Here is a 57,671-nt window from a genome sequence, read left to right on the forward strand (position 1 = left end):
TTGAGCTTATGTGCGTTCCTTACACGGAACCGGACGCCGACCTGGGTTCAACCCTGTCGGCCCTGAAGACCAACATTCCCGATGTAGATCGGTTTATCCGGACGCTCTACACGATCTGGCATGTGCCATCGGACATCTCACAGAAAATGACCGAGGCGCTGCGCACCACCGGGGCGCTGGACTAAGATCCGGCAGTCGAGAATTTAACGGTGACTCACTCTGCCCATCGTACGGCTGCCCGTAGGAAGGTTCTGAGATCGCAGTCAGACCCGGAAACGAACTATGCTTACTCTACCTCAGCGCCTTGATCTGATGAAACTGGCGACGGATATTGCAAAGACCAAAGCCAGCTTGTCCGAGGAAAAGCCGGCGAAACTGGAAGAGGAAGTCCTTTCTATATTCGAGCTGCTCAAGCCAAGTATAGAAAGCGGCAGCGCCTTTGAGAACACCAGCATGTCCGATGTAAAAACCGCGGTTGATGTCGCCTCGACCATTGACGGTTTTCTGGAATAGCCGGCCTTTCTTCACAAACCCAAACAATGCCGTTTCGCATCAATATGTTGCGCGCTTACAATTCCAACAACTGTCAAGTGCGATCGCCCCAATCCGAACCTTAAGCATAGTTCTCTTACACGACGGTAGCGGCACGCTTTCCTGTATTCGCTGCGATTGCGAAAGCTAGCACCAAGATCGGATTTGAGGTTTTTGGCCCACTTGAGGATGCCGTTATAAACAATGGACTGCGAACCTTACGACCGAGCATCAAATCTGGACGACACAGCACAATGCCCCAGTTGCATCGCAAGCCAGACCTTTCTCAATAGTGTTTTTATTATTCTGATGAAGAGCAAACACCGAACCTGGGCCCGAGTTGATCTTGCTCAGTGCTTTTTCGAGAAATTGGACGCGAACACCCGGCGCCCACGCAACGTTGTTGTTGGGAGCTGCAGGTTCCGCTGGACATATCGCCAACACGTCCTTATTCAAACTAATCAGTCTCTGTGACGAAGGTACATTTCTAGCAGGTGAGAGATTCCATCCGAACATTTGGTGGTAGAAGTTGTCCGGGAATGCACCGCTACGGGATAGGTAGTGTTCGTGCGTAAACTGACGAGCGGGGACAGGATAGTCGTGACGCGAAACTGATATACCGAAGAACGCGCCAAGCGGATCACGTAAGAGGCAGTTCTGACCAACCCCTGGAACTTCAAAGGGCGGTTTCACTACCGATCCTTCAAGCTTGACGGCGAGTTTGGCAGCCTGATCTACGTCTTCGACCTCAATATAAGGAATCCAGCCTTCAAAGGGCACCTGATTTTGAGAAACGACCCCGGCCCCTGCCTCTCCATCGAGAGTGGCGAGGACAAAATCTCGATGGCCGCCGCCCCATGCGAAATCTGTGGCGTGTTCGACAATATAGCTCCAACCTGCCACGCTTTCGTAAAATGACCTGGAAGCTTCCACATCAGGCGTGAAAAGATCGTGCCAGACAATTCGGCCATCTTTTTCTTTTGTCACCGCGACTTCATCCAAACTGCTTCCGTTCGCCATAACTCTCGCTTGCGGTCCAAATATTGATGCAGATCAATTTGCGCGGTTCTGGTCCGTGAAGTCACTTAATTCAGTGGCTCCGTTGGCGGTCAGCCATTCTGCAAACTTACCCATAGCATCCGTTGCGGGGCGATCCGAAGGCTAGGCGAAGCAATATTTACCAGCGTTAACGGCTTCACTGAAGGGTTGTATCAGGCGGCCGTGTTCGATGTAGCGTTCGAACATGGGCACAGGTAACAAGGCCGCCCCCGGTACCAAAGGTGGCCAACTCGGCAAGGGCCGCTTATCTGTCCAGAATTGGTCCCTTTACACGCGGGCAAATCGATCCAACTGCTTCGAACCAACCTGGCCATCCGGCACCCTGAATTACGACGGTACTGCGTCGGCTGCATATTGAGACAGGAATTCCTCTGAGGGTGGGATCTGAGTGATGACATCAATCAGTACCCCGTTTGGATCGCGATATATCGCATGGCGTTGGCCAAACGGCTCGCTCACAAGTGACTTTGCCACCGGAACTCCTTCCGACCGAAGTCGTTCATCCACTTTGTCGACATCCTCGACTTCAAAGTTGAGGATCATACCCGTAGACGCACCGCGGGAAACCTCTGGGATCGTCTCGTGGTCTGACTGGACGACCGCGAGATTGACCGACGGATCCGCTTCACTTTGTAGATGCACATACCAATCCGCCTCGAACGCTGCGCGGAAGCCAAAATGACGTTTGTAGAACTCTGCCGTCTCAGAAACCGATTCAGACTGAATGACCGGATAATATTGGATGACGCGCATTTTTGATCTCCTTAACTTACATGCACTGTGTATGTATCATCAATTTGCAAATACATGCAAGATGTATGTAAGGTGCTTGTAGTGATAATCGGAGCCGTTAAATTTGCCCCCAGAAAAACCCGCCCGACGCAGCCAGGCAGACCGACGCGCCGAAACGCGTGCCAAACTCGTAGAGGCTGCCCGAGAACTGTTTGTGAATTCGGGATTTGCCGATACTGCAACCCCAGACATCGTACGTAAGGCCAGCGTAACCCGCGGCGCGCTGTATCATCATTTCAAGGACAAGGCTGATCTTTTCCGCGCCGTCGCAGAAGAGGAGGCCAAAGCAATCTCACACCATATTGACCAGGAAACGCGCAATGTGGCCGATCCCGAACAGGCCATGGTGACAGGATCGAATGCCTTTTTTGAAGCGATGTTGGTCCCAGGCCGAGTACGCCTCCTGATGGAAGAGGCCCCAGCGGTATTAGGGCACAGCACCGCTGTCGCGTTGACCCGGGCCAATGGAACAGAAGAACTTCGTGAAGGGCTTTCGCGGGCTCTTCCTGAGCATTCCCCAAAACAGATCGATGCTTTGACTAATTTGTTGTCGGCCGCGTTTGATCGCGCCGCGCTAGAGATCGCCTATGGGGGCGATCCGAACGTCTACAAAGAGGTTATGAACCATTTGATTGGTGAAGTGCTCAAGGGCAACTAGCAGACCTCGGAAGCCCCGCAGTATGGGTCCCTACCACTTTTTCCGTGAACTACTCGACAAAAGCGGTCATCCATCAATTGATTTGAATGCTGCGTCGCAGCCCGTCGAAGCTGCCGTTCGCTGCGTGCGCAATAATCGAGCTTTGGCGAAGGTAGTCGCACTTGAAATCAATGGAATGAGGTTTTCCTTCAGGAAACGTTTACCACTCTGCTATCCCTAGCGAGACAAAAAGGATCCCAATCACAATCATCCCAACTATCGACAATATTGCGATGGTCTGCGCTGCTTCTTTGTCATCTTCGTGGAACAGGACCTGACCGCCGCATTTTGGGCAAGGCTTGCGGCCCATGTTTTTGAATGTTCGCCTTGTGACCCAACCGCACTTGGAACACTGACCTTTCATTTTGTCCTGGTAAGACATCGGGCCTCTCCATGTTTCTCGGCTAATTTCTTCACAGGTTCAGTATGTAAGCAACATCCACCAGTTGCCTCAATTCCCCTCAACGGCCCATTGCTGACAATTGACTATCATTTTCGTGCCGCAATGCAGCTTCCCAAAAGAGGACGCTAGTGAAGTTTGCGAGTTGCCAAAAGGCGAAGGCTGCAGGACACATCCAACAGCCTCCTGTCTTGCGGTCTTTGGCTATTCTACTGATTTATCTGATTTTTGGCTGGCGTAAGCTTTGAGCATCAATTCCGTGTACTCCACAGTGCTGGAGGTATGCTCTCCCAAACCAGGCCAAGCAAAAGGCAACTCCCGTAGGCAAATCTCTTGCTCCACCCTCACTCCGAGAAGAGCCCCTACTGCCAGAGCGGACACAGGTTCCTTCAGTTCCGGCCAAAGGTCTACATCAAAGGTGATCCAAACGTCATTGTCATCGTCAACGGATATTTCTGCAAACAGTGCCCCCAAACGCTCGCTTGCGTTTGAAGCATCTTCCACAAGTGCGCTTCGGATCAAAAGTGTAATTTTTTCTGGATCAAGTTCTAATTTCAGCCGTGTGTCTCTGACATCAACAATTAAGTCAGGCCTCTCAGGAATGTCGTTGTCCGCAATTGGTTTGGATCGCGCACCACCGTCTTTAAGCCACCAAGCATTCTCGTGGATATCGAGTGGAGAGGCGACACAAGTTGGGCAATGCCAAAGTCTCTTCGCAATCTGATTGCCCGTCATCGATGAGTCACAATGCAGGCAATACCATTTATTCGATTCAGCACCACTGATCGGATGACGGACGACACCTTCTTTATCAGGTTTTGTAGACCGTCTCGGCCAGTCTGACGCAATACCGGCACGAACTTGTTCCGCACGTTTGAGTGCAATAACAAGTGCCTGTTTCTGAAACTTCGGTTCGTGAACGGGTGCCTGATGTTCGATCTGCTCAGCGATCTCAAGACGAGGTGCCTTGTTCGGTGCTTCCGGTAAGTGAAGGTGCCATCCCGTCCCGTACAAGTGAACATCGCCCAGTGAAACTGAGATTTGGTATTCGTGCCCGTCGATCTTTCCGTGTTGAACATCGTTTTCGAAAATCGAGGTTTGAATAAAAGAGCCATGTTTGGGTCGGCCGGCTTCATCTCCAGGAAGAGAGTTTATGAGCAGGCTTTCTATGCTCGACAGTTGCGCCTGCGTTGGAAGCCAACCTGTTCTGTGCTCCTTTGTGACGTCGTTCCAATGTGGGAACCCAAGCTGCCTGGCAACAAAGTCACGTGCTTGGTGTAAAGGAACCTGTTGCGCTCGTGCATAACGCTTTGAAAGTTCTTTCAGTTTTTTTAGTGAATGTGTCGGTTTCATGATCCATATCCGAACTGGATCCGAAAAGGTGCCCGCTGCTTATCGGACCCTGCCAACGGCATGGTATCCAAAATACTAACTTCGCGTTGCTTTGCTTCGCATGGCGGGCACACCGGCCTACGCGTCAGGCCAACCACACTGTCCGATGATAACTGAGGAAGGTCAAGCGGCCCATACCGGTCACTCAACCATGGATCAGAATGCTGCACTCGCATCCCGGTTTCCGGACATTCGCCACAAGCTTGAAATGCCAGTTAGCTGAGTAGTTCTGGGGTCTGCGCCGCATGGCTCCATTGCCGGGGCGACTGGCCGTACATCCGTTTGAACTCACGGCTGAATTGAGAAGAGCTTTGATAGCCCACGTCCCAGGCTGCCTCCGACACGGTCTTTCCTTCGGCAATCCTCATGGCGGCGTTGTTCAGCCGCATGGATTTCACGAACTGAATCGGGGACATTGTCGTGGCTGCCTTGAACCGCCGATGAAAGACCGCGCGGCTCATGCCGACGTGGTCCGCCATATCGTCGATGGTCACTTGCTCGTTCATGTGGGTTGAGAGGTAGTCGATGGTGCGCGCGATTTCGTTGCCGACGCCAAAGGCCCGTCTTGCGGCGGACTCGGCCTCGCCCACGAGCACTGCGTAACACAACTCGCGCATTCGCCCTTGCCCGAGCACCTCCAGATCAACCGGATTGTCGAGCAGATCGAGAAGCCGCAGCAGTGCCTGTGTGAAACCACTATCCCAGGACGCCAATGCCAAAGCCGATGGCGCGCCGTCCCGCGATTGTCTGTTGCCACCAGCAGCGGTCTCAATCTCCATGGTGAGCTCGCGCATCATCCGCGGCTCCAGCGCAATCACCACGCCAAGCAGAGGATCGTCCTTGGACGCCAATGGCGTGCCCGCCTCCACCGGTAAAGTCATGGGGCACAGCAGGTATTTGTCGCTGCCATAGACGTGGTGCTTACCGTCCAGAACAGCTTCTTTGCTGCCACTGAGAATAGCCACCACCGTGGGCTCATAGACAGCAGGCACGCAGGGCACGGCCTCGGTCACCCGGAAAAGCTGGACACCTTTCAACGCGGTATCGACGAGGCCTGCCTTTGGTAGACGTCGCTCGATAAGGTCTTTGATCTGGTCTTTGCTCATGCAATCTAACTGGCAGAGGACTTTCATCTTTGCAATGGGGTTGAGACGATTGGGCAAGTAATCGAGAGTATATCGCCTGTTTCCGCGCCCAGTCAGGTTCTATCTGTGCCTTCAAGCAACAACACCTCAAACCGCCAGTTTGGGCTGGCAGGAGACAGAAAATGGCAGACACGACATTCGGACCCAAAGGCTGGACACCCGAGCGCCTCGGCGACCAGTCAGACAAGACCTACATCATCACTGGCGCCAATGCTGGCGCAGGCTTTCAAGCAACGCGCATATTGTTGAAGAAGAACGCCAAGGTGGTGATGCTGAACCGCTCAACCGAGAAATCCGAGGCGGCAATCGCAGAGTTGAAACAGGAATTCGGCACAAAAGCCGACGTAAGCTTCATCCGCATGGACCTGTCCGTTTTAGACAGCGTGCGCGAGGCCGCTGAAGAGGTCCTGAAGACGGTGCCTCGGATCGACGCGCTGATCAACAACGCCGCCATCGCGCAGGTGCCGACGCGCAAGCTGACCGTCGACGGGTTCGAAAGCCAGCTTGGCACCAACCACTACGGACATTTTCTGCTCAATGGCCTGCTCTTTGACCGCATCGCGGAAAGCAAAGGCCGGATCGTGGTCGTCGCCAGCCTGGGCTACAACATGGGTCTCAAGACCATCAAGTTCGACGACATGAACTGGGACGACGGCTATGGCGCGAACACCGCCTATTCGCAGAGCAAGCTGGCGCAGATGATGTTTGCCTACGAATTGCAGGACCGTCTGGCCGCAGCGGGGCGCAAGGATGTCGAGGTCTTCGTCTGCCATCCGGGCTCGTCGGCTACGTCGCTGATAACCACCAGCGGAAGCCGCACGATGCGTTTCATCTGGTGGCTGATGACCAAGACGCCGATGGTCCAGACTGCGGAACAGGGCTCATACCCTGAAGTCATGTGCGCGACCGAAGAGGCCCTGACCGAGCAACGCGCCCTCTATGGTCCGACAGGCCGAATGGAAGCAGTCGGCCCGGTCGGCAAAGGCACACTGAACGCCCACGCCCATGACAAAGCTGTCATGTCGCGTCTTTGGGAGGTGTCCGAAATAGCCGTGGGATCTAAGTGGCAACTCTGATCCCATTGCCACGGTCACCGGCACCGGCAAGGCAAATGTACACCGGTTGGGCCTAGAGGACGGGACAATGTGAATGCAGCGCGCAGTAAGGGTCGCTCTTCGAAAGCGGGCAAGCTCGGAACGGGAACTCAAGTGCAGCGAATGCCCGCTTCCCGCCCCTTGTATCAAAGCCTGATAATGTCGTCAGCCCAGTACCATCTCATTCGTCTGTCCTTTTTAGACTAGCGAACGGCCCCGGAAGAAATCCGAGGCCGTATTCTCATATCACCAGCCAAAATGATCTATTGAAACGTTTAGGTCATGTCCTATGAAACGCCACATCCACACCTAGATGATGCACAGCCTATCCGCATTTGGAATGCCCGCAACTCCTACAAGTCATGCACCCCTCAATCATCACCATGTCAAACTGCCCGCAAGAAGGGCAGGCCTTGCCGCGCGGGGCGTCCATGTTCACAACCTGCGCCTGAGGGTCGGATTTCAGCCCCATCCCCTCGCCTTCCAGAAAGCCGATATTGACCATGTGCTGTTCGATGACACCACCAATGGCCGCCAAAATCGAAGGGATATACTTGCCTTTCACCCAGGCCCCGCCACGGGGATCGAAGACAGCCTTTAGCTCTTCCACAACGAATGACACATCCCCGCCTCGGCGGAACACGGCCGAGATCATTCGAGTCAGGGCAAGGGTCCAGGCGTAATGCTCCATATTCTTCGAGTTGATGAACACCTCAAACGGCCGGCGGCGGCCTGCGATTACGATGTCGTTGATAGTCAGATAGATCGCGTGTTCGCTGTCCGGCCATTTCAGCTTGTAGGTCGACCCCTCCAAAGATTGCGGGCGGTCCAGCGGCTCGGACATGTAAATCACATCGCCACCATCCACCTCATGCGGTGCGCTGGCGCTTTCACCCGGTGCAGTGTCTTCGCTCTCGGAAACGGTCAGAACCGACCCTGTCACGTCGTTGGGTCGATAGGTGGTGCAGCCTTTGCAACCCTGATCCCAGGCCTGCATGTAAACGTCCTTAAAGGCGTCAAAGCTGATATCTTCCGGGCAGTTGATCGTCTTGGAGATTGAACTGTCGATCCATTTCTGCGCCGCCGCCTGCATTTTCACATGATCAGACGGCGACAGAGTCTGCGCGTTGACGAAGTAATCCGGCAGTTCGGTATCACCAAACTTGTCGCGCCACATCTGGACGGCATAATCCACCACTTCTTCCTCGGTGCGCGAGCCATCTTTCTGCAGCACCTTGCGGGTGTAGGCATAGGCAAAGACCGGTTCGATCCCTGACGACACGTTGCCAGCATAGAGAGAAATCGTCCCCGTCGGCGCGATCGAGGTCAGCAGCGCGTTTCGGATTCCGTGTTCGCGGATCGCATCCCGCACATCCTCGTCCATCTGCTGCATCGTGCCACTGGCCAGATACTTCTCGGCATCGAACAGCGGGAACGCCCCTTTTTCCTTCGCCAAGTCGACCGACGCCAGATACGCGGCGCGGGCGATGCTGTGCAACCAGCGTTCGGTCTGACGCGCCGCCTCGTCCGAGCCATAGCGCAGGCCCAGCATCAACAGCGCATCGGCCAGCCCGGTGACGCCCAATCCGATACGGCGTTTATCCTGCGCTTCGGCCTCTTGTTCGACCAGAGGAAATTTGGATGCGTCTACCACGTTGTCCATCATGCGGACAGCGGTGGCGACCAACTCTTGCAGAGCTGCTTCATCCAGATGCGCCGCCTCCTCAAACGGCTCCGCCACCAATCGGGCCAAATTGATCGAACCCAACAGGCACGCACCATAGGGTGGCAGTGGCTGTTCACCACAGGGGTTGGTTGCCGCGATGGTTTCAACATAGCTGAGGTTATTGGCCTGATTGATCCGGTCGATGAAGATCACGCCGGGCTCGGCATAGTCATATGTGGCCTGCATGATCTTGTTCCACAGATCACGCGCTTGCACGGTGTGATAGACCTTGCCATCGAACACCAACTCCCATGGGCCATCGGCCTTGACGGCTTCCATAAAAGGATCAGTCACCAGCACGGACATGTTGAACATGCGCAAGCGCGCGGGGTCAGATTTGGCGGTGATGAACTGTTCGATATCCGGGTGATCGCAGCGCATGGTTGCCATCATCGCCCCGCGGCGCGAGCCTGCAGACATGATGGTCCGACACATGGCATCCCAGACATCCATGAACGACAACGGCCCTGATGCGTCCGCTGCCACCCCGTGTACATCCGCACCACGCGGGCGAATAGTCGAGAAATCGTAACCGATCCCGCCACCCTGTTGCATGGTCAGGGCCGCCTCTCTCAGCATGTCGAAGATACCGCCCATGCTGTCCGGGATCGTGCCCATGACAAAGCAGTTGAACAGGGTCACCTGACGCGCGGTGCCTGCCCCGGCAGTAATGCGACCGGCGGGCAGATATTTGAAATCCTCCAGCGCTTCATAGAACTTGCCTTCCCATTGCGCGGGGTCTTTTTCCACCCGGGCCAGATCGCGGGCTATGCGCCGCCAGCTGTCTTCGACCGTCTGATCAATGGGCGTGCCATCCGCTTGTTTAAAGCGGTATTTCATATCCCAGATTTGCTCGGCGATGGGGGCGGCAAAGCGGCTCATTGGTGATTCCCTATCTGAAAGAGGTATTCAGAGTACCATCCACAACACCTTGATGACAATCGTACATGAGCTACAATGGATTGATAGTCGATGGACGACTCTGTGGGCAAGCTGTGGATAAATACGTAAACCTCATCAAACTTTCAGTTGGGTCAGACAGCGTGGACACGTTGCAGGCCTGGCAGGACAGTCGCAAACCGCTGTATGAGGATGGCTGCCCGCGCCATGTCACCCGAATGTGGCCCAAGCGCGAAGCCGAGATTCTGAATGGCGGGTCCATCTACTGGGTCATCAAGGGTGTCGTCCAATGTCGCCAACGTATCCTGCGGCTGGACGAGGTACGCGGCGAGGATGGTATCCGTCGCTGCGCCATAGTGCTGGACCCCGAGGTACATCGCACCCAAAACGCCCTGAAACGCCCCTTTCAGGGCTGGCGTTATCTCAAACCCGAAGACACACCCGCCGACCTACCCAAAAACCGCGCGCAGGAGGACGCCCTGCCCGACGATCTGAACCGCGCGCTCGCTGAAATCGGCGTTCTGTAGCTACTGCAACCGCTCTAGCAATTCGCTCAGAACCGCTTTGTCGGCCGCATCAAGCTTGGCCACCCGGCTGCGCCACAACGTCGCCTGCGATTGCAAGATCAGCCCATCCGACAGAACCTTGAGGTGGTTGGCCCGCAGTGTTTCTCCGGTGGAGGTGATATCGGCGATTGCTTCAGCGGTTTCGTTCATCACCGTGCCTTCGGTCGCGCCCTGACTATCGACCAGAGTGTAATCCGCGACGCCCGCATCGGTCAGAAACTCGCGCACCAGCCGGTGGAATTTGGTGGCAATCCGCAGCCGGTGACCATGCACCTTGCGGAATGCGGCAGCTGCTGCATCCAGATCGTCCAACGTATCGACATCGACCCAGCAGGCCGGAGTTGCAATGATCAGGTCGGCCCGACCAAAGCCCAGCGCTGAAACCTCGGCAACCTGCTGTTCCCAGCGCGGCAGCTTTTCCTGCACCAGATCGTTGCCAGTCACGCCCAGATGAATACGGCCCGAAGCCAGTTCACGCGGGATTTCCCCGGCCGAGAGCAGGATCAGCGAAACCCCGTCGACGCCGTCTACCGTTCCGGCATATTCCCGATCCGATCCGCTGCGAGACAGGATAATGCCGCGCTTTTCGAACCACGAGAATGTCTTGTCCATCAACCGGCCTTTCGAGGGCACGCCCAGCTTCACACTCATCGCGCGGCCTCCTCGATGTCCAGCATCAGGTCGGGTCGGATCACGCCACCAATTGCGGGGATTTCAGACCCGTCACCCAATTGCCGTGTCAGCGCGTCATAACGCCCACCGGTGGCAATTGGCGGCAGATCAGGTCGGCCCTCGGCATAGAAGCCAAAAACAAACCCATCGTAGTATTCCATCGAGGTCCGGCCATAGGACGCCTCGAAATCCAGCCGTTCGACATCCACGCCGCGCGCCTGCAACGCTGCTATACGCTCCTCAAGTCGGTCTAGGGCTGGGGTGATCTGCGGCAGATCGACCGCCACATCCCGCAGCTGTTCCAGCGCGAAGGGCATCGTCTCGCGTACATTCAACAGGGTCTCCAGCCCGACCAACTCATTGTCAGCAATGGGCGGCGCAATGCGATCCTCGCGCAGGGCTTCGATCCGTTCGACAATCTCTGGCGCTCGGCGCTTGCCGATCATCGGAAAATCGAACGACAGCGGGTCAGTGGAATCCAGCAGAGCATCGCGCGCTTCAGACCCAGACTTGCGACCTGCGTACCGATCCAACAGAGTACGGAACCGGCGCGGCCGCCACAGATGGCGCATCAACGCCGCCTTTCGGCGGTCTGTTGTACGTAACCCTTCGACGGCGGCAATCAGAATTCCAATATCCCCTGTTGCCGCGCGCAGAGGCAGCCCGCGCAATTGCAAAGCGATGAGCGAAAACACCTCGGCATCCGCCCCCGCCACATCGTCGCGGTCAAACACCTCATAGCCGACCTGAATATACTCATTAGATCGGTCCGGATCATGCTCCTGACGGCGAAAGACCTCTCCGGAATAGGTATACCGCGCAGGTTCAGCGCCGTCGCGCATGTGCATTTGCACCACCGGCAAGGTAAAGTCCGGGCGCAACATCTGTTCGCCCCGCAGCGCATCCGAAGTGATGTAAGCGCGTCCGCGAATATCCTCACCATAAAGGTCCAGCAACGTATCTGCCGATTGCAACAGCGGCGTATCTACCACCTGAGCACCCGCAGCCTCAAAACGGACACGCATCATTGCAGCGCGGGCCTGTATCTGGGAACGGTTGGCCATGGCTCAGTCCTGACTGTCCAGAATTTCACGCACCTTGGCGACCAGATCAGTACGCGGCACTTCGAATTGACTGGGCCGCTCTTTCCATTCCTCAAGCGTGGCGCTTTCGGCGATCTTGGCCCCCAGGATCAGGTCCTTGATCTGGACGATCCCGTTGGCCTTTTCGTCGCCGCCTTCAATCACTGCAATCGGAGAGTTCCGCTTGTCCGCATATTTCAACTGGTTGCCGAAGTTCTTCGGGTTACCCAGATAAACTTCAGCCCGGATACCCGCGTTGCGCAGTTCGGCAACCATCGCCTGATAGTCGGCCATGCGGTCGCGATCCATGACTGTGACGACCACCGGACCTGTGGCTTGCGCACTCAAACGGCCTTTTTCGCGCAGGGCGGCCAGCAGTCGATCAACACCGATGGAGATACCTGTCGCTGGCACTTCCTGCCCGGTAAACCGTTTGACCAGATCGTCATAGCGCCCACCGCCCGAGACCGAGCCGAACTGCCGCTTGCGGCCTTTCTCGTCGAAAATCTCAAAGGTCAGTTCTGCCTCGTAAACCGGACCTGTGTAGTAGCCGAGACCACGGACGACCGAAGGATCAATCTCAATCCGATCCGATCCGTACCCGCCGGCATCCAGCAGCGCGCCGATCTGTTCCAGCTCGGCAATCCCCTCTGCACCGATCTTGCTGTCGCCTACAGCGGCGCGCAAGTTGGTCAGCGTACCGGACGTATCCACAGCTTTGGACGTCAGGAAGGCAATGACCGGCTCGGCCTGATCTTCGCTGAGACCTACGCCATCAATAAACGCACCAGAGGCATCCAGTCGCCCTTTGGTCAGCAGCTCGCGGACGCCCGCCTCCCCCACCTTGTCGAACTTGTCGATGGTGCGCAGGACATTGTCGCGGGCGGCAGCATCTTCGCCCAATCCCATCGCCTCTAGCACACCGTTCAGAACTTTGCGATTGTTCACCCGCACAAGATAGTCGCCACGCGGGATGCCGACCTCTTCCAGCGTATCCGACAGCATCGCACAGATCTCGGCGTCGGCAGCCATCGAGGCGGTGCCCACCGTATCCGCATCACATTGATAAAACTGACGATACCGCCCCGGCCCCGGCTTTTCGTTGCGCCAGACCGGCCCCATCGCATAGCGGCGATAGGGTGTGGGCAGATCATTGCGGTGCTGCGCGTAAACACGAGCCAGAGGTGCGGTCAGGTCATAGCGCAGGGCCATCCAATCGCCATTCCCGCCTTCGTCAAACTCCTGCCACGCAAACACACCCTCATTCGGGCGATCCACATCCGGAAGGAACTTGCCCAGCGCCTCAACCGTCTCAACCGCGCTGCTCTCCAAGGCGTCGAACCCATAGCGATGATAGACACCCGCAATCGTCCGCAGCATCTCGGTGCGCTGCGTGACTTCCTCGCCGAAATAGTCACGGAACCCTTTCGGCGTCACGGCCTTGGGGCGGGGCTGTTTCTTGGGCTTGGCCATTTGGGGCGTCCTTGGGGCATAGTATTACGCGCGCGGTCTATCCCATGGCCCGCATCGGGGCAAGGCGGGGTTTCGCTGGCATTGGGTCTTGCGGAGGGCTATGACCAACCCAGAAGGAGACCACAATGCAGCATCTGGAAGAACAGATCGCCCATCTGTCGCGCACGGTTGAGGAGTTGAACACGGTTGTCACCCGGCAACAAAGCGAGATCGACCGCCTGACCAGACGGGTTGAGATGCTGCTACAGCGCGAGGCGGAACGAGCACAGGAAGGCTCGGGCGGGGTCGTGTTCGGCGATGAACGGCCCCCGCATTATTGACCCTTGATTGAGTGTCAAACGTTGCGCTTGCCCGCACCCAAACGACCCCACTGCGATTCACTAACAGGAGAGACCCTATGGCACAGAAACTCGCTTTGGTAACGGGTGCCGCGCGCGGGATCGGTCTAGCAACCACCAAACTGTTTCTGGCGGACGGGTGGAAGGTCGCGATGATCGATCGGGACGCGGAAACACTAGCTCTGGCAGCCAATGAGCTTGATGATGCCCTACCCATTGTTGCCGATGTTTCGGACCCGGAGCAGGTGGACGGCATGACAAAGGCCGTCTTACACGAATTCGGTCGAATAGACACCTTGGTGAACAATGCCGGGGTTGCGGACTTCGGACCGATCGAACAACACGGCTTTGAGATGTGGCGCCGGGTTATGGAAACAAATCTGGATGGGGTCTTTTTGGTGTCTCAGGCCGCGATACCCGCACTGAAAGAAAGTCGGGGCGCAATCGTCAGCATTGCGTCAATCTCGGGCCTGCGGGCAAGCACCCTGCGCGTTGCTTATGGAACGTCAAAGGCCGGTGTCATCCATCTGACCAAACAGCAAGCCGCTGAGCTGGGTGAATATGGCATTCGCGCCAACTGCGTCTGCCCCGGTCCGGTCCGCACCAAGCTTGCCATGGCCGTTCACACGCCCGAAATCATCTCTGCCTATCATGACGCCATACCTCTGAACCGCTACGGCTCGGAAGGCGAGATCGCGCAGGTGATCTTTTTCCTGTGTTCGGACAAGGCCAGCTATGTGACAGGTCAAGTGATTGCATCAGATGGTGGCTTCGACAGTACAGGCGTCGGCTTGCCTGCCTTACGAGCGTCCGACTGAGCGGCCGGCCCCAAGTTCACAACCCCAGCGTTGTTTTTACCGCATTGTCGACCACGCCGCCTAACAAGGCATCCTTGTCCTCGGCACAGCCCTCTCTCAAAGCTGCGATGAACGTCTCTCGCAGCTGGGCTTTGTCCTCATCCGAACCGGCGTGATCGTTGATATCGATCTGACGGTTATAGATCGACAGAGCTGTCATCTTTTCGACGATCGCATAGATAAACGTCTCATCGCCATCAGCCTCTTCCACCACACTGGCGCAGGTGTGATACATCAGAGGCAGCGCATCCTGCACCATCTGTTCAGCGGCTTCATCAGCAAGGGTCATGCCCGGCAGAGCTAAGATTAAGCTGGCCAATACGGGTTTAAACGGGTTCACTCGCATGGCTCTCATTTCCAGTTATGCCCAATGAAGGCCCCGGCCACGCCACCAATCGCGGCGCCCTTGCCGTCGCCCAAAAGCGCGCCGACCCCGGCCCCGATCAAAGCGCCTTCGATGGTGTTCCTTTTTTTCTTCTTGTCATCCGCCACTGCCGCCGAAGCCAGCGCCAGCGACGCCACAACTGCCAGTGCAAGTGATCGAATCACCAGGCCTGAAACCGCCATAAGGATGCCCTCCTGCATAACTCCAAAATCAATCTGCGATTCAGCCTAGCCGGGCGGGTCTTCTCTGGCAACAAAAGTAGGGGTCAGAATTCCTCGACTGACATCACGCCTTCCAGGGATTTGATCGCGCCTTTGATCTGTGGATTGATCGGGAAAACCTGCCCCAAGTCCATTTCAACTTCGCCCGGCAGGCCAGGATCCAGCAGGCACAGCTGAATTGGCCCCTTCGCGGCCCCTTTGGCTGCGCTTGCTGCATCCTCAAGCACTTTGGCAACAGTGGACAGCACCTGAGGCTGATCCACGAAGATACGCAACCCGGTTGCACCGGCATCGGCCACAACCGAATCCACAGGCCCGACAGACCTGCCCAGCAGCTTCAGCTGATCAGCCTCCATCGTCGCTTCTGCTGTCAGCACCACTTGCGCCCCGGTTTCCAGAAACTCACGGCATTTTTCCAGCGTGTCTGAAAACAGCGTAACCTCGTAGGCTCCGGTCGGATCGGAGAGCTGAGCAAAGGCAAAGCGATTGCCGCGCGCAGACTTCCTTTCCTGACGTCCGGCAACAACACCCGCCATCTTCGCAATCAACGGCCCCGAGCGCGCCTTTTCCATCACCTCATCCAAGGTTAGTACCTGCTTGCGTTTCAATGCTGGCATGTAGTCATCCAGCGGATGACCCGACAGATAGAAGCCAATCGCCTTGAACTCTTCACTCAGACGTTCGGCAGGCAACCAATCTGGCGTCGGGGACAAGCGCGGTTCGGGCAGGTCATCGCCCGCCTCACCAAACAGTGAAACCTGATTCGAGTTCTTCTGTTCGTGGATCGCTGCTGAATACTGCACCAGCGGGTCGAGGCTTTCGAACACGCGGCGGCGGTTTTTGTCAAGCTCATCGAAGGCCCCGGCGCGCGCCAGCATTTCAAGCGGGCGTTTGCCAACCCGTTTCAGATCGACCCGGCGGGCAAAATCGAACAGGTTCACGAACGGTTTCTCACCTCGTCCGTCGACCACCAGGTTCATCGCCTCGACGCCCACGTTTTTCAACGCGCCCAGCGCATAAACCAGATGCCCATCCACAACATCAAAGGTCGACTGAGACCGATTCACGCAAGGCGGCACATAAGGCAGTTCCAACCCCTTGCGGACCTCTTCGAAATAGACGGCCAATTTATCGGTCAGATGGATATCGCAGTTCATGACACCGGCCATGAACTCAACCGGATGGTTCGCCTTCAGCCAGCCGGTCTGATAGCTAACCACCGCATAGGCGGCGGCGTGGGATTTGTTGAAGCCATAGTTGGCGAACTTATCCAACAGGTTCCAAACCTCGATCGCCTTGGCCTCATCCACGTTATTCTCGGCGGCACCTTTGAGGAATTTGGGCCGCTCAGCGTCCATCGCCTCCTGAATTTTCTTGCCCATGGCACGGCGTAGCAGGTCGGCACCGCCAAGGCTGTAGCCCGCCATTTCCTGCGCGATCTGCATTACCTGTTCCTGGTAGACGATGATGCCTTGGGTTTCGTCCAGTATATGATCAATCGACGGGTGCAGCGTGTCCCGTTCGCTGAGTTTGTTCTTGACCTCACAGAACTTGGGTATGTTTTCCATTGGGCCGGGGCGATACAGCGCGACAAGGGCGATGATGTCCTCGATACAGTCCGGTTTCATCCGCTTCAGCGCGTCCATCATGCCCGAGGATTCCACCTGGAACACCGCCACAGTCTTGGCTGCGGAATAGAGCTTGTACGTCGCCTCATCATCCAGCGGGATCGCGTTGATCTGGTTAACAGCTCCTTCTGCTGGTTCGTACAACTCCGTACCATCCGGCGCGATGTGCAAATCCCGCCCGGATTTGAAGATCAAATCCATCGCGTTCTGGATCACGGTCAGGGTTTTCAGACCCAAGAAGTCGAACTTCACCAGCCCGGCCTGTTCCACCCATTTCATGTTGAATTGAGTCGCAGGCATGTCCGAGCGCGGGTCCTGATACAGCGGCACCAAGGCGTCCAGGGGTCGATCTCCAATCACCACCCCTGCCGCGTGGGTCGAGGCGTTGCGCAAAAGCCCTTCGACCTGTTGGCCGTAATTCAGCAGGCGGTCCACGACCTCCTCGCTGCGCGCCTCTTCGCGCAGGCGCGGTTCGTCCTTCAGGGCCTTTTCGATAGAGACGGGTTTGACACCTTCGACCGGGATCATCTTGGAGAGCCGGTCGACCTGACCATATGGCATCTGCAGAACCCGCCCGATGTCACGCACGGCGGCTTTCGACAGCAACGCACCAAAGGTGATGATCTGCCCCACCTTGTCGCGGCCATATTTCTGCTGCACGTATCGGATCACCTCCTCCCGGCGGTCCATGCAGAAGTCGATATCGAAATCGGGCATCGACACCCGTTCCGGGTTCAGGAATCGTTCGAACAGCAGCGAATAGCGCAGAGGATCAAGGTCCGTAATCGTTAGTGCATAAGCCACGAGCGATCCCGCACCCGAGCCCCGGCCCGGCCCCACAGGGATATCCTGGTCCTTGGCCCATTGGATAAAATCCGCCACGATTAGGAAGTAGCCCGGAAAGCCCATGCCTTCGATGATATCCAGCTCGAAATCCAGCCGTTCCTGATATTCCTCTGGCGTCACCGCATGAGGGATTACGGCCAAACGTTTCTGCAGACCCTCATTCGCAATACGTCGCAGTTCAGCCACTTCATCATCCGCGAATTTCGGCAGGATCGGATCGCGGCGATACGCCATGAAGGCGCAGCGCTTTGCGATCTCGACCGTGTTCTCGATGGCCTCAGGAAGGTCGGCAAACAAGGTCGCCATCTCCTGCTGCGACTTGAAATAGTGCTGCGCTGTCAGGCGGCGGCGGCCCTCTTGCTGATCAACATAAGCGCCCTCAGCGATACAGATCAGTGCGTCATGCGCCTCATACATGTCCGACGTCGGGAAATAGACGTCATTGGTGGCCACCAGAGGCAGGTTCTTGGCGTAGGCCATTTCCACATGACCACGTTCGGTCAGGCGTTCGGCCTCGGGCTGGCCATCTTCGCCCGGATGGCGCTGAAGTTCGATGTACAAGCGGCCGGGGAAAATACCCGCAAGCCGGTCCACCAGGGCCTCGGCGGCCGGGCGTTGCCCCTGCTGCAGCAAGATGCCCACAGGCCCATCCGGCCCGCCGGTCAGGCAAATCAAGCCATCCGACCGTTCGGACAGTTCGTCCAGCGTAACCTGCGGCAGTTGCCCCCCCTTGTCGACATAAAGGCACGAGCTCAGCTTCATCAGGTTCTCATACCCGACCTCGGACTGTGCCAGCAGCACCAGCGGCGCAGGCGCCTTGGGCTTTTCCCCCGGTTGCGCTTGAACATAGGTCAGATCGACCTGACAGCCCATGATAGGCTGTATGCCCGCCCCACTGGCCGTGACCGAAAACTCCAAAGCCGAGAACATGGAATTGGTGTCGGTCACCGCAACCGCGGGCATCTCTGCCTTCTCACAAAGCCCCGGCAGCTTTTTGAGCCGCACAGCGCCTTCCAGCAGGGAATATTCAGTGTGGACACGGAGGTGAATGAATCGAGGAGAACTGCTCATGACCGCTACGCTATCGCAGCCAGCCGTCACGCAAAAGCCGGAACCGACGCTTTGGCATGCCTAAAAAATCAGCGCGGATTATTCGGATTTTCCAGAAGGTGCTTCGGGAACGGCACCATCTGCTTTGCAGAAAACACTTTAATTTCAACTGGCTGAACAATACTAAAAACGGGCATTTTCACATTGTCCGAGTGCAATGGTACATCATATAGGCAGTTTTTCTTGCCAGATAAGCCACGCTGTTTCTAACATCATACGGCAAGCTACTCGCCCGCCACTCTTTCTACGTCGCATCGAAGGAGGGCCGAACGGGCGCAACCGGGTAACGCGACGGGTTTCTCGTATGACGATCACGTTTCTTCTGAACGGAGAGACAGTGGAACTGGCGGATGTCGATCCGACAGCCACCCTGCTGGACTGGCTGCGCGAAGATCGCGGCCTGACCGGCACCAAGGAAGGCTGCAACGAAGGTGACTGCGGCGCCTGCACCGTCATGGTGACGGATGCGGATGGCCACAAGGCGCTCAACTCCTGCATTCTGTTCCTGCCCCAGTTGCACGGCAAAGCGGTCCGCACCGTCGAAGGTGCCAGCGGGCCGAACGGCGAGACGCATCCCGTGCAACAGGCGATGGTCGATCTGCATGGCTCGCAATGCGGTTTCTGCACGCCCGGCTTCGTGATGTCGATGGTCGCAAGCCATGCCAATGGTGCCACGGATCATGACACACAACTGGCCGGAAACCTTTGCCGCTGCACCGGCTATGCGCCAATTATCCGCGCAGCGAAAGCCGCCGAGCAGCAGCCTGTACCGGTCTGGGTCAAAGACAAACCCATTGCAACATCAGCCGCGTCGCCGTCGCTGCCCGCATCGTCCGACGAGCTGGCGGCTGTCTATGCCGAGAACCCTGATGCCACTCTGGTTGCAGGCGCTACCGATGTTGGCCTCTGGGTGACCAAGCAACTGCGCAATCTGGACCCGGTGATCTTTCTCAGCCGCTGCGAAGACCTGAAACAGATCACCTTCACCGATGACGAAATCCGTTTCGGAGCAATGGTCGATATGAACCGCATGGGTGACGCGCTTTCCGACATCCACCCCTCTTACGCCGAGATGATCCGGCGCTATGCCAGCGTTCAGGTCCGCCACGCAGCGACCGTCGGCGGCAATATCGCCAATGGTTCGCCTATCGGGGACAACCCGCCCGCCCTGATCGCCTTGGGCGCGACCCTACATTTGCGCAAGGGCGGCGAACGGCGCTCGATCCCGCTTGAGGATTTCTTCATCGACTACGGCAAGCAAGACCGCGCACCTGCCGAGTTCATTGAGGCCGTCAGCTTCCCGCGTCAACCAGATCGGCTGAAGGCGTACAAACTCAGCAAACGGTTCGATCAGGATATCTCGGCCGTTTGCGGGTGTTTTAATGTAACCGTTTCAGAGGGCACCGTCACCGAAGCGCGGATCGCATTTGGTGGCATGGCCGGCACGCCAAAACGAGCAACCCTTGTCGAGGCCGCACTCATTGGCAAACCTTGGACGCGCGAGACGATTTACGCCGCGCTGCCTGCATTTGCCGAAGATTATTCACCACTCACGGACATGCGTGCCTCAGCAACCTATCGTCTGGAAGCTGCCAAAGCGATGCTTGAGAGATATTTCCTTGAGGATCAGGGCGAAGTGACCAACGTGTTGGAGGTGTCGGCATGAGCGTGACCAAACCCCTCCCTCATGACGCGGCCCCTTTGCATGTGGCCGGTGCTGCGCGCTATGTGGATGACATCCCAACACCCAAGGGCACGCTGCATCTGGCGTTTGGACTCAGCCCAATTGCCAAAGGCGCGATCACTGCAATGAACCTGTCGGCAGTGAAAGAGACTGAGGGCGTTGTCATGGTGATGACAGCCGAAGACCTGCCCTTCGCAAATGATGTCTCTCCCTCGATCCACGATGAACCGCTGCTGTCGGATGGCACGGTTCACTATATCGGTCAGCCGGTGTTTCTGGTCGTCGCCACCAGCCATCTCGCCGCCCGCAAAGCCGCGCGGCTGGGCAAAATCGACTATGCCGAAGACACCCCGATCCTGACCGTTGAAGAGGCGCTGGCGGCTGACAGCCGTTTCGAGGATGGCCCCCGTATCTACGCCAAGGGCGACGCCGACGCCGCCATCGCTAGTGCGCCCCATATCATCGAAGGAAGCTTCGAGCTTGGCGGGCAGGAGCATTTCTACCTCGAAGGTCAGGCGGCACTTGCCGTGCCCAATGAAGGCGCGGATATGCTGGTCCACAGTTCCACCCAGCATCCAACCGAGATTCAGCACAAGGTGGCCGATGCGCTGGGTGTTCCCATGCACGCGGTCCGAGTCGAAACCCGCCGGATGGGCGGAGGGTTCGGCGGCAAGGAAAGCCAAGGAAACGCTTTGGCGGTAGCGTGTGCTATCGCCGCGCGCGCAACCGGCAAGGCCTGCAAGATGCGCTATGACCGCGATGACGACATGATCATCACCGGCAAGCGCCACGCCTTCCGGATTTCCTACAAAGCCGGGTTTGACAAAAACGGCCACATACAAGGTGTCTCGTTCCTACACCACGCGATTTGCGGCTGGGCGCAGGACCTGTCTCTGCCCGTCGCGGACCGCGCGATGCTGCATTCGGACAACGCTTACCTGCTGCCCAATGCTCGGATCGAGAGCCACCGGCTGAAAACCAACACCCAATCCGCCACCGCCTATCGTGGGTTTGGAGGCCCTCAGGGTATGGTCGGGATCGAACGCGTGATGGACCATGCCGCGCATACGCTGGGTCTGGACCCGGTCGAGTTGCGCCGCCGCAACTACTACGAACCCGCCCACGAGATCGCTGAGGCTGCACCGACAGAGAAACCATTAGGTCACCCTGACCCGCACGAAGACCTGACAAGCCGGGGCGCCGTTGAGATGGGCAATGCGCCCGTGCGCCCTCTACCCGCAAGCGGCAATACCACGCCCTACGGCATGGAGGTTAGCGATTTCGAACTGCATGGCATTACCGAAGCTCTGCTGAAATCCAGCGACTATGCCGCGCGCAAGGCAGCCATCGAAAAATGGAACACCCAGAACAGTGTGATCAAGAAGGGCATCGCCTTCTCTCCGGTCAAGTTCGGGATTTCCTTCACGCTGACGCACCTCAATCAGGCTGGTGCTTTGGTGCATGTGTATCAAGATGGCTCGGTCCACCTGAACCATGGCGGTACCGAGATGGGGCAAGGATTGTTCCAGAAGGTCGCGCAGGTCGCCGCGTCGCGCTTTGGCATCCCGCTGGAGATGGTCAAGATCACCGCAACTGATACGGCCAAAGTGCCCAATACCTCGGCCACAGCAGCGTCTTCGGGCAGTGACCTGAACGGCATGGCGGTCAAAGCGGCCTGCGACACGATCCGCGACCGCATGGCCGACCATCTGGCCGAGCGTCATCAGGCCGACCCGTCGACTGTCACTTTCTCGGACGGTCACGTTTCGGTAGGTGCGGAACGCTATACCTTCTCTGAGGCCGCCGCTTTAGCCTATCAGGGGCGCATCAGCCTGTCAGCGACGGGTTTCTACAAAACCCCCAAGATCGAATGGGACCGGATTGCAGGCCGGGGGCGTCCGTTCTTTTATTTCGCCTATGGGGCATCCGTCACCGAAGTGGCGATCGACACCCTAACCGGCGAAAACCGTATCCTGCGTACCGATATCCTACATGATGCGGGGGCCTCGCTGAACCCGGCGCTCGATATCGGACAGGTCGAAGGCGGCTATGTGCAAGGCGCAGGCTGGCTGACGACCGAAGAACTGGTTTGGGATGGCAAGGGCAACCTGCGCACACACGCGCCCTCGACCTACAAGATCCCAGCCTGCTCGGACCGACCTGATATATTCAACGTCGCGCTATGGGATGGCGAGAACCGCGAGGACACGATCTATCGCTCGAAGGCGGTGGGTGAGCCGCCCTTCATGCTGGGCATATCGGCCTGGTTGGCCCTGTCGAATGCGGTCGCAGCCTGTGGCGACAGCTATCCAGCGCTGGATGCGCCCGCCACGGCTGAGGAAGTCTGGCGCGGTGTTCAGCGGATGAAGGGAGACATCTGATGGGGTTTGACCTGGAGGCTTTGAGGGAGGCGGTCAAAACCCATGGAAAAGTGACTCGGGTGGTCATCGCTGCGATCAAGGGCTCGTCCCCACGCGAGGTCGGAGCCGCGATGTTGGTCTGGCGGGATGGTCAGAGCGGAACGATCGGCGGCGGCGCGTTGGAGTTTCAAGCCGCAGAAGCCGCGCGGTCCCAAACCATCCCTGCCCGTCTGACCCATCACGCGCTAGGCCCCGATATGGGACAGTGTTGTGGCGGTGCAGTTTCACTGTTCAGCGAGGTCTTTGATCTCAAGGCATCTGATGCACTCGACGACACGGTCATAGCGCGATCCGCATCTGAAGACGAAATGACTCTGTCCGTGAAACGGTTGCTGGCAACTGCGCGCGGTCAGGGGATTGCCCCCGAAACGCAACTGATCGACGGCTGGATGGTGGAACCCGTTCACAAACCCACGCGGGACCTGTGGATCTGGGGTGCTGGTCATGTAGGCCGAGCACTGGTGGATGTTCTGTCCCCCCTGCCCGACATCGCGATCACCTGGGTCGATACCGGACCCGAGCGCTTCCCGGCCTCGCTGCCGACAGGTGTCACCACAGTTCCAGCGGCCAAACCAGCCGAGCTGGTTCGCCATGCACCGCCCCATGCCGAGCATCTTGTGCTGACTTATTCACACAATCTGGATTTAGAACTGTGCAACCGGCTGCTTTCGCATGATTTCCGCTTTGCTGGGCTGATTGGCTCGGCTACGAAATGGGCGCGATTCCGGTCGCGGCTGGCAGCACTTGGGCATTCGCCTGAACACATCAGCCGGATCACCTGTCCAATCGGCGATCCCGCTCTGGGCAAACACCCGCAAATGATCGCCGTTGGCGTCGCCGCGCAGCTTCTGCGTCCGGCCCGGCAGACTGAGTTGAAGAAGGACCTGAGCGCGTGACCACTCCACTCTTAAGCCTGCAGGGGATGACCAAGGCCTATCCCGGCGTCGTGGCCAATGATCAGGTGTCGTTCGACATCGGCGAAGGCGAAGTACATGCGCTTTTGGGCGAAAACGGCGCGGGGAAATCCACGCTGGTCAAGATGATCTATGGGCTGGTGAAACCAGACAGCGGCACCATGATGCTGCGCGGTCAGGCTTTCGCCCCAGCGGAACCCCGCGCGGCGCGGGCGGATGGGATTGCGATGGTGTTCCAGCACTTCTCGCTGTTCGATGCGCTGAACGTGGCTGAGAATATTGCGTTGGGGATGGAAAACCCGCCGCCCATGGGCGATCTGGCATCGCGTATCCGGGAGGTGTCTGAAACTTACGGCTTGCCTTTGGACCCGTACCGAACTGTCGGTGATCTGTCTGCGGGGGAGCGTCAGCGGGTCGAGATCATCCGCTGCCTGCTGCAGGACCCCAAGCTGCTGATCATGGACGAACCAACCAGCGTGCTGACCCCGCAAGAGGTTGAAATCCTGTTTGAGACGCTGAACAAATTGCGGTCTGAGGGCACCTCGATCCTCTATATCTCGCATAAGCTCGAAGAGATCCGCACGCTGTGTGACCACGCCACAATTCTGCGTTTGGGCAAGAATGTGGGGGAATGCGTGCCTGCCGAGACTTCGGCCCGCGACATGGCCGAGATGATGGTGGGATCAACTTTGCAAACCCCGGAACGGTCGGGCCGCGCCTTCGGCGAGGTTGCGTTGGATGTCAGCGGTCTGTCGGTGCCTTCCCCTTCGGAATTCGGAACCGCTCTGAAGAACGTCCATATGACCGTCCGCAAAGGCGAGGTTCTGGGGATCGGTGGCGTCGCCGGGAATGGGCAGGATGAATTGCTGGGCGTGTTGTCTGGTGAAATCCAAACTGCCGCTGATGCGATCAAGTTCAACGGCCAACCGATTGGCAAGCTGGGCCCCACCGCGCGCCGCAAGCTGGGCGTACTGACCGCGCCCGAGGAACGGCTGGGTCATGCCGCCGCACCCGATATGAGCCTGACCGAGAACGCTCTGCTCACGGGATCGGTCAGGGAGGGGCTGGAAAACAACGGTTTTCTGAAATGGGCCGATACCAAAAGCTTTGCCGAGAAAATCATCAGCGCGTTCGATGTGCGCACGCCGGGGCCCGAAAACGCCGCGCGGTCGCTGTCGGGCGGAAACCTGCAGAAATTCGTGATCGGCCGTGAGGTGCTGCAAAACCCGGATGTCCTGGTGGTGAACCAGCCCACATGGGGTGTGGATGCGGCGGCTGCGGCATCGATCCGGCAAGCCATTTTGGACCTGGCGGCCAAAGGAACCGCCGTCATTTGTATCTCGCAGGATCTGGATGAGCTGATGGAAATCTCAGACAGTTTCGCCGCACTGAATGAAGGCCGCCTGAGCGCGCCGCGCGAGACCACGGGCCTGACAGTCGATGAGATCGGCCTAATGATGGGCGGCGCGCATGGCATGGAGGTGGCCCATGTGTGATCCGATATCCGCCTTCCGCAAAAGACACAAAGAACAAACGAGAATGCGCAGGGGGATGGGCAGATGATTGTGTTGGAGAAACGGCCACAGCCGTCCAAAGCGTGGTCTTATGCGACCCCTCTGGTGGCTGTTTTGGCGACGATGGTGTTTGGGGGTGTCCTGTTCGCCATTCTGGGGAAGAACCCGGTCGAAGCGATCGGCACGATCTTCTGGGAACCGCTGTTTGGTGAGTTTGCGTTCTATTACCGTCCACAACTCTTGGTGAAAGGCGCACCTTTGGTGCTGATTGCCATCGGCCTGTCGCTGGGGTTCCGGGCCGGGATCTGGAACATCGGGGCCGAGGGGCAGTACATTATGGGGGCCATATTTGGCGCAGGTGCGGGTCTGGCCTTTTACCCGCTGGAGGCGTTCTACATCTTTCCAATCATGGTACTTGCCGGGGCGTTTGGCGGCTGGCTTTGGGCGATGATCCCAGCCTTTCTGAAGGTTCGTTTCGGGACAAATGAAATCCTTGTGTCTCTGATGCTGGTCTATGTGGCCGAGCAGATGCTGGCCTCGGTCTCGCTGGGTTTGCTGAAAAACCCCGAAGGGTTTGGCTTTCCCGGTTCGCGTAACCTGCAATCCTATGACAGCGCGCATAATGCCGAGTTGATCGCAGGGTCGGGGATGCATTGGGGTGTTGTTGCGGCCTTCGTTGCGGTGATTTTCTCTTATGTGCTGCTGAACCGCCATATGCTGGGATTTCACATTCGACTTACCGGCGAAGCACCACGCGCTGCGAAATTCGCAGGGGTAAACCCGGCCCGTCTGATCCTGTTCTGCCTTGGCATGTCTGGTGCATTGGCCGGGCTGGCAGGGATGTTCGAAGTGTCTGGACCCTCTGGGCAGGTCAGCATCGACTTCAACGTCGGCTATGGCTTCACGGCGATCATCGTGGCCTTTCTGGGCCGATTGCACCCGGTAGGCATACTGCTGGCCGGTGGCCTGATGGCGCTGACCTATATCGGCGGTGAAATCGCGCAGTCTCAGCTGGGTCTGCCTGCCGCCGCCATTCAGGTGTTCCAGGGGATGCTGCTGTTCTTCTTGCTGGCGTTCGATCTTTTGACAAACTACCGCATCCGTGCGGCCCGTAGCGAGGTGGCATAATGGACCTTGGTGAAATCAATCCCGTCCTTCTGATCGCCTCGCTGATGGTGGCCGCAACCCCACTGCTGCTGGCCGCGATCGGAGAGTTGGTCGTCGAGAAAGCAGGCGTTCTGAACCTCGGTGTCGAGGGCATGATGATTGTTGGTGCAATCAGCGGATTTGCGATCTCGGTCGAAACCGGCTCTCCGTGGCTTGGCTTTATCGCCGCAGCGATTGGGGGTGCGGTGCTATCCCTGCTGTTCGTGCTGCTGACGCAGGTGGCGCTGGCCAACCAGGTGGCCAGCGGACTGGCGCTGACCCTGTTCGGCCTCGGCTTCAGCGCGTTGATGGGACAAAGCTATGTGGGCATCAAGCCGCCCAGCATGGGGGATATCCATATCCCAATACTCAGCGATATTCCTGTCATTGGCCCAATCCTGTTCCAGCATGACCCGATCCTCTATGTGGGCATCGCCTTAACGGCTGCCGTCTGGGCCACGCTGAAATACACCCGTGTCGGGCTGATCCTGCGCGCGGTGGGTGAAAACCATGATGCCGCCCATGCCTTGGGATACAAGGTCATCAAGATCCGCATTCTGGCGATTCTGTTCGGGGGTGCCTGTGCGGGTCTCGGAGGCGCTTATATCAGTCTGATCCGAGTGCCCCAGTGGACCGAAGGCATGACCGCCGGTGTGGGATGGATCGCTCTGGCGTTGGTGGTGTTCGCCAGCTGGAAACCATGGCGCGCGTTGCTTGGTGCTTATTTGTTTGGCGGCATCACTGTCTTGCAGCTTAATTTGCAGGCAGCGGGCGTTGCCATACCTGTCGAGTATCTGGCAATGTCGCCCTACATCATCACGATCCTTGTGCTTGTGATCCTTTCGGCCGACAAGAGCAGCGCACCTGCCTCACTGGGCCGAATATTCCATGCCTCACACTAGGGGCCAAATGAACCAACTTGGGGAGAAATACATGAAATTCACTACACTTCTGGCAAGTGCCACAATGGCGCTGGGTCTGGCCTCAGGCGCCATGGCCGAAGACAAGACAAAGGTCGGCTTCGTTTATGTCGGTCCCGTAGGCGACGGTGGCTGGACGTACGAGCACAACAAGGGTCGCTTGGCGGTTGAAGAACACTTTGGCGATAAGGTAGAAACCGTGTTCGTTGAATCCGTTCCTGAAGGCCCTGACTCGGAACGAGTCATGACCCAGATGGCGCTGGAAGGGGCCGATCTGATTTTCACCACCTCGTTCGGCTATATGGACCCCACGATCAACGTGGCTAAGAAGTTCCCGAATGTGAAGTTCGAACATGCAACTGGCTATAAGACCGCCGACAACGTCTCGGTCTATTCGGCACGTTTTTATGAAGGTCGCGCCGTTCAGGGTCACATCGCGGGTAACATGACCAAGTCGAACATCATCGGCTATATCGGTTCCTATCCGATCCCCGAAGTGATCCGGGGCATCAACTCGGCCTTTATTCACGCGCAACGGGTCAACCCGGATGTCGAGTTTAAAATCGTCTGGGCTTACACTTGGTTTGATCCTGCGAAAGAGGCTGACGCTGCGAAGGTTCTGATCGAACAAGGCGCTGATGTGATCCTGCAGCATACGGACTCGACTGCGCCGCAGGCGGCGGCGCAAGAGGCGGGCAATGTTGTCACCTTTGGCCAGGCCTCGGACATGAGCGAATATGCCCCGTTCCCGCGCGTCTCATCAATCATCGACGACTGGGCGCCCTACTACATCGCGCGAACACAGGCTGTGATGGACGGCACCTGGGAATCTGTGAACACCTGGGACGGTATCCGCGAAGGTATGGTCGCCATTGGCGAAATCTCTGACGCGGTTCCGGCGGATGTCAAAGAAGAAGCGCTGGCGATGAAAGCGGCCATGGCTGCGGGCGAGTACCACCCCTTCACCGGCCCGATCAAAAAACAGGATGGCAGCGATTGGTTGGCTGACGGTGAAGTGGCCGATGACGGCACGCTGGCAGGTATGAACTTCTATGTCGAAGGTCTGGAAGGCGAGATTCCGCAATAAGCCACTGGCGTAGAACCAAAATGAAAGCCCGCGCTTGGTCGCGGGCTTTTTTTCATGTCCACGGCGCACCTGCGCTGAAAATGCTTCAGCCTTGATTGCCAGTCTCTAAGTCAGAACAATCTTTGAGAGCCGCCGCGATCGGCGCAAAGGCATCTGGTCGCCCCATTAGCTCGATATGTTTCATATCCAGATTGTGCAGCGTTTTGTGTCGCAGATGCGTATCCAGAACATCCCCTGTCTCAAGCGAGGGGTTGCCACGGCACAGAAACACATGCGCCGGTTGGTCGAAACGCGGAACGCGGAACGCGCTGATTGCCAGTTCATGAGCGATTTCCACGCCGCGAATGCGCGCGGCCTCGGCGTTGGGGTTCTGCACCAGTTGTTGTTTGATCTCGGGCAACGTTTTTCTGGCGCTGTAACGACGCTTCCAGCCTTTGATGATGTATCTCAATCGCTTGTATGTGCGATAGTAAATCGGCTGTAAGCCCGGTTCCGCGCCTACCATCTTGGACGGCGGGTCCAGAAGAACCATCCCTTTGATTTTATCCTCGCCAATTTGCCTGGCCATCTCCATAACCATCGGCGCTCCGGCCGAGTATCCGCATAGAACAAAGGGGGCATCGATTTCTGACTGCTCGAGTTGCGCGATCGCCGCAGATGCAAGTTCCGGATAAGATTTGTCGAATGGAATTGGTGTGCCCTGCGTACGATGGCTGGGAATATGAACCACCGAATGATCCGAGCCGAGGTAGCGGGCCATATACCTGCAAAACTGAATCGAACAATGTGCAATGAGTACTGTGGTTTTGCCCGGGCCGGGATTAGAAATTTGGAATGTGCTTTCAGGTTCGGAAAACGAAGCTTCTGACTGGCGATCTGAGACGCGTTGGGCAAGCTCGGCAACAGTCGGACAGCTGAACACATCGGTGGGCTCAAAGTGAACGCCCCTTTCCTGACCCATCGCATAGGCTTTGATGGTCGACAGGCTGTCCCCGCCCAGATCAAAGAAATTCGCGTCGCGCGACTCGCACGGCGTATCTAGGACCTCTGCAAAAAGCTCAGCGATTTGTGCCTCAAGCCCCGCGCTAGGAGCTTCGCCCCGTTGGAACCCGAAGTTCCGCATAAGGTCTGATGCCAATGTCTTTTGGTCCAGCTTTCCGTTAGGCAATTCTGGAAAAGCCGCAACACCAACAACCGAGCTCGGATGGAATGGCTTCGGCAGGCTCGCCGCTAGATGGCTTTGCACCCGCGCACAAAGCGTATCGCCGGGCGGACATTCAAGTGCCAGAGCGATCTGCTTTGATCCACCTGTGTCGAGTACCAGCGCTGCAACCCTCACGTCACCCGCGATACTCTGCGCTACCGCCTCGATCTCGGATAATTCAACGCGATGACCGCGAATTTTGACCTGTCTGTCCCTTCGACCCAGAAACGAGATACAACCGATTTCATCGGCAACCCCAAGATCCCCGGTTCGATAAGCGCGTAAACGGTGTGGGCCCAGTTCGAAGAAATAAGCCTGGGATTGTTCCGGGTCGCGGAAATACCCCTCTGCCACCGTCGGACCAGCAACCACAATTTCCCCAACAACGCCTGGGTCTGCGGGGTGCCCATCGCGGTCGAGGATACCGACCCAAACCCCGGGAATTGCCCTGCCAATCGGTATATCCTGCCCTGCGGCGATCTCGGTCGCGTCGAACGAGGTGCACCAGACCGTACCCTCGGTTGGCCCGTACTCATTGATCAACCGACAACCGGGCACAAGTGCCCTCAGCTCCTGCGGCAAGGATGTGTTCAGCGCCTCACCAGCGGCAATCAAAACCCTGAGGCTGCGCAAATCGCGTTTCGGAACAGAGGCCAGCAAAACACGCGCAAGTCCGGGCAAGCACAGTGTATGTGTCACCCCATGTCGGGCTATTAGAGCTCCGAGCTTGGCGGGCTCCTGTTCAAGGTTCTTGGTGGCGATGACGAGGTGACCGCCGGTGCAGAGCGTCCAATAAAGACCGGCGACCGAACTATCAAATGCCAGAGAAGACAGCAGGAGGTAGACCTCTGGTTTATCCTGATAAACAGTGTCGCGCGCGGCGGTCGACATTCCCAAGGCACCCTGCGAGATCAATACTCCTTTGGGCCTGTTTTCTGAGCCGGACGTGAACATGACGTATGCAGTGTCTCCTGTGGTGACGTCATCCGGATCAATGGCCTCTGTCAGCGTGTCTACAATCACTGGTCGCGCCTGTGTATTCGGCAGGGTTGATAAGCAGGCTTCTGTTGTCACAATCAGTTTCGGCTGAATTGTGTCCAGTACTTGCGCGATGCGGTCAGCGGGGTAGTCCAGATCAAGTGGCACATAGGCCGCGCCCGACATCATCACGCCCAGAAACGCGGCAACAGCATCTGCCCCGCGTGGCAGCGCAACGGGGACGACATCGCCATTCCGGGCGCCGGCCTGTCGCAGGGCATATGCAATCGTGCGCGCGCGCAAGGACACATCGGCATATGTCAGGGTTTTTGCGTAATCAGTAAGTGCGATGGACTGAGGTGCCGTTCGCGCGAAATGCAGAAAGCGCGTCACGACATGCTCTGCCACCGGTCCCGCAATACGAGGCACAATATCGCTCTGAGGGTTCAACAAGTCTCGGACAAGGCAATCAGGGTCTTTTGTGATCTCTGACAGTATCCGCTCGTAGTCAGAAACAACCCCTCGAACAGCTGCATCGGATATGCGACCCGGATTGAAGTAGATCTCTATCCCAAGATCGGATTTTGGTGTGACCAGAAACGACAACGGATAATTGCTGTATTGCGTGCTGGTCAGGTCAGATATCCGGATCTCATCAAAATCGTAACTTGTCTCAGAGACGCCTTCATTGACGAACAAAGTGTCAAACAGGGCGGTTCCGCTTGGAAAAGGGGCGCAATTCTGAACCTCCGCCAGCGCGGCAAATTCGTGCTTGCGGCGTTCAACCTCGGCCTGTCCGTGCTTCCGCAGGAACGCACCGGCAGAAATTGATGGCTCAATCCTGCACCGAACCGGCAAGGTATTTACAAAAGCGCCGATGGCGTTGGCGATGTTGGGAATCTCAGGTGGCCGCCCAGCGGTTGTTGTGCCGTAGACTATGTCGTCCTGCTGTAGAAACCGTCGTAGCGAGAGCGCCCATGCCCCAGACAGAACGGTATTTGGTGTGATTTTCAACTGTACGGCAACGCGTTCGATCTGTTGCATCAGGTCTTGGCCGAGTGACGCAGATAACGATGTCTGTGTTTGCGCAGACTTCATATCAGCATCAGGCAAAAAGCTGGGCTCTTCCAGACCGTCGAATTGATCCGTCCAAAACTCCGTATCCGTCAACGGGCCCTGCGTGCGAAGCCAAGCCAAATGGCTTTTGAAGCTCGGAATATCCTTCGCCACGTCTCTCCCGCTATACCGATCAAAGAGGTCACGAAAGGCAACGCCAGTGGACCAACCATCGCTGATCAGGTGGTGAACCGTCCAGATCAACCGCCATTGTGTGTCAGAGAGTTTGATCAGCGTGGCGGCCATCAATGGTGGTGTTTTCAGATCGAATTGGCGGGTTTGTTCTAACTTGATCAGGTCTTTTAGGCTCTGCTCAACATCTGTTCGGGCAGTCCAATCTAGCTCATTCCACGGCAGAGTTACATTCTCGCGCAGCACTTGAACTGGTTGTTTGACGCCTTGCCATAGAAACCCGGCACGAAATGCATCGCGTGCATTCAATACAGCGTCCATTGCCGCCATCAGACGCTTGGAATCCAGCGGGCCGTTCAACACGCAGCTGATAACCGCAACATATTGCCCGCGCATTTCATTCTCGCCCTCAGAATGAAACAGCATGCCCTGCTGTGCAGAGGTCAAAGGAAGTATATCAGCAACGCCCTCTGGATACCCCATTTCAGCCTAACGCCTTTGCGATGCTTGATAGGTCGTCTTCATCCAGCTCGATCAAAGCGTCGTCGGCACCTCCGACGGAGTTTTCTTCGGGCACGGTTTCCGCATATCCGGCCAACGATCTGAGCGTTCTGTATTCGAACAAAGCCGTGGCGGGCAAAGGCACCCGGCATTCATTGGCTTTGATCGCGATTTCGATCGCTGCCAAACTATCGAGACCCAGATCAAAGAAATCTGCGGTTACACTGATCCGCGAAGTTTTCAGAACCTCGGCCACGATCCCAGACAGGCGCTGTTCCATGTCTGTCTCGGGTGCAACAAACTGAAGGGGCTGGCCCGTCCGACCGCGCCGCCCGGTGGGTAACCGTGCCACATCAACCTTGCCATTGTTGGTCAGAGGCATCTCTTCAAGCACCACCACATGTTCTGGCAACACACTGCGTGAAAAATGCGCCTGCAGGGTTTGCCAGACCTCCTGTTCGCGCACGCCCTGACCTGCGACATAGACAGTTAGTTTTGTCGGCGGCTCAATCGGCTCGTCAAATCCGATCTCGTTCAGGATTGATTGAACCCGATCTGTGTCAATCTGATCATCCAGTTCGTCCAAAGCCTGCGCACGCGTTTTGTGGCCCATACGCACATCCCACGCATAGGGTTGTGCGTAGTTGTGATACCCTTCACGTGTTTTGTGAACGTGAATGCCTGCATCGTTGATCAGGCAATTGGTGGATCGTCCTGTATCCGAGGGTCGCTGCCAGGCGGTATGGCGTTCGAGGAACGCGTAGATCTCGGAAACGGGTACATCAATGTAGCGATAGATATCCAAGACGGCGACCTGATCCAGAAACTGCCCGTCCTTCAAGTCGTCCGTCTCAAGCAGGCGTGACAGCGCGTCATCCTCGGCGTGGTAGGCCTTGCGTGCTTTGGTGACCATATCATCCAACTGCGCGCAGGTAGGGGCGGCGTTTCGGAACAGATCAGGGGTCAGGCGGGTTTCAAAAAACTGTCCCCGGGACAGGCCGGTTACAATCAATGGTGCGCCTTCAGCAAGTGCGGTTCGGAAGGCCAACGTGTAAAGCGCCTTGAAGCATCCCTGACACACATTTGAATGCATCTTTAGGCTGTCGACGAAGATCTGGTTCATCTTATCTGTGCTGAGATAGCGATGCGACCAGCCCAGATCATTGACAACCCTTTGGATGTTGTCCTTGGACTGATCTGAGATATAGCCGTTGTCCAGGGTCACCGCCAAAACGCGCGAAGTATGCCCTGCCAAGCGATACGCAGCATAGGTACTGTCCTTGCCGCCGCTTAGCATCATCACGGCGTCGTATGGGCCTGTGCTGGATCGGGTGGCTTTTGCGATCTCGGCCCCAAGCTCGGGCTCATCCCGGAAGTAGACGGCGGCGCGGTCTTTGTAGCGATCGAACTCAGCGCAAATCCCGCAAAGATCGCGTACCGGAAACGCGATCCCTGGAACAGCGCTGGTTACACCGCAGTCGCGGCATCTTTGCTCGTTGGCATCAGGCTTGCGCACAGACCCGGTGGCCACATGTACCGCGCTTACAGTTTGCAATTGACGTAAGACATGATCAATCTCGGCCACTTCGAAACGAACGCCGCCGATCTTGATCTGTTGGTCAAGACGACCGAGATATTCGCAACGCCCGTCCCGCGTGATCCGGCCCAGATCACCGCTGCGATAAACCCGGCCCTGCAGCCCGACAGGATCGTCGCAGAATTTTGCAGCCGTTTCCGCAGGCGATGCCAGATATCCTTCTGCCAATCGGCCGCCAATCACTATTTCCCCAGTCACACCCAGTGGACAGATGTTCATTCCTTTGTCGCGGATGCTGATCGACATACCGCTGGCGGGCTGGCCGATCTGAACCGAAGTCGCGGTATCAGCGCGCGCATCGAACTTGTGATACATAGCTCCAACCACAGCCTCGGTTGGCCCGTATTCGTTGATCAACGAGAGATCCGGTGAAAGCACCTGTTTCGCCGTCCGGCACAACTGCGATGTCAGGTTCTCGCCCCCAAGGACGAGCGTCCGAATACGCTGGACTGCCCGCCCCTGTCTGCACACCAGCGCCAGATGAGACGGGGTGAGTTTCACAAGATCGACAGCATCTTCTGCGAACACATCCAGAACGGCCAAATCTGGATCGGTTCGTTCTGGATAGATGCGGATGGAACCCCCGCTTATCAGGGGTACAAACAGTGAGGTCAGCGTCAGATCAAAAGAAACAGACGAGAAAAACGCATAATGTGCTGGTTCGGGCCCACTGAACGTATCTGCCGCCCATTGGGTATAGCGTGATAGGCTTTCGTGGCTTACCTCGACACCCTTTGGGGTTCCGGTCGAACCTGATGTAAACAGAATATAGGCCAAATCGGTGCGGTCCGGCGCGTGAACGATCGGATCAGACTCTTTGGCAATGTTCGCGACATCTAAGCTCTGACACGCAAAGCTACGCGTGTCACCTGACGCCAGAAAAACGGCACGCGCACCCGAACGGCTGATGATCTCATCGGCACGCACGAAGGGTGTATTGGCCGCGATGGGTACGAAACTGCACCCCGCCTTGAGAATTCCTAGCAAAGCAAAAACATACTCAAACGACCGCGGCATATGGATCGCGATGCTTGATCCGGGGGTGATGTCTTGACGGGCGATATGCGCGGCAATCTGATCGCTGCGCAGATCAAGTTCCCCGTAGGTCATGCGCGCCTCGGCCTGAGACAGCGCGACCGAGCCAGGAGAGTTTTCGACCTGCGCGGCAAAGGCCTGCAACACTGTTTGTGGTTGCAGGCATTCGGCCGGGCCCATCAGGATCGCTCTGTCGTTATCATCGGTAGCGAGATCAAGCGCCGCGATCGTAGTTTCCGGCGTCTTCAAAGCTGCATCCAATATCGCAAGGAAATGCGATTGCAGCGCGTCTGGTGACACAGCGTCCAGTACCTCTGATTGTACATCCAGTTGTAGATCGGGCCTGCCGCTGCCCAAAAAATCCATGACATGCAGGCGCATGAAGTGGGCCGCGTCATGAGCGCCGCTGTGGAGCCACTGAACATCTGCAGGATGGCCTGCAAACTCTCCGAATTCGGCCTGAATGTAGTTCAGGACCGCACTGATGGCGGATGTGTTCCCGGCTGCGGCTGCCCCCGGCTTTGCGCGCCTCAGAAACAAGCCCAACTCAGATTTGACCTTCGTATGCAGATCCAGAAATGTGTCATCTGCACCGAGCTCAATCTCAAAAGGAAGCACCTCGACAAAGGGACCCAGTGTCGCCTTGTCGACATCTGACAACCTGTTGTGGGACGGCAGGCCAATTGTGATCCGATCGTCGCCTGTCACCCGATGGAGATAGGCAATGTAAGCAGTCAGGTAGCAGGCCAAGCGGGATAAATCTGGCGTAAACAACCGGAACGCAGGGCGCTTGATGGTGTTTTCCATTTGCTCGGTAAGTGACGGTTCTGCGGCGATGCTCAGCCGTTTGGAAAAGGACGAGCGCTTCGGCACGCTGCCATAAGGTGGCGTTGCCGACTGCGCAGGTGAAGTGGGCTCGGTACCGGCTGTCTGCGCCTTCATCGGAGCGCTATCAAAGAAGCTGGGCGAAGGGTCGACCTTTGTCACCTCACCGCTTTCAAGCGCTGCGTATCTGCGCGACATCTGGGCGAACAACAACGCACCGGATTGGGCGTCACATACGATGTGATGTTGGCACACAGCCCAAACCCAATGATGTTCCGAAAGCTTGAGCAGTTGGCTACGTAAAGTGCTGTGCGACAGATCAAACGGAGACCGGCTTAACTCGTCCAACTGCTGATCCAGTAGACCCTTGGCGTCGGGCTGCGTGCTAAGGTCGAAACACTCAAGCAACTGCATGTTTGGCTCAGCCGCAAGCTGAACGGGACTATCATGCGGGCCTTGGAATACCGTTCTCAGGACCGCATTTTCCTGCAAGGTCTCGGCAAAGGCTTGTCGAAATAAATCTAGGTTCAGATCAAAGCGCAGATCAAAGCGCCACGCCATGTTATAAAGCGGCACATCCGGCTGTAGCTGATGACCTTTCCAAAATCGCTGCTGGCTATCTGACAACGGGTAGGACATGGTCATTCCCTCAGCACCGCGCCGATTGCCGGGCATCGGCATAGCGCAGGATGGCGTCGATTGAGCTGAGGTTCTCAAGCGTCACATCTTCGAACGGTATGTCGATGCCATAGGTCTCTTCGATAAAGCCCACCAACGACATTACGCCCAGCGAGTCGATCATCCCGCTGAGTAGTAACTCATCCGTATCAGTGATGACGCGCCCTCCCAACAGCGTCTGCTGCACGTAGTTGCGCAGCGCATCGGTTTGGCGTTCAGGCTGCACGGTCTTCATCGGCTTTCCCCACAAGATTCGCCCGGTCGATCTTACCTGTCGACGTGCGAGGCATACTCTCTAACCATTCAATGTGTTGCGGCACCGCGTAGGGCGGCAACACAGCTTCTAATTGACGTTTCAACTGCTCAAGATCGCACTTGGATGCGCCCGTGACAAAAGCCAGGAGTGCCTGATCCCTGGCAATCACAACCGCTTCGGTCACAAAAGGCGCGTTCACCAAGGCAAGCTCGACCTCATCCAGTTCAATCCGATAGCCGCGCAGCTTGATCTGCCGGTCCTTGCGCCCGATCAGCATCAAGGCTCCGGTTTCAGTTCGGCGCACGATGTCACCCGTGCAATAAAAACGCCGCATCTGCCCTGAGGAGTCAGGCAAGTTACAAAAGGCTGCCGCGGTTTGATCGGGATCATTCCAATACTGAGACATGACCTGGTCGCCAGCGATCAGAAGCTCTCCGTTAGATGCTTCTGCGGCATCAGACCCGATCCGCGCGATTACACCTACATCAGGAAGACCAATAGGCAGAGGGCTGGTTCCATCCAGATCGTCATGCGCCAGAACTGACGTCGTACAATGGTTGGTTTCTGTAGGCCCATAAGCATTCAGAAACACCGCATTTGGCGCATGGTTGGAAAACGCCTTCAGCGCAGCAGGGGGCATTTTCTCACCCGCAAACATGACAACGCGCAAAGCGCTCAGATCACGTTCGACCAATGCGCCACGTTCGACCATTTGGATCAATGCGTAAGGAACTGAATACCAGACGGTGATGCCCTCGCTCTGCGTCAGCTCTGACAGACTGGCGGGCAGCTTTGCATGCATCTCTGGAATGATGACCACGCAAGCCCCAGCCACGGCAGTGCTGAATATATCAAAAATCGACATGTCAAAATGCGCGGGCGTGTGGTGGCTGACGCGATCAGAGGAACGCAGCGCGCACAGGCTTGCCGCCATCTGAGCGTAGGCCAAACCGCTTTTGTGGGTATGCACAATACCCTTGGGGGAACCCGTCGTGCCGGATGTCATAAGAATATATGCAGGGTCATCAGCGGAGCGTTTTGCGCACCGATCACGCAATTTGTCGGGTGATGTTTTGCCCGTAGTTGGTTGCTCAAGGTCCAGAAGCGGAACATTGGGCACGCTATCAGCAAACGCCCCCAACCGCGTTGCGTCGGCGATAACCAGCACCGGAGCTACCTTAGCAAGCTGCGCCGCCACACGCTCGACCGGGGCGGCGGGATCAATTGGCACATATATCGCCCCAATACGCAGGACTGCGTAGATCGCAGCAATCGCCATAGGGCTTTTGGCTGCGCAGATAACGACGCGGTCGCCCTTTGCGACAGACTGTTCCAGCAGCGCAGTGGCGATCTGATCAACCTGCTCGTTCAACGCGGCATAGGTCATGCCTTGGCCAAGCATACATAGGGCCTGGGCATCCGGCGATGCTTGCGCGTTGTGGGCTATCGGGTCGTCCAGAAACACAGCCTCGACTCCCTAGTTCACAAGCATCACGACCGATTGGCTAAACTTCGGAAACCAATCAACGGTACGCTCAAAAAACCAAAGCGCCGCCATTGCCATAAGCGCCACTGACCCGAAGTGCAGTGCTACGGTACGATAGGCTGACAAACGACGCAGGGCGAAGAAGATCGGAAACAGCGCAAGCACAATTGCAAGCTGTCCAATCTCAATCCCGACATTGAAAGTCGCCAGTCCAAGCATTTTGCGCTCTGGATCCAGCCCCAAAGGCTCAAGAACAGTTGCAAAGCCCAGGCCGTGGAAAATGCCGAAGATCACGACTGCGATCCAGACCTGCGCATGATAGCGAGGTACCAGGTTACCGATGGCAACGGCAACGATAGACAAAGCTATGACCGCTTCGACAAGAGGAACCGGCAATGTGATTGCTCCGAACGTCGCCAAACACAAAGCAACAGTGTTCGCGATGGTAAAGACAGTCACGATCTTGACCATGTACCAAAGGCTTTGGCGGATGCTTTCAGATGGGACCCAGCGCTGGTTGTCGATCCGCATAACTGCACCCAACAGCAGGGTCACCAGAAACAGGATGTGGTCAAAACCCAACCAGATATGCCAGACACCGCGCTCAAAAAAGGTGCGCGCAATGTCTTTGGATGGCTCATCATTCAGATACAGGTCTTTCATGCCGTCGCCCGGTGCAAAGACAAGCGAGATATAGGCCTCATTCTCGTCCATCCCGTTGCGCGCGTTGCTGGCAATCAGTGCATATCCGCGATGTTCTGGATCGATATCCGAGAACACCCCGTCATAGTACATCTGGATGGTGGTCGGCGTTGTTTCGACCCCCGGAATGTTAAAGTGCAACTGAGCAAACGTATCGACCGAGGTGTCAAAAAACGTGATCTCTTCAAACTCCACCTGATACGGCGCGTCCTCAAAGGACAACTGCAGGTGCTTTTCGAAATAGTCGAAGAAAGCGTCCATACCGGCAAGAACTTCAGCCTGATCCAGGCTTTCTGAAACCTCTGCTTGACCTCGTTGAATTCGCGTAAGGTCGGTCAGCGTGACTTCGATCCGACCGCCCAAACTGTCTTTTGTGACATCAAAATAGACGTAACTTTCGTTCACGCGATGCGCGTTGGCCGTCGTCGTAAAGAATAGCAGACCGAGCCAAAGAACGGCTTTAAGCGTTACGGCCGAGCGCCCAGCAATTAGATTTGCACCAGACCAGAGATTCATTGGTGTCGCTCCCTTAGTTCGCGCGCCTGTTGAAGCTCCATCTTGGAAATGATTTCACGTTGGATGTCCGATGTGCCGGAGTAGATCACGCCGCCGATTGCATCGGCAACATCCGACCCAGCGGTCGATCCCGCCAAATACCCCTGCCCTCCCATCAAGCGCATGGCATCCATACCCGAACTTAGTAGTGCCTCTGAGATATGAAGGTTGGCCATCGCAGCAAATTGGGTCAAAGGCTGCCCGGTGTCGTACAACTGTGCCGCGCGCCTTAGCATCAACTGGCATGTTTCCAATCGGGTGCGCATATCTGCCAGACGATTGGAGACCGACTGGAACGCTGCAATAGGTTTACCGAATTGAATGCGCGTCGCTGCATGCTCGGCGCATTCCCGCAATTGACGCCGCATAGCACCAACTTGCGCGGACAAAATAAAGCAACGCTCCAAATCCAATGTCGACTGGATAATTGAAGCACCCGCACCTTCTGGACCCAGCCTGCGGGTTTCGGGTACCCAACACGCATTGAATTCCAATTGGCCAAACGGCGCTGAATTCAACCCCAATTTCTTTTGCCCTGGATGGCGGATAAAACCTTCGTCGTCAGCATGAACCAAAAAAGCAGATAGTCCCCAGCGCCCTTTATCCGGCGCGGTTCTGGCGAATACGATCGCCAGATCGCAAATCGGACCCATGCCGACATACGCTTTGGCCCCGTTGATGAGATACCCTCCATCCACATACTCGGCCCGAGTCTTCAGCGACAGCGCATCAGAGCCCGCTTCGTGCTCGGTCAACGCAAAGGCGGCCAGTAACTCTCCGGCAAGCAGGCGCGGCAGATAGGTTGTTTTCTGGTCAGGCGATGCGAATTGATGCAGCGGATTTTGCACAGTCAGGACTTGTGAAATGATCGCCATAGCGAAGCCATTGTCAGAACAGTTCTCTCCAAATGACAACATCGCTTCGACGAAGGCTTCGGCAGAGCCGCTGTAATCCCGATGATTCGACATGAGATAAGAAAAAGCACCATGCTGACCGACCAAACCCCATACACTCCGGAAGTTTTGTGAGGTCACATCCGGAAGACTGCGCACCAGGCCAGCCAGATCGCCGGGCCGAGCGTGATCCATGAGTTTGGGCGTTTCGTCCACTGGTTCATTTTCTTCGTTGTCTTGCAAATTCTACGGGCGCGCCTGTCGTATGGATCAAACAAACTGATTGCCCGCCTGAAACGGCGGACGTTTTGGATGAGCGTATCACTCTCGTTTCAGCCACAACCTGTTGAATTTTCTAGTCGCGCGACATCAATCCTCGCAGATAGCCCGACAGATCGCCCTCGCTGTGCTCATCCCGGCATCGTCCTTGCATTTGGATGCAGTTTTGCCTGACCTTCGCAGAATTCAGTAAGCTGCGGATGTCATCTTCGATCTTTTCGACCGGATCATTCCGATCCCCAGCGCGGCCGATCTCATGAAACACGACGCGTGCTGCGCTACCGTGTTGGTCATTTACATGCGGATACAGCAACATCGGCGTGCCTGCATCGACAGCTTCGACAAAGCCGCCCGTTCCACCATGCATGATCGCCAGATCGGCGTGTTTCAAAACATGTTGCTGCGGAGCCCAGGCCACGACATCGACATTTGCGGGTAACTGCGTCTCAGCCATGCCGTCCCAGTTCTGCCCTGCTGCAAAAAGAAACCTCCAGTCGGGATGATTGGCGGCCACAGCCCACAGGTTTGGCAGCAGACCACTGTCTAACCTCATGATCGTTCCGAACCCAACGAAGATTCGTTTTTCCCAAGCGCTGGCCTCGCAAAACTGTGCGATCTTATCGTGGTCATGCGGGTGTTCAGGGCGATCCAGCAATATCGTTGGACCCAAATAGGTCAGATCGGCCCGTGAAGGAGTCGGCAAATCCAACGCACGGGGCAACAGCAACATGGTTGGCAACCGGTAGGTCCAAGGCATCTGCCAACAGACCAGGCGCAACACCCGAGACACCGGAACGTCATGACGCCTAGCAAGTTCAATCAGGGTCGAGGCATAATCCACCCCGCGCTCTGACAGTCTTTTGCGTAGTATCTTTGACAGTTTCCAAAGCAAGAACCGACACCACAGCAGCGCGATGCCCGGTCTACTGCCCCCCAGCCCGCGACCAGGAAACGCGCGTTTGTTCAGCGGTGGGGCCTGTGTGCCCGGTGGAGACAGGAACATGTTACTGTACTGCACAACCGGAATGTTCAAAGACATTGCAACGATGATCTGCGCATGCATCTCGCAATCGATAAACACGATATCAGGCCGTGCGTTTAGCAACGCTTCTGCAAACTCATCGACCCCGAACGCCTTGATCGCAGCATCCATCCAACCGTCGCGCTGCAAACTGCGCCTGTCTTCTTTCGAAATCAGTGCGTCGAATGCATTTACACGCGGGTTCGGGATTGCGTGATGGGCAAAACCATAATGTTCAATCAGATCGTGCGCCGAGGCCGGAGCAAAGATCGACACCTCATAACCCAAAGCCTTGATGCGTTTGGCAAATTCCAACGCACTGTTGAGAGGGCTCAAAATGCCACTCGATACGATTGCGACGCGTTTTGCGGTCATCATCCAAACCTGAAGCAGCGAAGAAATTCGTCAAGCCCAACGCAAGCGATCTCAGATCCTGCACCCCTGTTGCAATCGGTTGCAGAACCGTTGCTTAGATGCATAATAGTTTGCAATGACAACCCCAAAGCCTGCGCGGCACGAATGGTATAAATATTGAGCGTTACACTTAAAGACGTCGCAGCACTGGCAGGCGTATCCCGGTCCGCAGTTTCGCGAACCTTTACCGAAGGCGCCTCGGTCTCGGCCAAGACCCGCAGCAAGGTCGAAAAAGCCGCGCAAGAACTGGGGTACAGCCCAAACGCGCTAGCCTCATCGCTGACGACCGGGCGGACCAAGCTGATTGGGTTGATTTCCAACAACTTTCACAACCCTATTTTCCTTGAGGTGTTCGACCAGTTCACCCGCGCGTTGCAGGAACGCGGGCTGCGTCCGCTGATCGTGAACCTGACGGATGAGACTGAGCCTGCCAATTCCGTCCGCATGCTACGCCAGTATTCGGTCGATGCCGTTATAGTCGCATCCTCGACCCTGCCCCCAAGCTTTGCCAAGGCGTTCCACGATGCCGGTGTGCCGGTGGTGCACACGTTTGGGCGTTCAGCAACATCGCCCGAGGTGCATGTGGTTGGTATCGACAATGTCGAATGTGGGCGCATGGCGGCGCGCGAGCTTGTCGCGCGCGGATACAAGCATATCGGATATCTGGGCGGGCCAAAAAGCGCGACCTCAGCTTTGGATCGATACCGCGGGTTCATTGAGGAAGCCGAGCAGCATCCAGAGCTGCAGATTTCGTATTCCTTCGCAGACAACTATTCGTTTGAGGCTGGACGGGCCGAGATGCTGCGTTTGCTGAATGGGTCTCCGGCAGACGGGTATTTCTGCGGTGACGATATCCTGTCTGTCGGTGCGTTGTCAGCCCTTTCAGATCATGCGCTGAAACCGGGTCAGGATATTGGCATCATCGGCCTGAATGACATGGAAATGGCACGCTGGGAAAGCGTTGATCTGACGACTATTCACCAGCCCATCAAGCAGATTATTACGTCTTCGGTCGATCTGGTCGAAGAGATGCTGAAAGAGCCTCAGAGATACCCTGAGGCCCGGATATTCCCCTGCCGCGTGATTGAGCGGGGCACGTTGCGACCGCACCCCTGATTAGCGGAACATTGGCGGACGCGCGTCTTTCCACGCGCCGTCCTCTTTGCCTGACGCGACTGCTGCATGCACAGCCGCAATGGAACGCACCCCATCAGCGGCGCCTGGCAGACCATCACGTGCCTCACCCCGGATCGCATCAGCCAGATCGCAGTAGATATTGGCCACGGCCAGCGGGAAACCTTCAGGATGGGCGATGGCGACACGCGACAGGCGCAGCGCTTCGTCATGCAGCCCACCTTCACCCTTTTCGATGATCTGGGTGCGCCCGCCGACCGGTGTATAAATCAACTGGTTCGGATGCTCGGACGCCCAGCGCAGACCGCCGGTTTCGCCAAACACCTGAATGTCGAACCCGTGCTGCCGCCCAATCGCCACCGATGAGGTCCAGAGCCGCCCAACCGTACCACCTTCCATCCGGAAATTGACCATTGCGTCATCTTCCAACTCCCTGCTGGCAATGGTCGAGGCCATATCGGCCGACAGTGATTTCACCTCATCATCGCAAATAAAGCTGGCCATATGCAGCGCGTGAATGCCGCAATCCGCGAACTGGCCCGAGACACCTGCCATGGCCGGATCATAGCGCCATCGGACGCGCGGATTATCGGCGTCTGTCGCGTCGCCATGATGCCCATGGCTAAAATTGGTAACGACCAGACGAACCTTGCCGATCTCTCCAGCTCGCACCATGGCACGGGCCTGGCGCACCATCGGATAGGCCGAATAGCAATAGTTCACTGCACATATCTTGCCGGACGCCTCGGCCACGCGCACAATCTCTTCGCCCTCTTCTACCGTCATGGTCATCGGCTTTTCACACAGCACGTTAAACCCGGCCTCCAGATAGGCCTTGGCAATCTCGAAATGGGTTGAGTTCGGAGTCGCAATTGTCACCAGATCAATCCGGTCGTCGCGGTCTTTCTCTCCGGCCAACATCTCTTGCCAATCGCCATAGGCGCGATCTGCAGCGATGCCCAACCGCTGAGCATACTCCTTACCCACATCCGGGCGATGATCCAGCGCACCTGCGGCGAATTCGAACATCCCGTCTGCTTGCGCACCCAACCGGTGGGCAGGCCCGATCTGGCTGCCTTCGCCGCCACCAATCATGCCCCATTTCAGCTTTGCCATGGTCTTAAGTCTTTCTTCAGAACGTGTCGTTGAGCGATCAGAAATCGCTGGTGTTTTTCCACTGTCGCTGGTCCGAGGATGCAAGCGCCGCCGCCAGCACCCGATTCACCTCATGCCCGTCGCGGAAGGTCGGCCAGATCGCTTCACCCGTGTGGATGGCATGCAGGAAATCCTTGGCCTCGATGATAATCTGGTCCTGATAGCCGGTTCCGTGACCTGGACCCTGACAGAAGGGCTCATAATCCGGGTGGGCGGGGCCGGTCAGGATTTTGGTGAATCCCCGCTGCGCCTCGGGGCCTTCGCGGCGATACAGCCACAGGGCATTCTGATCTTCCTGGTCAAAACGGATCGCCCCTTTTGTGCCCGATATTTCATAGGCATAACCCATCTTGCGGCCCGTTGCGACACGGCTGAAATAGAGGTTGCCCATCACACCGTTTTCGAACCGGCATATCATCTGGGCGTGATCGTCATTTGTGACCTCACCACCCGGACGCATTCGGTGCACGGTTTCGACATCGGCCATGACCTGCGCAATCGGTCCGATCAGAGCCAGTGCACCGTTCACCATATGAGGGGCCAGGTCCCCGATCGTCCCGTTTGCCATACCAGTTGTCCGCCATGTGGCGGGGGCCTGCGGGTCGGCATAGAAATCCTCGGTGTGCTCTCCGCGAAACCAGGTGACATCGCCAATCTCACCATCGATAATCAGCTTGCGCGCGTATTGGCTGGCAGGTGTGCGGATATAGTTGAAGCCGACCATGTTGACGGCACCCGCCGCCTCAGCGGCATTGACCATGGCCTGACTATCCTCCAGCGATGCGCCCAAAGGTTTTTCGCACAAAACCGGCTTCCCCAAAGCAAAAGCCGCTTCGGCAATGTGACGGTGGGTTTCCTGGGGCGACGCGATGACTATGGCCCCGACTTTCGGGTCATCGACCAAGACCCGCCAATCGTCGGTTGCGCGCTGGAAGCCGTATGCTACGCGGTAGCGCTCGGCGCTTTCGGGGGTTGAGGCGCAGATCACCTCAAGCCGTGGTCTGAGCGCTGTGTTAAACACCGCACCCACTGCGGACATGGCAACGGAATGCGCCTTGCCCATATAGCCGCCACCCACAATTCCAATTCCGATATCAGGCATCTTTTGCGGCTCCGAACATTGTATTTGCAACCGGTTGCAAAATGAGTATCGTGTGAATCGATTCAGCGCAAGGTCCAAACTTTGCCATTATTTCTGTCGGAGGACTAAAGACGTGAGCGCCCTGATCGACGGCATCAAAGGAAACCGATTTGCCATTCTGGGGCGCGCGGGCATGGATTTGACTGCAGCGCCCATTGGCGCAAAAAGCGAAGAGGCTGATACCTTTCATGCAGACCTGGGCGGATCATCCGCCAATATCGCGGCCGGTCTGGTCAAGCTGGGCAGTCAGGCGACGCTGATCACTTCAATCTCGGATGATGCGATTGGACGGTTCTGCATGAATCGCCTGCACCACTACGGCGTAGACACGTCTTGCATTCGCACCATCGGCGGTGAGCATCGCATGTCGCTTGCAATCTATGAAAGCCGAACGGACGATTTCCAAAACGTCATTTACAGAAACAATGCGGTCGACTTTCAGGTCACCGAAGAAGACATGGATCGCCTTGATTTCAGCAGATTCACCGCTCTGGTTTCCGCCGGTACCGTTTTCGCTGCCGAACCCTCGCGCAGTGCGACGTTCCGCGGGTTTGAAAACGCGCGAAAGGCCGGTCTGCCCATCATCTTCGATATCGATTATCGGCCCTATAGCTGGCTCTCGCCCGAGGTTGCCGCAGAAGTTCTTTCGCGCGCAGGTGAAGCCAGCGATCTGATCGTAGGCAATGATGAAGAGTTCGGCTTTATGGCGGGCGGCATCGCAAAGGGTTTTGCCAAAGCACAAGAACTCGCGGAAAAACCGGGCCGGGTCGTCATCTACAAGATGGGTGAAAAAGGTGCCGTAACGCTGGCAGATGGGCAGGAAACCCAGACCGGTATCTACCCGGTAAAAGCCATCAAACCGGTCGGGGCTGGTGACAGCTTCATGGCCGGGTTCTTGGCCTCAATCGCGGCAGGGTATCCGCTGAAAGACGCCGTGATGCGCGGATCGGCCTGCGCATCTATCGTGGTCTCAAAACCCGGTTGCGCCCCGGCCATGCCTACGACTGCCGAACTAGACGCATTTCTGGCCGACCATCCCGGCCCGACCACATAGGAATATCCCATGCATATTGCGCCATATGACAACAAGAACACCGCCATCGTTGATGTCGATGATCCCATGGTTCCTCTGAACTATTTCAACATCGTCAAATTGCAGAAAGGCGAGGCGTTCGAGTATCAGGTGCCCGGCTACGAAACCTGCATCGTACCCGCAACCGGCACCGTAGATGTCTCGGTCGAGGGGGTGCAATTCCCCAAGCTTGGCAACAGGGGGGAGGATGTCTGGGACGGAAATCCAGAAGGTGTTTATGTCCCTGTCGGTGCAAAGGTGCAGATGGTCTGTGTTTCGGAAGCAACCGAGGTTTTCATAGCAGGGGCGAAGTATGACAAGGTGCTGGATCCCTTCGACGTGCGCGAACACGACCTTGTGCAATATGGCAGCGATGACACCAAAACCCATCGCAAGATCAAGCACATCCTGGGTCAGAAGCAACATGACAAAGTTGGGCGTCTGCTGGTCAGTGAACTGTTCACCGTGGGCCAGGGCGGTTGGTCAGGTTTTCCCAGCCACAAGCATGATACCAACCGGCTGCCAGATGAAACGCGCCACGACGAGACCTACAACTTCCGCTTCAAACCCAACTGGGGCTCGGGCCTGCAAATGCTGCAGCGTGAAGACAATGAGCCGGGGGATGCCTATCACATCGTCGATGGATCGACCGTTTGTATCGACAAAGGGTACCATCCCTGCTGCGTTTTGCCGGGGTATGAGATGTACTATTTCACCATCCTTGGCGGGCTGACGCAGCGCTCATTGGTGCAGTATTTCCAACCTACCCATGCCTATCAGGTCGAGACGATTCCGGGCATCAAAGACATGATTGCAAAGTTCAAATGACCCTCGTGACATTGAAAGACGTGCTGCAACCCGCCTATCAGCAGGGCTATGCGGTAGGCGGGCTGGTGACCTTGGGCTGGGAAGATATGTGCGCCTATGTGGCCGCTGCCGAGGCCGAAAACGCACCTGTGATCCTGCAAGCTGGACCCAGCTGCCGCGAGCACACGCCCTTGCCCATTCTGGGCAAGATGTTCCGCCATCTGGCCGAAGGGGCCTCAGTCCCCGTCGTTGCCCATCTGGATCACGGCTATACGTTTGAAGACTGCAAGATCGCGTTGGATAGTGGTTTTACCTCGCTGATGTTCGACGGCTCGCGCAAGCCGTTGCAACAAAACATAGATGAGACCGCCGCCATCGCCGAAATGGCCCATGCGGCGGGCATTTCCTGTGAGGGTGAGATCGGGTTTGTGGGCTATGCTGGCGGTGAAGGATCAAACGGCACCGACCCGTCCGAGGCCGCACAATTCGCCCGCGAGAGCGGTGTGGATGCGATGGCGATCTCGGTCGGCAATGTGCATCTGCAACAGAATAAAGAGGGCGGTCTGGACGAGGACCGCATCGCTCAGATCGACGCGATGACCGATGTGCCTTTGGTGATCCATGGAGGTTCGGGTGTGCCGGTCGAACAGCGCACACGCCTTGCCCGCGAAACATCCATCTGCAAGTTCAACATCGGAACCGAGCTGCGTATGGCGTTTGGTCAAGCCCTGCGTGAGGCCGTGAACGCTGACCCCCAGAGGTTCGACCGTGTGACCATCCTGAAAGAAACGCACAACCCGGTAGAGGCCGCCGCCCGCGTGGTTATTCGCGCCTTCGGAGCACCGCCGCAAAGATAGCTTCTCTTAGATCGAGCCACCCTCAACCATGAAATTGCCGGCGCTGCACATGGCGGCGTCGGCCGAAGCCAAAAACACCACCATCCGCGCTACATAGACCGGGTCAATCGGGTCAGGCAGGCATTGGCGGTCGACCTGCTTTGCCAGTGCTTCGGACGTGACCCATAGGTCTTTCTGGCGCTGAGTCATGATCCAACCTGGCACCACGGTGTTAACGCGGATGCGGTGATCGCCCAACTCGCGCGCCATTGTGCGGGTCAGGCCATGCACGGCGGATTTAGCCGTGGCATAAGCCGGAAAGCCTGCACCAGCCTCCCACCATGAATTCGAGCCGAGATTCACAATGGCCCCGCCACCGCGTTCCATCATCGCGGGTGCCACGGCTTGGATGGCAAAGAACATATGGCGGATATTGGTGGCCATCCGCTCGTCCCAATATTCCGGCGTTACGTCGCGCCAGTCGTGGCGGTCGTCCTGAGCCGCGTTGTTAACCAGCACATCAGCCGCGCCCAATTTGTCCGTTAACTGTTCCAGCGCTGCGCGCAGGGCGTCGATGTCGCGCAGATCGGATTGGATAAAAGCGTGCTCTCCGCCAAGTTCCGAAAGCAACGCCTGTCCCGAGTCTTTGTCGAGATCCAGAAATCCGACCTTCGCCCCTTGAGCCGCAAAGGCCCGCACCGTTTCCGCCCCTATGCCACCTGCCCCGCCGGTGATGAAAACGGTTCTGCCGTTCAGGCTGGGATAGGTGGCAAAGTTGGTGGTCATCCATCACGCTCCATAATCCATTCGACCTCAGGGGCCGGGACGAACCGCCATTTCCGCAGGGGTCCGGCCATGACGTTCAGATAGTACATCTCAAACCCATAGGGCGCACCGCAAGGGTGATGTCCACGCGGCACGATCACAACATCGCCATCGGACACCGCCATCGTTTCATCCAACTGCCCGTCGTCGGTGTAGACTCGCTGTATGCCAAACCCGTTGGCCGGGTTGAGACGATGGTAATAGGTTTCTTCCAAATAGGTTATGCGGGGGTAGTCGTCTTCATCATGACGGTGGCTGGGGTAGGACGACCAGTGTCCATTCGGCGTGAACACTTCTGTCACCAGCAGGCTGTCAGCGTAGTCCTCTGCCTCCATCGCGATGTTGTTGATATAGCGCGTGTTTACGCCCCTGCCGCGCTCGGTCAGAGTGATGCCATCAGGGCCGATCCGCCGCGCCGCGTGCCCGCCTTTGCCTGGCGCGGAACAGACCGCGATTACGCAATCGGTTTTGGCAGTGGCCTCCCATTCGGTTCCATTCGGCAGATACAGGCAGTGCGGTGGTGTTTTCTCGAATACATCCATCCGGTCGCCCAGAACGCCCCAATCCTGCCCCGCCCCGGTGATCTGCGCCTTGCCCTCTACCATGACCAGAATGACCTCACGATCCCCGGTTGGCTCTGCCGCCTTGTCACCTGCGCGCAGGTGATAAAGACCGAAACCCACGTAACGCCATCCCGCGCTGGCCGGGGTGATATCGTGAACTTTGCCGCGCGTGCCGAGGGGTTTTTTGTGCAAATCCGCCATCTTGTTCTCCTTGCGGGCGACCCCATAGGCCGCCCGGTTGTTTCAGGCAGTTTGCCTTTGGGTCAAGGCCGAGAGTGTCTGGGCCAGTTGCGCCTTGGTCCATCCTTCCACAACCGCTCGTCGCAGGATATCCACCTGACTTTCCGGCGCGTTGCCCCCGACCGGAGGGTCCGTGTCCAGATTGGTTGGGAACGGATAACCCTCTGCAGTGGCCGCTATTGCGGCCTCCAACTGCGCCACATCCAACGCCCCACGCTGTTTCAAGGAAACCAGCGATGGGAAGACTGCCAGAGACATCGCCTGGCGATCCACCGCCTCCATCGCGCGCCCGAAAGCTGATGAGATTTGCAGCAGATTCGCCATCCGGTGAATATCGGCACTGCTGTTTTCGCCCGCAGCATGGAACAGCGCCGGATTGAAGAACACCGCATCACCTTTTTCTAACGGCAACTGGATATAGTTGTCCTCGAAATGCGTCCGGTGGGCTTCATCGTGAAACGCCAGATAGCCCGGTTGATAAAGCTGCGAGAAGGGTAGTAGTTTGGTTGGGCCGCTTTCCACAGGCATGTCGCAATGGGCCACTGCGCCCTGCAAGGTCAGCGAGGCTGTTACCAGATGCGCGTGGGCTGGATACATTGCCGCGCTGTCAACACTTTGGAACCCCAGATGATAATCCCGATGTGCCTGCTGCGCCCTGCCACCGGGTCGCACCTGATTGACTTGGGCGGTCATCTGATAATTCGGACCTAGCCATGCCTCACAAGCCGCAGCGATAGCCGTGTTCCCGAAGTAAAGCGCGAAGCCTTCGGGATCACGCAAGCACTGTTTTTGCATCGCATTCCAGATCCGGTCGTTGGCGCCTGAGGCAGCGAAGTGGTCGCCTTCGCCAGATCCGCTTTGACGTTCCTCGTCAATAATCTGGCGAAACACATCCGTCGCTCGGTCGATAACAGCGGTATCCGGATAGGCCCTTTTCAGCGCGATCACCCCGGTGGATTTGTCCAACACCCAGCCCCATTCCGCCAGCAATGCTTGCCGCGCGTCAGGCTGGTCCAGCACCTGACGCAGCGCCTGCATGTCATAGACCGGCACGTTGTTTTCGACCGTTGCCGCATGGGGCACCGAATCAACCAAAAGGTTCTGCGAGGTCAACACCTTAAACTCATCCAGATCACAGGATTCCCGGTCGAAATAGCCGACATATCCGAGGTCTTGCTTTACCATGACAGACTCCTTTCTCATGGCCTTCGGTGTTGCCCCTTGGGGCGGGGTGCTAAATGTTGATCTCCAATCCTGCCTTGCCGCAGACATCAACGATGTGGTCGTAACCCAGTTTGGAGTATTCATAGGGCGGTGCCTTGGCCGGGTCCTGTTCCGCCTCGACCACGATCCAGCCATCGTAGTCCATCGCCTTCAGCGCGTTTGCGACGGCCTGAAAGTCGATGCAGCCGTCACCAGGCACGGTGAAGGCCCCCGCGATGACCGCATCCAGAAAGCTGCGATTGTTCTCACGGACATCTTGCACAACAGCAGGGCGGATATCCTTGAAGTGTACGTGATGCACGCGATCTCCCCAACGGTTCAAGGTTGCCATGACATCGCCGCCGCCAAAAAGAAGATGACCGGTGTCGAAACACAATCCCACCTCGGGGCCTGACCCTTCCATCAGCCAGTTCACATCATCTTCGCTTTCGATGATGGTGCCCATATGATGGTGATAGGCCATCGACATGCCCTGATCGGCCATCCATTTTGCCAGTTCGGTAATCTTGTCGGCGTAGACCAGCACCTCATCCTTTGACAGTTTGGGCCGGTGATTGACCGGCGTACCTGCCTCCGTCTGGATGGTGTTGGAACATTCTGCATAGACAATGCACGGGCTGTTCAGCGCCACGAACTGCTCGACCTGCTCGCGCACGGCCTCACGCTCGGTTGCGAAGTCATTGAGCAACGACGCACCGGAACACCAGCCGCCACACAGGGCAATATCGCTGGCATCCAGATAAGCCCGCAACCCTTCGGTATCGCCGGGCATCCGTTGGCCGCGCTCGACGCCCGTATAGCCAATCTCTCGCGCCTCTTTCAGCGCCTGTTCCATGGTGTAGGCCGCCGTCAGGTCGGGCAAATCATCATTCTGCCACGCAATCGGAGAGATGCCGATCTTCACGCTCATTTCGTGTTTCTTTCCTTGATCGCAACTTCATAAGCCGCGCGTTTTTCGTTGACTTCGGGACGGATCGAGACCTCGGGCACGGCGACCTCCCACCACGTGCCGCCATATTCGGTGGACGGGTACGGATCGGTGTCGATGACAACCACGTAGGGCCCTTTGATGTCGGCGCGTTTGGCCAGCGCATCCTCCAGTTCAGCAATCGAACTGACCTTGACCGAAGTCGCCCCCATTGCCGCAGCGTGCGCGGCGAAATCAATGGCCGAGGGCGTTTCGTGCACCGCGTGATCCAGAAGGTTGTTAAACTCGGCCCCGCCAGTGCCCATCTGCAAGCGGTTGATACAGCCAAATCCACGGTTGTCGGTGATCACCACGGTGAACGAGATACCCATCATCGCGGCAGAGGCCATTTCCGAGTTCGCCATCATATAGGTGCCGTCGCCGGTAAAGCAGATCACGTCGCGATCCGGCTGGGCCATCTTGATGCCCATCGCACCGGCGATCTCATACCCCATACAGCTGAACCCGTATTCCATGTGATAGGCCCCGGGTCGCGGCGCTTTCCACAGCTTGTGCAGCTCACCCGGCATGGTGCCTGCCGCACACATCACAACCGTATCGTCATGTGAGGCACGCTGAACCGCGCCGACCACTTGCATGTCGGTCGGCAGTGCATTCCCGTCTCCTGGCGCGTCGGTCAGCTTGTCGACCTTGCCAAACCAATCCGCTTTGAGCGTGTCAGCCACGGGGTCGGCACTGTAACCCTGCAGGCTTGCGCCAAGTTCTTCCAAACCAACGCGCGCATCGGTTTGCAGCGGCATCGCACCGTGCTTTTCGGCGTCATAGGCGGCTGTATTCAGGCAGATCATCTCGCGTTCGGGGTTCGAAAACAGGCCCCACGACCCGGTAGTGAAATCCTGCAACCGCGTACCGACCGCCAGAACCAGATCGGCCTTGGCGCAAACGTCGTTGGCCGGTTCTCCACCGGTTACACCAATGGGGCCGAGGTTCAGCGGATGGTCCCACGCCAAAGCGGACTTACCAGCCTGCGTTTCAGCGATGGGGACATTGTGGGTCTCAACAAAGCTTTGCAGCGTGTCGGTCGCACCCGAGTAATGCACCCCGCCCCCGGCCACGATCACGGGGCGTTTGGCGGCTTTGATCGCGGCGACAGCGCGCGCCAGTTCGCCCTCATCCGGGCGAATGCGGCGCTGATACCAGACGCGCGGTTCAAAGAAGCTTTCAGGGTAGTCATACGCCTCGGCCTGCACATCCTGACAGAAGGCCAGCGTCACCGGGCCGCAATCAGCCGGGTCGGTCATGGTGCGGAAGGCGCGTGGTAGCGCGGTCAACAGATGTTCGGGGCGCGAAATGCGGTCATAGTACCGGCTAACCGGGCGGAAACAGTCATTGGCGCTGACGGTGCCATCGCCGAAGTTTTCGATCTGTTGCAGCACCGGATCGGGCCCGCGCGTGGCGAACACGTCACCGGGGATGATCAGAACCGGCAAGCGGTTGGCATGGGCCAAGGCCGCCGCTGTCACCATATTCGTGGCCCCAGGCCCGATGGACGACGTCACCGCCATCGCCCGCGTGCGGCGCATCTGTTTGGCATAGGCAATCGCACAATGGGCCATCGTTTGTTCGTTGTGACCACGATAGGTAGGCAGGCTGTCTCTGACGGCATGCAAAGCTTCACCCAAACCCGCCACATTGCCGTGGCCAAAGATGGCCCAGACACCTGCGATATAGGGCTCCCCGGCCTCATTTAACTGCGCCCCGATATAGCGCACCAGAGCCTGCGCCGCGGTCAGTCGGACTGTCTTGCTCATCATGATCCCTTTCCACACGAAGCCGCCATCGGCATTCCGTCGGTATTCACATTTTTGAAGGTTCCAGGCCAACCGAATGGACCTGACGATTTGTGGTTTTGCACCACCACTTAGTTCGATACTCCGCATGTCCGCGGAGCATCGGTGGTTTAAACTGTTCCGCCCAACGAGCCTTCCAGCTGGGCCAGCTCCTGACCTCCTGCCATCAGGTCCTGAAGCTCTTCTGGAGTGATCTCACCCCGTTTCGCAGTGCCCAGTGTTTGGCCCCGGTTCAAAACGGTAAACCGGTCGCCGACAGCCAGCGCGTGACGCACGTTGTGACTGATGAACACGACACCCACGCCCTGACTACGCACCTTATCGATGGTCGCCAGCACGTTCGAGGTTTGACGCACCCCAAGGGCCGAGGTCGGCTCGTCCAAAATCAGGATTTTCGCTCCGAAATGCACAGCCCGCGCAATCGCAACGGTTTGACGTTCGCCGCCTGACAATGTGCCAACGGCCTGGTCTGGGCCCCGCAGGTTGATGCCCATCTTGCGCATCTCTTCCATGGTGATCTCATCCGCCAGCTTCTTGTCGAAGAAGTTGATACCGGCAACTTTACGTGTGGGCTCATTACCCATGAAGAAATTGCGGCTGACGCTCATCAATGGGATCATAGCCAGATGCTGGTGCACCGTGGCGATGCCTGCAGAAATCGCGTCTCGCGGATCTTCGAAATGCATAGGCTTGTCTTCGAAGAAAATCTCACCCGCAGTTGGCTTGTGCACACCGGACATCGTTTTGATGAAGGTCGACTTACCCGCGCCATTATCGCCCAGCAGGCAATGACACTCACCCGGTTTGAGGTCGAAACTGACACCGGCCAGCGCAATCACAGACCCAAAGTGTTTCTGGATGTCGACCATACGGATGATCGGCTTTTGCTCTTGTGCGTCGCCATGGTGGAACTTGGTGTCTTCAGTCATCTCAGTGTTCTCCTGTGATGATGCGACGGATATAGGTGTTCAAGATCACCGCACCCAGCAGGATCACACCCAGGAACACCCGGAAGAGCGAGCTTTCGACCCCGGCAAAGAACAGCCCCTGCTGCACTACGCCAAAGATCAGCGCGCCCAGCGCCGCGCCCAGAACCGAGCCATAGCCGCCGGTTAGCAGCGCACCGCCAATGACCACCGCGATGATCGCCTCGAACTCTTTCAGCAAACCACGATCGGCACCAGCCGAGCCGAACTCCATCACCTGACAGGTGGCGAAAACAGTGGCGCAGAAGGCGGTGAACATGAACATCAGGATTTTCACCTTGTTCACAGGCACACCCGAATTCCGTGCGGCCTCGGCGTCTCCACCTGCGGCAAAGATCCAGTTTCCGAACTTGGTTTTAGTCAGCAAAACATGGCCAAAAATGATGATGCCGATGGCCCAGATGATCAGCATCGGAATGCCGTCCACCACTGGTTCGCCTAGGCGCGATCCGCGCTCGAACGTCGCAATAATTCCATTGTCACCCAGCCAAACGAAAAGGCCCTGAAACACCTTGCCGCCAAAAACTGAGGCGAGCCAATCGCCTTCTGCGACATCTTTGATGCCGCCGATGATGGTCTTGCGCTCAATCGTCTGCGGCAGAAATATCGTAAAGCCGCGCAGAATGAACAAAAACGCCAGCGTCACAATAAAGCTGGGCAATCCGGTGCGCACGACAATAAAGCCGTTGAGGGCACCGATAGCGACGCACAGAACAAACGTGACGATGATCGCCATCCAAACCGGCCAGGTCAGCGTGACCGAGAAGATGGCAATCATCATCCCGGCAAAACCAATCATAGACCCGACGGACAGGTCAAATTCACCCGCGATCATCAATAGGCAAGCCCCTACGGCGATGATCATGAACTGGGCTGAAACGATCGACCAGTTCATCACGCCCTGTGAGTTGAACATGCCACTGTCAAAGGCGAATAGCAGGAAGAAGGTGAATACGGCGACGGTCCCGACCATGCCACCCAGTTCCGGGCGGATCAGGGCGCGGCGCAACGGCGAGATCTCTTTGATCCGTTCGTCGCTGCCTGCCGTGGATTGAGCTGACTCTGACATAAAGGTCCTCCCCTCGCGGGTGATCCCGAAGAATAAGAAAGTTGGGCTGAGCGGGCGTCAGATCACGCCCGCTCGACTATTGAAGATCAGCGGTATTCGCCCGCGAATTCTTCGATTTTCTCCAGCCCGTCAGCAGTCACAAAACCGGGGCCCGAGTTGATGTTGTTGCCGGGCAGAACGCCGTAGCGGTGGTAGTTGGTCAGCACAACAACCGGCAGGTAGGCCTGCAAGAAGGGCTGCTGGTCGATCCCCCACTGAATGGTACCGTCCTTGATGCCTTTGACAATTTCACCACCCAGATCGAAGGTGCCGAAATAGATGTCACCGGCCATGCCGTTTTCCTGCAGGGCCAGGATGGTCGGGTCGGCCGATGTCGGACCAAGCGTCAGGACAGCATCCGTATCCGGATTGGCCGATAGATAGGCCAGAACGCGGTTCTTGATTTCGGCCGGGTCCTGACCCGCATCGATCATCTGCTCGCCCAGCTCAATACCCAGACCATCTGCGAATCCCTGGCAACGCTCTTGGCTCGAAGGCTGAACGATGTAGTGGTTCACGCAGAGGAACGACCCGATGCCATCGCCTTTGGCACGTAGGCCAGCGGCATACCCCGCATCATATTCGGGCTGCCCGACATACATCAGCGCACCCACTTCGCGCGCTTTTTCGGGCGTGCCGGTGTTCATGATGATCACGTCGATACCGGAATCCACAGCGGCCTTAATCGGGCCTTCCAGAATATCCGGGTCTGCCAGCGTGGTGATGATCCCGTTCGGACCCGAGGCTGCCGCCTGATCGATGATCCGCGCCATGTCGGCAAGGTCTCCGGTGGGCGGATTGCGGTATTCAACTTCAACGCCCATCTGATCACCTGCAAGCGCGATCCCGTTCTTGATCGTGTTCCACCAGCTGTCACTGTCAGGCGCGTGGCTGACCAGAATGTACTTCTCGCCTTCTGCCGCCGCGCCTGTCGCGGCTGCAACCGCAAGCGCGCTGGCCGCAAGAACACTTTTTACAAATTTGTTCATTTGGTTTCCTCCCATAAAAACCGTCGATTTTTGCTCTGGGCGTTTACCCCTGTTCATCCGGCCAGGCCGAATCTCCGAGGCTCGGGTTAGGTTCCGAGCTGCGTTCAGTTTGAATAAATTCATTCATTTTGCAACCGGTTTCAAAATATCGCTAAGTTGAACCGGCCTTCCGGACCGGGCGGATTGGGTCGCTGCCTCGGCCATGGCCAGCGCCGCGACACCGTCTTCCAGCGTGACCGGGACGGCTTGACCCGCCGTGATCGCATCGACAAAAGCGGCCCATTCAGCCTTGTAGGCAGTCATGTACCGCTCAAGGAAAAAATAGGTTGGCTTGGCACCAACAACGCCATCGGCGGTGGATTTGATCACGGTGTTTTCCAGCACGTTCTGGGCCTGCAACAGACCTTCAGACCCTAGCATCTCGACCCGCTGGTCATAGCCATAGGCTGCGCGGCGTGAGTTCTTGATGACCGCGATCCGACCATCCGAATAGGTCAGTGTCGCGACCGCTGTATCAACATCCCCGGCCTGTCCGATTTCGG

At 57.2% G+C, this 57,671-nt stretch carries 47 protein-coding genes (1 of these 47 running past the window's edge); 18 read left to right on the forward strand and 29 right to left on the reverse strand.

Annotation, left to right across the window (positions count from 1 at the left end):
• Positions 1 to 185 (forward strand): hypothetical protein (locus ACR0EL_RS11290; protein WP_480499973.1); only part of this gene is annotated, 185 nt, incomplete at its 5' end.
• Between the two features lie 97 nt (positions 186 to 282).
• The gene (locus tag ACR0EL_RS11295) at positions 283 to 513 is read left to right on the forward strand and encodes a hypothetical protein (RefSeq protein ID WP_480499974.1); all 231 of its coding nucleotides are present in this window, start codon (positions 283 to 285) and stop codon (positions 511 to 513) included.
• 249 nt (positions 514 to 762) lie between these two features.
• On the opposite strand, the gene ACR0EL_RS11300 is transcribed toward ACR0EL_RS11295, so the two are convergent.
• Together ACR0EL_RS11300 and ACR0EL_RS11305 are read right to left on the reverse strand one after the other, a co-directional pair.
• On the reverse strand, positions 763 to 1,551 hold the full coding sequence (locus tag ACR0EL_RS11300) for a VOC family protein (RefSeq protein WP_480499975.1): 789 nt from the start codon (positions 1,549 to 1,551) through the stop codon (positions 763 to 765).
• A 366-nt stretch (positions 1,552 to 1,917) separates the two neighbouring features.
• Positions 1,918 to 2,343, reverse strand: a complete 426-nt coding sequence (locus ACR0EL_RS11305; RefSeq protein ID WP_480499976.1) for a VOC family protein — start codon at positions 2,341 to 2,343, stop codon at positions 1,918 to 1,920.
• A gap of 103 nt (positions 2,344 to 2,446) precedes the next feature.
• Between ACR0EL_RS11305 and ACR0EL_RS11310 the strand changes: the two genes are divergently transcribed.
• Positions 2,447 to 3,040, forward strand: coding sequence for a TetR/AcrR family transcriptional regulator (locus ACR0EL_RS11310; RefSeq protein WP_480499977.1), 594 nt, complete (start codon positions 2,447 to 2,449; stop codon positions 3,038 to 3,040).
• A gap of 643 nt (positions 3,041 to 3,683) precedes the next feature.
• On the opposite strand, the gene ACR0EL_RS11315 is transcribed toward ACR0EL_RS11310, so the two are convergent.
• The gene (locus ACR0EL_RS11315; protein ID WP_480499978.1) at positions 3,684 to 4,832 is read right to left on the reverse strand and encodes a hypothetical protein; all 1,149 of its coding nucleotides are present in this window, start codon (positions 4,830 to 4,832) and stop codon (positions 3,684 to 3,686) included.
• A gap of 254 nt (positions 4,833 to 5,086) precedes the next feature.
• The gene (locus ACR0EL_RS11320; RefSeq protein WP_480499979.1) at positions 5,087 to 5,977 is read right to left on the reverse strand and encodes an AraC family transcriptional regulator; all 891 of its coding nucleotides are present in this window, start codon (positions 5,975 to 5,977) and stop codon (positions 5,087 to 5,089) included.
• Between the two features lie 161 nt (positions 5,978 to 6,138).
• Here ACR0EL_RS11320 and ACR0EL_RS11325 point away from each other — a divergent pair, with 161 nt between their 5' ends.
• Complete coding sequence (locus ACR0EL_RS11325; RefSeq protein WP_480499980.1) at positions 6,139 to 7,092, forward strand: SDR family oxidoreductase; 954 nt, start codon at positions 6,139 to 6,141, stop codon at positions 7,090 to 7,092.
• 343 nt (positions 7,093 to 7,435) lie between these two features.
• Here ACR0EL_RS11325 and ACR0EL_RS11330 read toward each other — a convergent pair whose 3' ends face one another.
• The gene (locus tag ACR0EL_RS11330; protein WP_480499982.1) at positions 7,436 to 9,718 is read right to left on the reverse strand and encodes an adenosylcobalamin-dependent ribonucleoside-diphosphate reductase; all 2,283 of its coding nucleotides are present in this window, start codon (positions 9,716 to 9,718) and stop codon (positions 7,436 to 7,438) included.
• A gap of 113 nt (positions 9,719 to 9,831) precedes the next feature.
• Here ACR0EL_RS11330 and ACR0EL_RS11335 point away from each other — a divergent pair, with 113 nt between their 5' ends.
• Positions 9,832 to 10,263 (forward strand): DUF1489 family protein, encoded by a 432-nt coding sequence (locus ACR0EL_RS11335; RefSeq protein WP_480500149.1) that lies wholly within the window; start codon positions 9,832 to 9,834, stop codon positions 10,261 to 10,263.
• On the opposite strand, the gene hisG is transcribed toward ACR0EL_RS11335, so the two are convergent.
• The 3 genes from hisG to hisS are packed head-to-tail and all read right to left on the reverse strand — an operon-like array spanning position 10,264 to position 13,529.
• Positions 10,264 to 10,953 carry an ATP phosphoribosyltransferase gene (hisG, locus tag ACR0EL_RS11340; protein ID WP_480499983.1) on the reverse strand — a complete coding sequence of 230 codons (690 nt, stop codon included), beginning with the start codon at positions 10,951 to 10,953 and terminating at the stop codon, positions 10,264 to 10,266. It lies immediately after the preceding gene.
• Positions 10,950 to 12,038: an ATP phosphoribosyltransferase regulatory subunit gene (locus ACR0EL_RS11345; protein WP_480499984.1), complete on the reverse strand. Its 1,089-nt coding sequence runs from the start codon at positions 12,036 to 12,038 to the stop codon at positions 10,950 to 10,952. Before ACR0EL_RS11345 ends, hisG begins: the two co-directional genes overlap by 4 nt.
• Before the next feature lie 3 nt (positions 12,039 to 12,041).
• Positions 12,042 to 13,529 carry a histidine--tRNA ligase gene (gene hisS, locus ACR0EL_RS11350; protein WP_480499986.1) on the reverse strand — a complete coding sequence of 496 codons (1,488 nt, stop codon included), beginning with the start codon at positions 13,527 to 13,529 and terminating at the stop codon, positions 12,042 to 12,044.
• Between the two features lie 125 nt (positions 13,530 to 13,654).
• On the opposite strand from hisS, the gene ACR0EL_RS11355 reads away from it, so the two are divergent.
• Entirely contained in the window at positions 13,655 to 13,849 is a 195-nt protein-coding gene (locus ACR0EL_RS11355) for a SlyX family protein (protein ID WP_170536130.1), read from the forward strand.
• Between the two features lie 77 nt (positions 13,850 to 13,926).
• Positions 13,927 to 14,685, forward strand: a complete 759-nt coding sequence (locus ACR0EL_RS11360; RefSeq protein ID WP_480499987.1) for an SDR family NAD(P)-dependent oxidoreductase — start codon at positions 13,927 to 13,929, stop codon at positions 14,683 to 14,685.
• A 16-nt stretch (positions 14,686 to 14,701) separates the two neighbouring features.
• Here ACR0EL_RS11360 and ACR0EL_RS11365 read toward each other — a convergent pair whose 3' ends face one another.
• The 3 genes from ACR0EL_RS11365 to dnaE all read right to left on the reverse strand — a co-directional run bounded on the left by ACR0EL_RS11365 (position 14,702) and on the right by dnaE (position 18,875).
• Positions 14,702 to 15,013, reverse strand: coding sequence for a hypothetical protein (locus tag ACR0EL_RS11365; RefSeq protein ID WP_480499988.1), 312 nt, complete (start codon positions 15,011 to 15,013; stop codon positions 14,702 to 14,704).
• Positions 15,014 to 15,075: 62 nt separating this feature from the next.
• Positions 15,076 to 15,291, reverse strand: a complete 216-nt coding sequence (locus ACR0EL_RS11370; RefSeq protein WP_480499989.1) for a YMGG-like glycine zipper-containing protein — start codon at positions 15,289 to 15,291, stop codon at positions 15,076 to 15,078.
• Between the two features lie 83 nt (positions 15,292 to 15,374).
• Positions 15,375 to 18,875, reverse strand: a complete 3,501-nt coding sequence (gene dnaE, locus ACR0EL_RS11375) for a DNA polymerase III subunit alpha (protein WP_480499990.1) — start codon at positions 18,873 to 18,875, stop codon at positions 15,375 to 15,377.
• A gap of 343 nt (positions 18,876 to 19,218) precedes the next feature.
• On the opposite strand from dnaE, the gene xdhA reads away from it, so the two are divergent.
• The 7 genes from xdhA to ACR0EL_RS11410 all read left to right on the forward strand — a co-directional run bounded on the left by xdhA (position 19,219) and on the right by ACR0EL_RS11410 (position 28,599).
• Complete coding sequence (xdhA, locus tag ACR0EL_RS11380) at positions 19,219 to 20,580, forward strand: xanthine dehydrogenase small subunit (RefSeq protein ID WP_480499991.1); 1,362 nt, start codon at positions 19,219 to 19,221, stop codon at positions 20,578 to 20,580.
• Entirely contained in the window at positions 20,577 to 22,979 is a 2,403-nt protein-coding gene (gene xdhB, locus ACR0EL_RS11385) for a xanthine dehydrogenase molybdopterin binding subunit (RefSeq protein ID WP_480499992.1), read from the forward strand. Before xdhA ends, xdhB begins: the two co-directional genes overlap by 4 nt.
• Positions 22,979 to 23,914, forward strand: coding sequence for a xanthine dehydrogenase accessory protein XdhC (xdhC, locus tag ACR0EL_RS11390; protein ID WP_480499993.1), 936 nt, complete (start codon positions 22,979 to 22,981; stop codon positions 23,912 to 23,914). Before xdhB ends, xdhC begins: the two co-directional genes overlap by 1 nt.
• The gene (locus ACR0EL_RS11395; protein WP_480499994.1) at positions 23,911 to 25,428 is read left to right on the forward strand and encodes an ABC transporter ATP-binding protein; all 1,518 of its coding nucleotides are present in this window, start codon (positions 23,911 to 23,913) and stop codon (positions 25,426 to 25,428) included. The genes xdhC and ACR0EL_RS11395 overlap by 4 nt, the downstream gene beginning before the upstream one ends.
• A 63-nt stretch (positions 25,429 to 25,491) precedes the next feature.
• Positions 25,492 to 26,574: an ABC transporter permease gene (locus ACR0EL_RS11400; RefSeq protein WP_480499995.1), complete on the forward strand. Its 1,083-nt coding sequence runs from the start codon at positions 25,492 to 25,494 to the stop codon at positions 26,572 to 26,574.
• Positions 26,574 to 27,494: an ABC transporter permease gene (locus ACR0EL_RS11405; RefSeq protein ID WP_170536118.1), complete on the forward strand. Its 921-nt coding sequence runs from the start codon at positions 26,574 to 26,576 to the stop codon at positions 27,492 to 27,494. The genes ACR0EL_RS11400 and ACR0EL_RS11405 overlap by 1 nt, the downstream gene beginning before the upstream one ends.
• 31 nt (positions 27,495 to 27,525) lie before the next feature.
• Positions 27,526 to 28,599, forward strand: a complete 1,074-nt coding sequence (locus ACR0EL_RS11410; protein WP_480499996.1) for a BMP family ABC transporter substrate-binding protein — start codon at positions 27,526 to 27,528, stop codon at positions 28,597 to 28,599.
• Between the two features lie 85 nt (positions 28,600 to 28,684).
• On the opposite strand, the gene ACR0EL_RS11415 is transcribed toward ACR0EL_RS11410, so the two are convergent.
• The 7 genes from ACR0EL_RS11415 to ACR0EL_RS11445 form a co-directional block, all read right to left on the reverse strand.
• Complete coding sequence (locus ACR0EL_RS11415; protein ID WP_480499997.1) at positions 28,685 to 32,512, reverse strand: amino acid adenylation domain-containing protein; 3,828 nt, start codon at positions 32,510 to 32,512, stop codon at positions 28,685 to 28,687.
• A 1-nt stretch (position 32,513) separates the two neighbouring features.
• Positions 32,514 to 36,626: an amino acid adenylation domain-containing protein gene (locus tag ACR0EL_RS11420; protein WP_480499998.1), complete on the reverse strand. Its 4,113-nt coding sequence runs from the start codon at positions 36,624 to 36,626 to the stop codon at positions 32,514 to 32,516.
• A 10-nt stretch (positions 36,627 to 36,636) separates the two neighbouring features.
• Entirely contained in the window at positions 36,637 to 36,900 is a 264-nt protein-coding gene (locus ACR0EL_RS11425; protein WP_480499999.1) for an acyl carrier protein, read from the reverse strand.
• Entirely contained in the window at positions 36,881 to 38,386 is a 1,506-nt protein-coding gene (locus tag ACR0EL_RS11430; RefSeq protein ID WP_480500000.1) for an amino acid adenylation domain-containing protein, read from the reverse strand. Before ACR0EL_RS11430 ends, ACR0EL_RS11425 begins: the two co-directional genes overlap by 20 nt.
• A gap of 12 nt (positions 38,387 to 38,398) precedes the next feature.
• A complete protein-coding gene (locus ACR0EL_RS11435) occupies positions 38,399 to 39,625 on the reverse strand; it encodes a HupE/UreJ family protein (RefSeq protein WP_480500001.1) in 1,227 nt (408 codons plus the stop codon).
• Entirely contained in the window at positions 39,622 to 40,773 is a 1,152-nt protein-coding gene (locus tag ACR0EL_RS11440) for an acyl-CoA dehydrogenase family protein (protein ID WP_480500002.1), read from the reverse strand. The genes ACR0EL_RS11435 and ACR0EL_RS11440 overlap by 4 nt, the downstream gene beginning before the upstream one ends.
• A 139-nt stretch (positions 40,774 to 40,912) precedes the next feature.
• Positions 40,913 to 42,232: a glycosyltransferase gene (locus ACR0EL_RS11445; protein WP_480500003.1), complete on the reverse strand. Its 1,320-nt coding sequence runs from the start codon at positions 42,230 to 42,232 to the stop codon at positions 40,913 to 40,915.
• 156 nt (positions 42,233 to 42,388) lie between these two features.
• Between ACR0EL_RS11445 and ACR0EL_RS11450 the strand changes: the two genes are divergently transcribed.
• Complete coding sequence (locus ACR0EL_RS11450; RefSeq protein WP_480500004.1) at positions 42,389 to 43,387, forward strand: LacI family DNA-binding transcriptional regulator; 999 nt, start codon at positions 42,389 to 42,391, stop codon at positions 43,385 to 43,387.
• On the opposite strand, the gene ACR0EL_RS11455 is transcribed toward ACR0EL_RS11450, so the two are convergent.
• Complete coding sequence (locus ACR0EL_RS11455; protein ID WP_480500005.1) at positions 43,388 to 44,521, reverse strand: Gfo/Idh/MocA family protein; 1,134 nt, start codon at positions 44,519 to 44,521, stop codon at positions 43,388 to 43,390.
• Positions 44,522 to 44,558: 37 nt separating this feature from the next.
• Complete coding sequence (locus ACR0EL_RS11460) at positions 44,559 to 45,662, reverse strand: Gfo/Idh/MocA family protein (RefSeq protein ID WP_480500006.1); 1,104 nt, start codon at positions 45,660 to 45,662, stop codon at positions 44,559 to 44,561.
• A 112-nt stretch (positions 45,663 to 45,774) separates the two neighbouring features.
• On the opposite strand from ACR0EL_RS11460, the gene iolC reads away from it, so the two are divergent.
• From iolC to ACR0EL_RS11475, 3 genes are read left to right on the forward strand one after another with little or no spacing between them, the layout of a single operon-like run.
• Entirely contained in the window at positions 45,775 to 46,755 is a 981-nt protein-coding gene (gene iolC, locus ACR0EL_RS11465; RefSeq protein WP_480500007.1) for a 5-dehydro-2-deoxygluconokinase, read from the forward strand.
• A gap of 9 nt (positions 46,756 to 46,764) precedes the next feature.
• Positions 46,765 to 47,601: a 5-deoxy-glucuronate isomerase gene (locus ACR0EL_RS11470; RefSeq protein WP_480500009.1), complete on the forward strand. Its 837-nt coding sequence runs from the start codon at positions 46,765 to 46,767 to the stop codon at positions 47,599 to 47,601.
• Entirely contained in the window at positions 47,598 to 48,437 is an 840-nt protein-coding gene (locus ACR0EL_RS11475) for a class II fructose-bisphosphate aldolase (protein ID WP_480500010.1), read from the forward strand. The genes ACR0EL_RS11470 and ACR0EL_RS11475 overlap by 4 nt, the downstream gene beginning before the upstream one ends.
• Positions 48,438 to 48,443: 6 nt before the next feature.
• Here ACR0EL_RS11475 and ACR0EL_RS11480 read toward each other — a convergent pair whose 3' ends face one another.
• The 9 genes from ACR0EL_RS11480 to iolG all read right to left on the reverse strand — a co-directional run.
• Positions 48,444 to 49,202, reverse strand: a complete 759-nt coding sequence (locus ACR0EL_RS11480; RefSeq protein WP_480500011.1) for an SDR family NAD(P)-dependent oxidoreductase — start codon at positions 49,200 to 49,202, stop codon at positions 48,444 to 48,446.
• Complete coding sequence (iolB, locus tag ACR0EL_RS11485; RefSeq protein WP_480500013.1) at positions 49,199 to 50,005, reverse strand: 5-deoxy-glucuronate isomerase; 807 nt, start codon at positions 50,003 to 50,005, stop codon at positions 49,199 to 49,201. The genes ACR0EL_RS11480 and iolB overlap by 4 nt, the downstream gene beginning before the upstream one ends.
• A gap of 42 nt (positions 50,006 to 50,047) precedes the next feature.
• Positions 50,048 to 51,229 carry a phytanoyl-CoA dioxygenase family protein gene (locus tag ACR0EL_RS11490; protein ID WP_480500014.1) on the reverse strand — a complete coding sequence of 394 codons (1,182 nt, stop codon included), beginning with the start codon at positions 51,227 to 51,229 and terminating at the stop codon, positions 50,048 to 50,050.
• Between the two features lie 49 nt (positions 51,230 to 51,278).
• Positions 51,279 to 52,178 carry a myo-inosose-2 dehydratase gene (gene iolE / locus ACR0EL_RS11495; protein WP_480500015.1) on the reverse strand — a complete coding sequence of 300 codons (900 nt, stop codon included), beginning with the start codon at positions 52,176 to 52,178 and terminating at the stop codon, positions 51,279 to 51,281.
• Positions 52,175 to 54,007, reverse strand: coding sequence for a 3D-(3,5/4)-trihydroxycyclohexane-1,2-dione acylhydrolase (decyclizing) (gene iolD / locus ACR0EL_RS11500; protein WP_480500017.1), 1,833 nt, complete (start codon positions 54,005 to 54,007; stop codon positions 52,175 to 52,177). Before iolD ends, iolE begins: the two co-directional genes overlap by 4 nt.
• A 149-nt stretch (positions 54,008 to 54,156) precedes the next feature.
• Positions 54,157 to 54,975, reverse strand: coding sequence for an ATP-binding cassette domain-containing protein (locus ACR0EL_RS11505; protein WP_480500018.1), 819 nt, complete (start codon positions 54,973 to 54,975; stop codon positions 54,157 to 54,159).
• A 1-nt stretch (position 54,976) separates the two neighbouring features.
• Positions 54,977 to 56,101: an ABC transporter permease gene (locus ACR0EL_RS11510; protein ID WP_480500019.1), complete on the reverse strand. Its 1,125-nt coding sequence runs from the start codon at positions 56,099 to 56,101 to the stop codon at positions 54,977 to 54,979.
• Positions 56,102 to 56,187: 86 nt separating this feature from the next.
• Positions 56,188 to 57,129: a sugar ABC transporter substrate-binding protein gene (locus ACR0EL_RS11515; protein WP_480500020.1), complete on the reverse strand. Its 942-nt coding sequence runs from the start codon at positions 57,127 to 57,129 to the stop codon at positions 56,188 to 56,190.
• A 123-nt stretch (positions 57,130 to 57,252) separates the two neighbouring features.
• A protein-coding gene (gene iolG / locus ACR0EL_RS11520; protein ID WP_480500021.1) for an inositol 2-dehydrogenase crosses the window boundary here: on the reverse strand, positions 57,253 to 57,671 show its 3' end. 595 nt of this gene lie beyond the right edge of the window; the window shows 419 of its 1,014 coding nt (coding positions 596-1,014); its start codon lies beyond the right edge, outside the window; its stop codon occupies positions 57,253 to 57,255.

This window comes from Ruegeria sp. AH12, from assembly GCF_056541465.1.

Excerpts from the sequence above, each read along its gene's own strand:
- ACR0EL_RS11425 (WP_480499999.1), bottom strand. The coding sequence starts at position 36,900 with ATGAAGACCGTGCAGCCTGAACGCCAAACCGATGCGCTGCGCAACTAC.
- ACR0EL_RS11455 (WP_480500005.1), bottom strand. The coding sequence starts at position 44,521 with ATGGCAAAGCTGAAATGGGGCATGATTGGTGGCGGCGAAGGCAGCCAG.
- ACR0EL_RS11405 (WP_170536118.1), top strand. The coding sequence starts at position 26,574 with ATGGACCTTGGTGAAATCAATCCCGTCCTTCTGATCGCCTCGCTGATG.
- ACR0EL_RS11475 (WP_480500010.1), top strand. The coding sequence starts at position 47,598 with ATGACCCTCGTGACATTGAAAGACGTGCTGCAACCCGCCTATCAGCAG.
- ACR0EL_RS11295 (WP_480499974.1), top strand. The coding sequence starts at position 283 with ATGCTTACTCTACCTCAGCGCCTTGATCTGATGAAACTGGCGACGGAT.
- ACR0EL_RS11355 (WP_170536130.1), top strand. The coding sequence starts at position 13,655 with ATGCAGCATCTGGAAGAACAGATCGCCCATCTGTCGCGCACGGTTGAG.
- ACR0EL_RS11460 (WP_480500006.1), bottom strand. The coding sequence starts at position 45,662 with ATGCCTGATATCGGAATTGGAATTGTGGGTGGCGGCTATATGGGCAAG.
- hisS (WP_480499986.1), bottom strand. The coding sequence starts at position 13,529 with ATGGCCAAGCCCAAGAAACAGCCCCGCCCCAAGGCCGTGACGCCGAAA.
- ACR0EL_RS11365 (WP_480499988.1), bottom strand. The coding sequence starts at position 15,013 with ATGACCCTTGCTGATGAAGCCGCTGAACAGATGGTGCAGGATGCGCTG.
- ACR0EL_RS11470 (WP_480500009.1), top strand. The coding sequence starts at position 46,765 with ATGCATATTGCGCCATATGACAACAAGAACACCGCCATCGTTGATGTC.
- ACR0EL_RS11435 (WP_480500001.1), bottom strand. The coding sequence starts at position 39,625 with ATGAATCTCTGGTCTGGTGCAAATCTAATTGCTGGGCGCTCGGCCGTA.
- iolB (WP_480500013.1), bottom strand. The coding sequence starts at position 50,005 with ATGGCGGATTTGCACAAAAAACCCCTCGGCACGCGCGGCAAAGTTCAC.
- ACR0EL_RS11505 (WP_480500018.1), bottom strand. The coding sequence starts at position 54,975 with ATGACTGAAGACACCAAGTTCCACCATGGCGACGCACAAGAGCAAAAG.
- ACR0EL_RS11300 (WP_480499975.1), bottom strand. The coding sequence starts at position 1,551 with ATGGCGAACGGAAGCAGTTTGGATGAAGTCGCGGTGACAAAAGAAAAA.
- ACR0EL_RS11445 (WP_480500003.1), bottom strand. The coding sequence starts at position 42,232 with ATGACCGCAAAACGCGTCGCAATCGTATCGAGTGGCATTTTGAGCCCT.
- ACR0EL_RS11415 (WP_480499997.1), bottom strand. The coding sequence starts at position 32,512 with ATGGGGTATCCAGAGGGCGTTGCTGATATACTTCCTTTGACCTCTGCA.
- ACR0EL_RS11420 (WP_480499998.1), bottom strand. The coding sequence starts at position 36,626 with ATGTCCTACCCGTTGTCAGATAGCCAGCAGCGATTTTGGAAAGGTCAT.
- xdhB (WP_480499992.1), top strand. The coding sequence starts at position 20,577 with ATGAGCGTGACCAAACCCCTCCCTCATGACGCGGCCCCTTTGCATGTG.
- ACR0EL_RS11315 (WP_480499978.1), bottom strand. The coding sequence starts at position 4,832 with ATGAAACCGACACATTCACTAAAAAAACTGAAAGAACTTTCAAAGCGT.
- dnaE (WP_480499990.1), bottom strand. The coding sequence starts at position 18,875 with ATGAGCAGTTCTCCTCGATTCATTCACCTCCGTGTCCACACTGAATAT.
- ACR0EL_RS11325 (WP_480499980.1), top strand. The coding sequence starts at position 6,139 with ATGGCAGACACGACATTCGGACCCAAAGGCTGGACACCCGAGCGCCTC.
- ACR0EL_RS11360 (WP_480499987.1), top strand. The coding sequence starts at position 13,927 with ATGGCACAGAAACTCGCTTTGGTAACGGGTGCCGCGCGCGGGATCGGT.
- iolD (WP_480500017.1), bottom strand. The coding sequence starts at position 54,007 with ATGAGCAAGACAGTCCGACTGACCGCGGCGCAGGCTCTGGTGCGCTAT.
- iolE (WP_480500015.1), bottom strand. The coding sequence starts at position 52,178 with ATGAGCGTGAAGATCGGCATCTCTCCGATTGCGTGGCAGAATGATGAT.
- ACR0EL_RS11370 (WP_480499989.1), bottom strand. The coding sequence starts at position 15,291 with ATGGCGGTTTCAGGCCTGGTGATTCGATCACTTGCACTGGCAGTTGTG.
- ACR0EL_RS11510 (WP_480500019.1), bottom strand. The coding sequence starts at position 56,101 with ATGTCAGAGTCAGCTCAATCCACGGCAGGCAGCGACGAACGGATCAAA.
- hisG (WP_480499983.1), bottom strand. The coding sequence starts at position 10,953 with ATGAGTGTGAAGCTGGGCGTGCCCTCGAAAGGCCGGTTGATGGACAAG.
- xdhA (WP_480499991.1), top strand. The coding sequence starts at position 19,219 with ATGACGATCACGTTTCTTCTGAACGGAGAGACAGTGGAACTGGCGGAT.
- ACR0EL_RS11515 (WP_480500020.1), bottom strand. The coding sequence starts at position 57,129 with ATGAACAAATTTGTAAAAAGTGTTCTTGCGGCCAGCGCGCTTGCGGTT.
- xdhC (WP_480499993.1), top strand. The coding sequence starts at position 22,979 with ATGGGGTTTGACCTGGAGGCTTTGAGGGAGGCGGTCAAAACCCATGGA.
- ACR0EL_RS11490 (WP_480500014.1), bottom strand. The coding sequence starts at position 51,229 with ATGGTAAAGCAAGACCTCGGATATGTCGGCTATTTCGACCGGGAATCC.
- ACR0EL_RS11305 (WP_480499976.1), bottom strand. The coding sequence starts at position 2,343 with ATGCGCGTCATCCAATATTATCCGGTCATTCAGTCTGAATCGGTTTCT.
- ACR0EL_RS11480 (WP_480500011.1), bottom strand. The coding sequence starts at position 49,202 with ATGACCACCAACTTTGCCACCTATCCCAGCCTGAACGGCAGAACCGTT.
- ACR0EL_RS11320 (WP_480499979.1), bottom strand. The coding sequence starts at position 5,977 with ATGAGCAAAGACCAGATCAAAGACCTTATCGAGCGACGTCTACCAAAG.
- ACR0EL_RS11345 (WP_480499984.1), bottom strand. The coding sequence starts at position 12,038 with ATGGCCAACCGTTCCCAGATACAGGCCCGCGCTGCAATGATGCGTGTC.
- ACR0EL_RS11400 (WP_480499995.1), top strand. The coding sequence starts at position 25,492 with ATGATTGTGTTGGAGAAACGGCCACAGCCGTCCAAAGCGTGGTCTTAT.
- ACR0EL_RS11410 (WP_480499996.1), top strand. The coding sequence starts at position 27,526 with ATGAAATTCACTACACTTCTGGCAAGTGCCACAATGGCGCTGGGTCTG.
- ACR0EL_RS11330 (WP_480499982.1), bottom strand. The coding sequence starts at position 9,718 with ATGAGCCGCTTTGCCGCCCCCATCGCCGAGCAAATCTGGGATATGAAA.